At 43.5% G+C, this 57,671-nt stretch carries 40 protein-coding genes and 1 tRNA gene (2 of these 41 cut by a window edge); 19 read left to right on the top strand and 22 right to left on the bottom strand.

What is annotated here, in order from left to right; genetic code table 11:
* A protein-coding gene (locus tag PY364_RS17335; protein ID WP_275524358.1) for a TerD family protein crosses the window boundary here: on the top strand, positions 1-134 show its end. Its footprint begins 463 nt before the window's first position; the window shows 134 of its 597 coding nt (coding positions 464-597); its start codon lies off the left edge, out of view; it ends in the stop codon at positions 132-134.
* Positions 135-280: 146 nt separating this feature from the next.
* Complete coding sequence (locus PY364_RS17340; protein WP_275524360.1) at positions 281-886, top strand: hypothetical protein; 606 nt, start codon at positions 281-283, stop codon at positions 884-886.
* Positions 887-966: 80 nt separating this feature from the next.
* Here PY364_RS17340 and lysS read toward each other — a convergent pair whose 3' ends face one another.
* Positions 967-2,523 carry a lysine--tRNA ligase gene (gene lysS, locus PY364_RS17345; RefSeq protein ID WP_275524362.1) on the bottom strand — a complete coding sequence of 519 codons (1,557 nt, stop codon included), beginning with the start codon at positions 2,521-2,523 and terminating at the stop codon, positions 967-969.
* Between the two features lie 294 nt (positions 2,524-2,817).
* Here lysS and PY364_RS17350 point away from each other — a divergent pair, with 294 nt between their 5' ends.
* Together PY364_RS17350 and PY364_RS17355 are read left to right on the top strand one after the other, a co-directional pair.
* Positions 2,818-3,393, top strand: coding sequence for a TerD family protein (locus PY364_RS17350; protein ID WP_275524364.1), 576 nt, complete (start codon positions 2,818-2,820; stop codon positions 3,391-3,393).
* Positions 3,394-3,405: 12 nt separating this feature from the next.
* Positions 3,406-4,008, top strand: coding sequence for a TerD family protein (locus tag PY364_RS17355; protein WP_275524365.1), 603 nt, complete (start codon positions 3,406-3,408; stop codon positions 4,006-4,008).
* A 139-nt stretch (positions 4,009-4,147) separates the two neighbouring features.
* On the opposite strand, the gene PY364_RS17360 is transcribed toward PY364_RS17355, so the two are convergent.
* From PY364_RS17360 to murA, 13 genes are all read right to left on the bottom strand, one after another.
* Entirely contained in the window at positions 4,148-4,552 is a 405-nt protein-coding gene (locus PY364_RS17360) for a ChuX/HutX family heme-like substrate-binding protein (RefSeq protein ID WP_275524367.1), read from the bottom strand.
* A gap of 42 nt (positions 4,553-4,594) precedes the next feature.
* Positions 4,595-5,008, bottom strand: a complete 414-nt coding sequence (locus tag PY364_RS17365) for a hypothetical protein (RefSeq protein ID WP_275524369.1) — start codon at positions 5,006-5,008, stop codon at positions 4,595-4,597.
* A gap of 347 nt (positions 5,009-5,355) precedes the next feature.
* Complete coding sequence (locus PY364_RS17370) at positions 5,356-10,701, bottom strand: AAA family ATPase (protein ID WP_275524371.1); 5,346 nt, start codon at positions 10,699-10,701, stop codon at positions 5,356-5,358.
* Between the two features lie 538 nt (positions 10,702-11,239).
* Positions 11,240-12,193, bottom strand: a complete 954-nt coding sequence (locus tag PY364_RS17375) for a PhoH family protein (RefSeq protein WP_275524373.1) — start codon at positions 12,191-12,193, stop codon at positions 11,240-11,242.
* A gap of 239 nt (positions 12,194-12,432) precedes the next feature.
* Complete coding sequence (locus tag PY364_RS17380; RefSeq protein ID WP_275524375.1) at positions 12,433-12,897, bottom strand: KH domain-containing protein; 465 nt, start codon at positions 12,895-12,897, stop codon at positions 12,433-12,435.
* Complete coding sequence (gene rpsP, locus PY364_RS17385; protein WP_007355231.1) at positions 12,866-13,153, bottom strand: 30S ribosomal protein S16; 288 nt, start codon at positions 13,151-13,153, stop codon at positions 12,866-12,868. Before rpsP ends, PY364_RS17380 begins: the two co-directional genes overlap by 32 nt.
* 289 nt (positions 13,154-13,442) lie before the next feature.
* Positions 13,443-14,894, bottom strand: coding sequence for a signal recognition particle protein (gene ffh / locus PY364_RS17390; RefSeq protein WP_275524377.1), 1,452 nt, complete (start codon positions 14,892-14,894; stop codon positions 13,443-13,445).
* 20 nt (positions 14,895-14,914) lie between these two features.
* The gene (locus tag PY364_RS17395; RefSeq protein WP_275524379.1) at positions 14,915-15,097 is read right to left on the bottom strand and encodes a hypothetical protein; all 183 of its coding nucleotides are present in this window, start codon (positions 15,095-15,097) and stop codon (positions 14,915-14,917) included.
* Positions 15,081-15,863 carry a calcium-binding protein gene (locus PY364_RS17400; RefSeq protein ID WP_275524381.1) on the bottom strand — a complete coding sequence of 261 codons (783 nt, stop codon included), beginning with the start codon at positions 15,861-15,863 and terminating at the stop codon, positions 15,081-15,083. The genes PY364_RS17395 and PY364_RS17400 overlap by 17 nt, the downstream gene beginning before the upstream one ends.
* Positions 15,864-16,243: 380 nt before the next feature.
* Positions 16,244-16,885 carry a PEP-CTERM sorting domain-containing protein gene (locus tag PY364_RS17405; protein ID WP_275524383.1) on the bottom strand — a complete coding sequence of 214 codons (642 nt, stop codon included), beginning with the start codon at positions 16,883-16,885 and terminating at the stop codon, positions 16,244-16,246.
* Between the two features lie 410 nt (positions 16,886-17,295).
* Positions 17,296-17,377 (bottom strand) — tRNA-Leu (locus tag PY364_RS17410).
* The gene (locus tag PY364_RS17415) at positions 17,356-18,231 is read right to left on the bottom strand and encodes a M48 family metallopeptidase (RefSeq protein WP_275524385.1); all 876 of its coding nucleotides are present in this window, start codon (positions 18,229-18,231) and stop codon (positions 17,356-17,358) included. The genes PY364_RS17410 and PY364_RS17415 overlap by 22 nt, the downstream gene beginning before the upstream one ends.
* A 68-nt stretch (positions 18,232-18,299) precedes the next feature.
* On the bottom strand, positions 18,300-19,709 hold the full coding sequence (gene murA / locus PY364_RS17420; protein ID WP_275524386.1) for a UDP-N-acetylglucosamine 1-carboxyvinyltransferase: 1,410 nt from the start codon (positions 19,707-19,709) through the stop codon (positions 18,300-18,302).
* Positions 19,710-20,276: 567 nt separating this feature from the next.
* On the opposite strand from murA, the gene PY364_RS17425 reads away from it, so the two are divergent.
* From PY364_RS17425 to PY364_RS17435, 3 genes are all read left to right on the top strand, one after another.
* A complete protein-coding gene (locus tag PY364_RS17425; protein WP_275524387.1) occupies positions 20,277-22,682 on the top strand; it encodes a PAS domain S-box protein in 2,406 nt (801 codons plus the stop codon).
* Positions 22,682-23,146, top strand: coding sequence for a response regulator (locus tag PY364_RS17430; RefSeq protein ID WP_275524388.1), 465 nt, complete (start codon positions 22,682-22,684; stop codon positions 23,144-23,146). The genes PY364_RS17425 and PY364_RS17430 overlap by 1 nt, the downstream gene beginning before the upstream one ends.
* A 302-nt stretch (positions 23,147-23,448) precedes the next feature.
* Positions 23,449-26,586 (top strand): PAS domain S-box protein, encoded by a 3,138-nt coding sequence (locus tag PY364_RS17435; protein WP_275524390.1) that lies wholly within the window; start codon positions 23,449-23,451, stop codon positions 26,584-26,586.
* Between the two features lie 160 nt (positions 26,587-26,746).
* Here PY364_RS17435 and PY364_RS17440 read toward each other — a convergent pair whose 3' ends face one another.
* Entirely contained in the window at positions 26,747-27,787 is a 1,041-nt protein-coding gene (locus tag PY364_RS17440) for a hypothetical protein (protein ID WP_275524392.1), read from the bottom strand.
* 224 nt (positions 27,788-28,011) lie between these two features.
* Positions 28,012-28,425 carry a response regulator gene (locus PY364_RS17445; protein ID WP_275524394.1) on the bottom strand — a complete coding sequence of 138 codons (414 nt, stop codon included), beginning with the start codon at positions 28,423-28,425 and terminating at the stop codon, positions 28,012-28,014.
* 166 nt (positions 28,426-28,591) lie between these two features.
* Between PY364_RS17445 and dacB the strand changes: the two genes are divergently transcribed.
* Positions 28,592-30,022: a D-alanyl-D-alanine carboxypeptidase/D-alanyl-D-alanine-endopeptidase gene (gene dacB, locus PY364_RS17450; RefSeq protein ID WP_275524395.1), complete on the top strand. Its 1,431-nt coding sequence runs from the start codon at positions 28,592-28,594 to the stop codon at positions 30,020-30,022.
* A 120-nt stretch (positions 30,023-30,142) separates the two neighbouring features.
* Positions 30,143-30,937, top strand: a complete 795-nt coding sequence (locus PY364_RS17455) for a transposase (RefSeq protein WP_275524397.1) — start codon at positions 30,143-30,145, stop codon at positions 30,935-30,937.
* 97 nt (positions 30,938-31,034) lie between these two features.
* On the opposite strand, the gene PY364_RS17460 is transcribed toward PY364_RS17455, so the two are convergent.
* On the bottom strand, positions 31,035-32,027 hold the full coding sequence (locus PY364_RS17460; RefSeq protein WP_275524398.1) for a PRC-barrel domain-containing protein: 993 nt from the start codon (positions 32,025-32,027) through the stop codon (positions 31,035-31,037).
* Between the two features lie 67 nt (positions 32,028-32,094).
* Positions 32,095-35,913 (bottom strand): chromosome segregation protein SMC, encoded by a 3,819-nt coding sequence (smc, locus tag PY364_RS17465; protein ID WP_275524400.1) that lies wholly within the window; start codon positions 35,911-35,913, stop codon positions 32,095-32,097.
* A 695-nt stretch (positions 35,914-36,608) separates the two neighbouring features.
* Here smc and PY364_RS17470 point away from each other — a divergent pair.
* Together PY364_RS17470 and PY364_RS17475 are read left to right on the top strand one after the other, a co-directional pair.
* Positions 36,609-38,339 carry a phosphatase PAP2 family protein gene (locus PY364_RS17470; protein WP_275524401.1) on the top strand — a complete coding sequence of 577 codons (1,731 nt, stop codon included), beginning with the start codon at positions 36,609-36,611 and terminating at the stop codon, positions 38,337-38,339.
* A gap of 252 nt (positions 38,340-38,591) precedes the next feature.
* On the top strand, positions 38,592-39,368 hold the full coding sequence (locus PY364_RS17475) for an ABC transporter ATP-binding protein (RefSeq protein WP_275524403.1): 777 nt from the start codon (positions 38,592-38,594) through the stop codon (positions 39,366-39,368).
* Positions 39,369-39,491: 123 nt separating this feature from the next.
* Here PY364_RS17475 and PY364_RS17480 read toward each other — a convergent pair whose 3' ends face one another.
* Positions 39,492-40,121: a hypothetical protein gene (locus tag PY364_RS17480; RefSeq protein WP_275524405.1), complete on the bottom strand. Its 630-nt coding sequence runs from the start codon at positions 40,119-40,121 to the stop codon at positions 39,492-39,494.
* A gap of 20 nt (positions 40,122-40,141) precedes the next feature.
* Between PY364_RS17480 and PY364_RS17485 the strand changes: the two genes are divergently transcribed.
* From PY364_RS17485 to PY364_RS17495, 3 genes are all read left to right on the top strand, one after another.
* On the top strand, positions 40,142-40,273 hold the full coding sequence (locus PY364_RS17485) for a hypothetical protein (protein WP_275524407.1): 132 nt from the start codon (positions 40,142-40,144) through the stop codon (positions 40,271-40,273).
* A gap of 36 nt (positions 40,274-40,309) precedes the next feature.
* Positions 40,310-40,642 (top strand): hypothetical protein, encoded by a 333-nt coding sequence (locus PY364_RS17490; protein ID WP_275524409.1) that lies wholly within the window; start codon positions 40,310-40,312, stop codon positions 40,640-40,642.
* 139 nt (positions 40,643-40,781) lie between these two features.
* The gene (locus PY364_RS17495) at positions 40,782-41,321 is read left to right on the top strand and encodes a GIY-YIG nuclease family protein (protein WP_275524411.1); all 540 of its coding nucleotides are present in this window, start codon (positions 40,782-40,784) and stop codon (positions 41,319-41,321) included.
* Positions 41,322-41,452: 131 nt separating this feature from the next.
* On the opposite strand, the gene treY is transcribed toward PY364_RS17495, so the two are convergent.
* Both treY and treZ read right to left on the bottom strand, forming a co-directional pair.
* The gene (gene treY / locus PY364_RS17500) at positions 41,453-44,245 is read right to left on the bottom strand and encodes a malto-oligosyltrehalose synthase (RefSeq protein WP_275524413.1); all 2,793 of its coding nucleotides are present in this window, start codon (positions 44,243-44,245) and stop codon (positions 41,453-41,455) included.
* 143 nt (positions 44,246-44,388) lie between these two features.
* Positions 44,389-46,212 carry a malto-oligosyltrehalose trehalohydrolase gene (gene treZ / locus PY364_RS17505; protein ID WP_275524415.1) on the bottom strand — a complete coding sequence of 608 codons (1,824 nt, stop codon included), beginning with the start codon at positions 46,210-46,212 and terminating at the stop codon, positions 44,389-44,391.
* 304 nt (positions 46,213-46,516) lie between these two features.
* Between treZ and PY364_RS17510 the strand changes: the two genes are divergently transcribed.
* Entirely contained in the window at positions 46,517-48,583 is a 2,067-nt protein-coding gene (locus PY364_RS17510) for an amylo-alpha-1,6-glucosidase (RefSeq protein WP_275524417.1), read from the top strand.
* Between the two features lie 429 nt (positions 48,584-49,012).
* Positions 49,013-49,249, top strand: coding sequence for a hypothetical protein (locus PY364_RS17515; protein WP_275524419.1), 237 nt, complete (start codon positions 49,013-49,015; stop codon positions 49,247-49,249).
* Positions 49,250-49,260: 11 nt separating this feature from the next.
* On the opposite strand, the gene PY364_RS17520 is transcribed toward PY364_RS17515, so the two are convergent.
* Positions 49,261-55,032, bottom strand: a complete 5,772-nt coding sequence (locus PY364_RS17520) for a DUF4347 domain-containing protein (protein ID WP_275524420.1) — start codon at positions 55,030-55,032, stop codon at positions 49,261-49,263.
* A gap of 191 nt (positions 55,033-55,223) precedes the next feature.
* Here PY364_RS17520 and PY364_RS17525 point away from each other — a divergent pair, with 191 nt between their 5' ends.
* The 3 genes from PY364_RS17525 to PY364_RS17535 all read left to right on the top strand — a co-directional run.
* Positions 55,224-55,658 carry a helix-turn-helix domain-containing protein gene (locus tag PY364_RS17525; protein ID WP_275524422.1) on the top strand — a complete coding sequence of 145 codons (435 nt, stop codon included), beginning with the start codon at positions 55,224-55,226 and terminating at the stop codon, positions 55,656-55,658.
* Between the two features lie 210 nt (positions 55,659-55,868).
* A complete protein-coding gene (locus tag PY364_RS17530; RefSeq protein ID WP_275524424.1) occupies positions 55,869-56,663 on the top strand; it encodes a COP23 domain-containing protein in 795 nt (264 codons plus the stop codon).
* Between the two features lie 394 nt (positions 56,664-57,057).
* Positions 57,058-57,671, top strand: the 5' portion of a protein-coding gene (locus tag PY364_RS17535; protein ID WP_275524426.1) for a serine protease. 124 nt of this gene lie beyond the right edge of the window; the window shows 614 of its 738 coding nt (coding positions 1-614); its start codon is at positions 57,058-57,060; its stop codon lies off the right edge, out of view.

Below are 57,671 nucleotides of genomic sequence, written 5' to 3' on the forward strand. Positions count from 1 at the left end.
AGTCTTCTTTCGATGGCAAAATAACTATGTTGATTGGGGAAGTTTACCGAGATGGTGGAGAGTGGAAATTTAAGGCTTTAGGCAATCCTTTGGCTGATGATTTTAATGTTGTTGTTGGTTCATTTATGCGGTGAAAGTAAATAATAGTAGGTGAGTTTATTTCGTTGCGTGGGGGCGGGTCGATTGTCGGTATCTTAGGACACTCGCTCATGGCTGAAACCATTGATTCTATTTCCCTCTTCCCCTAGCCCCTAGCCCCTAGTCCCTAGCTATAATTAACATGGCTTACAGTAACTTTACCCTCAGCGATTTCATCAAACAATTTGGCTTAATCTTCAAAGACAAAAATGACTTATTTGCCAATATACCAGCAGTAGGATACAGCGAATATTTAGATTTTACCCTCAAATACAGCCTCCCCCTAGCCAGCGAAATCAATACCGAAAAAGCGCGTTCCGAAATGATTATTACCCCAATTTTACTTGAATTGAGGAGAATGCTAGACGATAAAATTAGCTTGTTCTCTGGTAAAGAATTTAACGTAGACTTAGAAAAAGGATTGAATGGGGCTTGTGATTTTTTAATCAGCCTTTCCGAGTCGCAGATTATAATTATGGCTCCTGTTATTGCCATTGTTGAAGCTAAGAAAGAAGACTTAATCGGCGGTTTGGGACAGTGTGCGGCTGAAATGTATGCAGCACAATTGTTTAATCAAAAAGAAGGTAATCAAATTAAAATAATTTATGGCGTGATGACATCGGGGACTGTCTGGAGATTTCTAAAGTTAGAAGGCAATGTTTTAGACATTGATGTGGTAGAGTATTATATCAAAGATGTAGGAAAAATTTTAGGGATTTTATCAAGTTTGCTCAAGAAAACAAGTTGATAGAGAATATATTAATAAAATAAGGTGCGTCATAACTAGCAAATTTTAAACAATATAGACGCACCTTATTACTAATTGACCTAAGAATCTTTAGCCGGCCGCATAGTGGGGAACATTACAACATCGCGAATACTTTGAGTATTAGTCAAAAGCATCACTAATCTATCTATACCTATCCCCACTCCCGCACAATTAGGCATTCCTAAAGACAATCCTTGAATAAAATCTTCATCCATCGGATGCGCCTCATCATCTCCAGCCTTTCTCTGTGCTAATTGTTCCTCAAAACGCTTTCTTTGTTCCTTTGGATCGTTCAATTCTGAGAAGCCATTGGAGTATTCAGTACCGTTAATAAATAACTCGAATCGTTCCACAAATCCCGGTTTGCTACGATGTCTTTTTGCTAGCGGACTCACTTCTACAGGAAAGTCCATAATGAAAGTAGGTTGAATTAGTTTAGGTACAACTAAGTTATCAAACACGGCATAAAGCAAGTAGCCCAAACTTTGCTTTTCTAGATTAGAGAGGTGCAATTCCAGTTTTTCGGCGGCTGCGATCGCATCCTCCAAATTCAAACTCTCAAAATCTAGACCTGTTTCATCTTTAACAGATGCTATCATGGTTTTGAGTTGCCAGTGCTTACCGCTGAAACCGGGATATTCCTCACTGTAATCAAATTTGCGTTCTAAACTAATCATTTTTCCCTGATTTTCAATTTCTTTGACATCTCCAAAAATAGAATTAGCTGCATAACAGATTACCTCTTCTACAACCTCTAAAATGTCAAAGTAATCAGCATAAGACAGGTAAGCTTCTAAAGATGTAAACTCAGGGTTGTGGGTACTGTCAACGCCTTCATTTCTAAAGATGCGCCCTACTTCAAATACCCGCTCAAATCCGCCAGCAACTGCTCTTTTCAGGAACAATTCAGTAGCAATTCGCAAGTAAAAATCTACATCTAAAGCATTGTGGTGAGTGATGAAGGGTCGAGCAGCACCACCGCCATAAATAGCTTGCAAAGTTGGTGTTTCAAGTTCATGAAAACCTGTATTCCAGAAGTAGGAACGAATGCTTTGAACGATACGGCTACGGAGAATAAAACGCTTGAAAGATTCTGGATTTCCTGCCAAATCCATCTCGCGGTGACGGCGGCAGATTTCTGGATCGTTAACTCCGTAATAAGCGTCAGGAAATGGGATTGTAGCTTTTGATAATACCTTTAATTCGCGCACCAAAATAGAAAGTTCACCGCGCGGAGTGCGGCAGCCAATTCCTTCAACTCCGACAAAATCTCCGACATCAAGTAATTTTTGAACCTGTTTAAAGCTCAAGCCAGATTCGCCAGTAACTATTTTTTTCTCGATTTTGAGTTGAATTTTGTCTGAAAAATCCTTCAAGTCAATGAAGCAAATGCTACCACTATCACGTTTGGATGTGATGCGGCCGCAAACTCGGAGGGAAATTTCTTCGGGGTCAGTTTCTCCATTTTGGAGTTCTTTTCCTGGCTGGCTAAATAATTCATGTACGTCTTTCGCTGTGTGCGATCGCGCATAAGACTCGCTAGGATAAGGCTCTATCCCTTGCGATCGCAACTCATCAATTTTTTGGCTACGGACTTCCGCTTCACTCAGACTCATTACTTGTGACTCTCTCAACTTGTGGAGACAGTATCATATCATAATATAAAAAATCTGGAACTAACAATATTAATAGTTTATTAGTTAAGACGGCTAATTACTGGACGCGATAGCTCTCACTACAATCCCATAAAAAAATAATAAAGATTTTTCAGAGTGATTGACAGTTATGCCAGTTGCTTATAAAATTAAAATATAAACTTTAAGATTTCATAATTCTTTCCCTTGAAGTCTCAAAAAAGCATTTGAACTTTACCGCTATATTACTTATCAACAAAGGACGAGGACTGAATAATGGCAGTTTCACTGACAAAAGGACAGCGTGTATCCCTCGATAAAATTTCACCCGGACTCTCAGAAGTATTTGTGGGACTGGGATGGGATGTTAAAGCTACAGACACTGGTTTCGACTTCGATCTAGACTCATCATTATTTCTCTTAGGTGCTAATGAAAAATTAATTTCTGACAACCACTTCATTTTTTATAATAACCTGATAAGTCCCGATGCTGACAAATCAATTCAGCACATGGGTGACAATCTCACGGGTGCAGGCGAGGGCGATGATGAAGTGATCAAAATTAAGCTCAAAAAAGTGCCTGGTGATGTCCAAAAAATAGTTATAGCCGTAACTATCCATGAAGCACAACAACGCCGTCAAAATTTTGGTCAAGTGCAAAATGCCTTCGTTCGGCTTGTCAATATCGAAACACAACAAGAAGCGGTTCGCTACGACCTTGTAGAAGATTATTCCATAGAAACAGCGCTGATTATGGCTGAACTTTATCGTAAAGATGGTGAGTGGCGACTCAACGCAGTCGGAGCCGGTTATCAAGGTGGTTTACAAGCACTACTCGACCGCTATAGCTAGGAGATAAAATCAATGGCAATTCAACTACAAAAAGGACAGCGCATCTCGCTTTCTAAAGAAGCACCAGGACTAACAAAACTAATGTGTGGATTAGGATGGGATGTTGTCAAACGTTCAGGGAGTGGTTTATTTGGAGCCTTCAGTAATACTCATGATTGTGACCTAGATGCTTCAGTAATTTGCTTAGATCAAAATGGTAAAGTAAATGATATGGTTAATATTGTTTACTTTGGGAATCTCTCTCACCGTTCGGGAGCAATTACGCATCTCGGCGATAATCTCACAGGTGCTGGAGATGGAGATGACGAGCAAATTCTTGTAGATTTATCTCGAATGCCATTAGAAATTGTGAAACTGGTTTTTACAGTTAACATTTACGATTGTATTGTTCGGAAACAAGACTTTGGGTTAGTTGACAATGCGTTTGTACGCCTGGTTAATACCTCCAATAATAAAGAACTCGCTAGATATAACCTATCGGGTTCTGAATACAAAGGTATGACTGGGATGATTATGGCTGAAATCTACAGACATAATAATGATTGGAAAATGGCCGCAATTGGTGACGGTGTTAAAGTTAATGGGTTAGGGGAACTTGTTGGCAAATATTCTTAGGCACTCCCTCGGGCTAGGGGCTACGATGCTCAGGGCTAGGGGAAGCGTGAAAGAAGGGAAAGAAGGGAATAGAATAAGCGAGTTTGGTGGAACTCAGAACGTCTTAACTGCCAAGAAGGTTGCTATAATAGATAATAAGCTAAATCTCCTCTACTGGTACTGGTTCCCAAACCTCCCCATATTTCTCCTTTAATTCGTGCCATGATTCAACTTGTCCAGGTTCATATTCCCCTGGTTTTCCCCACTGCAAAAATGCACTCAAAGCAGGTTCTTCTTTTTCATCTAAAAAGCGCACTGCATAAGTAGTAAAATTGCCCCGTTTTGCCTCACCAGTTTCAAATTTTACCCGCGTAATTTTGTCCATATTCAGGTGAAATTCAAAGCCTTCTGTGTGCATATTTGCATATTTACCTTTCGGTAACTCTGCGTAGAAAAGCTTTTGAATTTTACCCCGCGCTTCTAGTACAGCCGCACTACTTGTAACAATTAAACGCAGTGTGCCGAGTTTTTCGCATTCTTCCAGAAATTCTTTAAGATTAGACATGATTTTGTGAGTTGTTAAGTAACTAGACAAAAAAAACAAAAATTAAAGGTGTTGATTTCTTACAGGAAATACAACATACCAATTTTTGTCAAATACAGGCTCAGGTTCTGGGCAATTTAGATTTATAGCTCGCCATGTAGCAATAGAGGCTGCCGTTCTTACAGCATCTTCTGTAGTATCAGCTTCAAGTCCAATAACTTTAATAAGTTTAACATCGTATTTGTTGATTTCATCTAATTGCTTGATGTGTTTTAAAGTGTAGTTTGCACCTTCAATTGCTGCATTAATCCAGTCTTTATGTGTTTCTGCATTAACCTCACATTCATTCCTATTGATCTGATGACCTATGGCATTTATTACCAATTCTTTTTCAGAAAAAAGCATAGCTTCTACTACAACACGAGCGAAATAACCAATCCCATTTTTTACGCTTGACAATTTGTAGTCACTAATCATTTTTTTACCTCTCTGCACTAAAAATTATTGTAAAACAACGGAAATACATCTTTCTCAAAATAATGCTCTGCACCTGAGTTTGTCATTCTTATAACATACTGATAGTTGTGCGGGCGGCCTTGTCCGTAAAGAGAAGATTGTAGTTCTAGCCATTCATTCACTATTTCATCAGATATTGGAGGCCTTAAGTCTAATCTTCTTAATTTCTTAAGGTTGCCATTGGAAATTCGGTTGGCATTGGTCAAGATGGAGAACAGTGGGTAAATTATCTCGAACGCCATAGTAGACTCTGACAAAGGAGTGCTACCAGAATGCGTTAGTAGCGAGTGTAAATGCTCAGATTTCATTTATTGTTTTTTCAAAACAACTAAAGTTATATCATCAAATACCTTTTGTTCTTGAATAAAATCGCGGACATTGGCAATCACTACATCTTTAATTTCTGATACAGATTTGGCTCTATTGTCTGTGACTATTTCAACTAATCGTTCTAAGCCATATAGCTGTTTTGCCATGTTTTCCGCTTCCGTAATCCCATCAGTATATAACACCACAACATCCCCAGAATTTAACGATACTTTTTCCGTCGCCACAAAATCAGTAATATCTTCTTCTAAACCAATGGGAAAACCTAAAGTTTCTGTATCAATTTGTTCCACTTCACCATTAGTACGCACAACAATTACATTCTCATGTTGACCAGTTATTTGCAAAATTCCATCTTCATAATTCAGAAAAGAGAGACTTAAATTTTTGTCAGAATTAATCCGTTCTATATTACGATAAAGAGTGCGGTTGAGCACATTCAGAAATGTGATGGGATTGCTTTCCTGACTTTCTTGTAAAGTTCTAGCGGCGGTTTGAGTCATTAACATTAATAACCCACTTTCTAAACCGTGACCCGTCACATCTCCGATCCCGATCGTTACCTTACCATCAGCGGACAACACATCATAATAATCACCACCAACTTCATCCGCTGGTTCCATAAAGCCGACAATATCTAAACCCTCTATTGATTGTAACTCTGACTCTTTAGGTAATACCATTTGTTGCAATTTTCTCGTAATATCTAACTCTGCGCTCATCCGCATATTTTCAGCTTTCAGGCGTTTATTTAAACCAATAATTTCTTGATTAGCTTCGGCTAATTCTGCCGTTCTTTCTTGGACTTTATCTTCTAAATTTTGATAAAGTCTGGCATTTTCAATAGAAATCGCAGCTTGTCCTGATAACACTTTTAATAGTTCGACTCTTTCTGGAGTAAAAGCTCCCGCTGTCAGATTATTTTCCAGGTAAACAATACTAACGAGTTGAGATTGGTTAATCAGCGGCACGCATAAAATTGATTTAGGCTGATGATTTTGGATATATAAGTCATTGGTAAATTGTCCCTCTTGAACAGCATCATCCAGTACCACGCTTAGTTGAGTACGGGCTACATAATTAACAATTGCGGAGGAAAGTTCTTGACAATCTTCAACTAGAATTGACTGCAACACGGTGACTTGTTCTGAATTTATTGTACCTTCAGCTTCAATAAATAGTTTGCCCTGGCTTGATAAAATCAGATAGCCTCTTTGCGCCCCCGCATTTTCAATCAAAATTTTCATTATGCTAGACAGTAACTTATCTAGCATAATTTCGCCGGAAATTGCCTGATAAGCTTTCAGCACTGTGGTGATATCTAAGTTATTAGTCGAACCAGTAGTCGTCACTGTTGTGGTAGTTTTAGTGTTTTTATTTCCTGGTTGAATTGCCTTCAATAACTGGGGATATCGCGTTTCTAAATCTTTTACCTTCGCAGTTGCTCCCCATTGGACATAACAATAATAGGCATCAATCATATAGACTTGAGCAATTTTTTCTTTTCCCCAGTCTAAATAGAACTTGGCGGCTAGTTCGTTAGCTAGGGCTTCTTCATTGAGAAATTGATTTTCTTTAGCGAGGGAGATGGCGGAAGTGTACAAGTCGATGGCATCGGCTTTATTGCCTAAAATCCGCTGCCTTTCTGCCTCCACTAAATACCATTTATGTAGATAATTCATGGGAGCATTTTGCGCCCATTTGTGCAGAGTGGTTTGATGGGTTTCCACCTGGATGAGAATTTCTGCTTGTTCAATTTCTGGGTAGGTGAAAAGAAGTGCTAAGTGTGTCAGGGCCGCATAGAAATGGAAAATGGGGAAAAAAACTATTCCCGATACTGACATTAAATACGGCTTTATTTGGGCAATGTAGCTTAGGGCAGCCGGATAATTGCCAAAGAAGTAAGCAAGCATCAGTTTATATGTGTAGACAATAGCAATCATCGTTAAGTTATTGTCCTGATGATGTTTAGGAATCATCTCTGTTTCATTGTAAGCAGTTCCGATTAGACAATCCGGTGTACTCACAGTTTCTCTCAAGTTTTTCGTCGTCTGCCACGTTATATCCAAAATAATCTGGGCAGAATATTGCTTTATTTGAGCAAATGCAGCATTGTAAATTTCCAGTTCGGCTTCCCAAGTATCTATTTCTACTCCACCACACAAATTGCCCTCAAAGTAAACAAGTATGCTGTAGCTCGCATATAGAAAATCGCCAGTTTCCATACCAGCTATATACCCGTCTTTACTCATTGGTATCCTTGCCCTGATAGCCTCTTGGTGATGCTGAATCCAGGCAGTAAAGACAGCCAGAATTTGGGACTTAAATTCTGTTGCATTAAACAGATCGAGTAAATTCAGTGCTAATTTACCAAAGCGATAGCCAGTTTTGACATCTCCCAAAAAGTTACACAGCACCACACTATGAATCAAATACCCTACCGTCGATACGGGTGCATTTCCAAATTGAAGCGATAAACTCACCATCGTAGAGCTCAGTAGGGGCAGTAAACTCGGGATGGTTTGATTAATGGCTGAAAATAATATTCCTAAGAGTTGCATGGCGGCTTGAGTGTCAATATCGGTCATCACAGGCAAGTTCACCAGTTCCTCAATGCTTCTGTCTTGAAGTTGTATAGCAAGGCTCTGTAGGGCTTGATCTGTCTTGACTTCATCAGCTTCGGTAGGGAGTGCAACTCCCAATTGCGCCAGTGCATCTCTGGCTATTTCGAGCGCTTTTAAGCCCTGAGTCTGGGCTACCTGGGAAATAATTAAAATTTCGTAAGTTTTAACTTTATCTAAAATTGTTCGTGCTTCTTGGAAAACTTCTGCTGCTATCTGCTCCATACCATCAAAATCAGCATTCAAATAAGCAACTTCAGTAGCTATAACATAGAGATTAAGCGTCAATTCATATTGACTTTGCCAACGGTTATCTGTTAGTAAATCAATCCCTATTTGCAAATAAACTTTTGCCGCAGCGTAGGCAGTAGAATTTCTAGCTTTCTGCCCAGCTTTTAAGTTGAGTTGTGCTAAGGCTTCCCTCTCTTTTGCTTGGGCGATCAACTCCTTGCCTAGATTCAAATGCTCGACAATATCAAACAGTTTTTCTTCTCTTTCCATCTCCGAGGCATTTTGTAAAAGTAGCTGTCCAACTTTGAGATGAGTAGCTGGTTTCTGGTACTCAGGAATCAATGAATAAGCCGCTTGTTGGACGCGATCGTGTAGAAACCGATAAGTGGGATTAGTAATAGACTCGATATTAAATTTAGCGTCTGTTTGAATAAAGTTTTTGTAGCCTTCTGTAATCGGTAAAATCAGTTCTTCCTGCAAAGCGTTCCACAGTGATAATGCCGTTTTTTCTGGCAATTCTTCACTAACTACTGCCAATGTATTTAAATCAAACTGCGCCCCAATACAAGCCGCCAACTTGAGGACATTCTGAGTTTCTTCGGGCAACTTCTGCAATTGTACCGCCATAAACTCCACCACATCATCAGCGTGAGTCAATCTAGCTTGAGCAATATCGCACTGCCACCCCCCTTTTACCCCCCTCTGTCCCCCCTTGGTAAGGGGGGATGAAAGGGGGGTGGGTGACTGAGGGGGATCAAAAGTAATCAGCCCATCGTCATGTAATGCCTTCAGGAATTGAGTGGAGAAAAAGGGATTACCCTGAGTTTTTTGATAAACTAATTCTGTCAAAGGTTGAGCCAAGGATAAATTGCAAATCAGCGTATCTGCCACCAATTGATTCATATCTGCTAAACTTAATGGTTGCAGCGTAATACTATTAACCACTGCCCCAGACTTAATAATTTCATCTACCGTCAACATAAACGGATGAGTAGGTGATACTTCATTATCTCGATAAGCACCTAACACCAATAGATTCCCCTTATCCTCCATCAATAGTTGTAGCAACTTCAAAGATGCCGAATCTGCCCACTGCAAATCATCTAAAAACATTACTAAAGGATGTTCGGCAGTGGTAAATACTTGCACAAACTTTTGCATCAGCAAATTAAAGCGATTTTGGGCAGCAGTACCCGATAATTCTAGTGCGGCTGGTTGAGCGCCAATAATACGTTCTAAATCAGGAATCACATCAATTAAGACTTGCCCACTTTCGCCTACTGTGCTGATAATTTTAGTTTTCCATATTTGTAATTGGGCATCGGATTCTGATAATAATTGCCCCATTAAATCTCGAAAAGCTTGAACAAATGCCGAGAAAGGAATATTTCGCTGAAATTGGTCATATTTGCCTTTAATAAAATAGCCCCGTTGTTTGGCAATTGGCTTATGAACTTCGTTGACGATAGCAGTTTTACCAATACCAGAAAAGCCGGCAACTAGCATCATTTCAGTGTGACCTTCACTGACTCTTTTAAATGCGGCTAATAGATTAGAAACTTCATTTTCTCTACCATAAAGCTTTTCAGGAATTAAAAAACGGTTGGTAATATCCCGGGTTCCCAAGCTAAATTCCGCAATATTACCTGTAGTTTGTAATTGAACCAAACAAGTCTCTAAATCGTGCTTTAAACCTAATGATGTTTGATAGCGATTTTCGGCATTCTTCGCCATCAATTTATTGACGATTTGAGAGAGAATTAGGGGAATTTCTGCCTCAATTTCGTGGGGAGGAACTGGCTGTCTGGCAATGTGGTAGTGAACTAACTCTAAAGCGTCTTCTGTCTCAAAAGGCAATTTTTCTGTCAGCAATTCATAAAATGTGACACCAAGGGAATAAAAATCAGCCCGATAATCAAGAGTGCGATTCATCCTACCTGTTTGTTCGGGAGAAATATAGGCTAATGTGCCTTCTAAAATATTGGGGTTTTTCAGTGTGGGTGTTTCTCGTGTTAGCTGACTAGAAATGCCAAAGTCGATGATTTTTAATTGTTCCGTTTCTGGGTTGTAAACAATATTAGATGGGTTAATATCTTTATGAATAATATTGGCAGCGTGAATTTGCCCTAAAGTTTCAGTAGTAGCAATGGCAATTTTTAGAAATTCCTCTAGGATAAACCTATTGTTTTGCCTCCAAATCTTCAAAGATTCACCGCCAAAGTCCTCAATTGACATGATGAGAGTGTTTTGATATTTTTGCAAGTCATAAACTTTGACAACCCCTGGTAAATTCAGGGATTTAGTAATTTGATATTCAGTGCGGTAGCGCGTAAGTTCTTCCGGTGTGGGATAATCTTCTTTAAGAACTTTGAGAATTACAGCTTGATTGTCATTGTTTCGTGTAGCACGATAAACGAGGGAGTTAGCGCTTTCATAGATTTGAGTCAGAACTTGATAATTAGTAAGATCGATCATGATTTTCTTAAATGTTGACGATTTATTAAGTTGAGAGAAACTGCAATTATTGTATCAATCATAGACGTGGTAGCTGGACTAAACCTCCGCAAAAAAGATTTGAGTTGTGATACCAAATCCGGGTTAGTCATCCCCTTTATTAGTAATTATCCGTCGTCATTGCGAGCCAAGCGCAGCGCGTCAAGCGAAGCGCAGTTGCGAGCCAAGCGAAGCGCAGTTGCGAGGGTACGAAGCAAGCCCGAAGCAATCTGAGGTACGAAGCAAGCCCGAAGCAATCTGAGGTACGAAGCAATCCCGAAGCAATCGCAGAGACTAGGCGATTGCTTCACTTCCCGCCACGCTTCGCTCGCGGCTTCGGCTTTTCGCAATGACAATAAAGGGGGTAGTAAACCCGGATTTGGTATGACCACCATAGTTCAATATGATTAAAATCTGGAGAGTAGGGGGATAAACAAATAACACTCGCACCTACAGCTTCAATCATTCGTAGTAGTGGCTTGACGCGCTTTCTTTGTAGAAGAAAGCGCTACTACAATGATTATTTTTCGTGCTGTTCATAAGCAGCGACAATTCGCTGTACTAAAGGATGTCGCACAACATCCGCCTGAGAAAATTCGCAGAAAGCAATACCTTCAACGTGACGCAGAATATGATGTGCCACTGATAATCCAGACTGTTGATTATAGGGCAAATCGGTCTGAGTTAGATCGCCAGTAACTACCATTCGGGAACGAAAACCCAAACGAGTTAATACCATTTTCATCTGGGCTGGTGTAGTATTTTGGGCTTCATCTAAAATCACAAACGCATTGCTAAGAGTGCGACCGCGCATATACGCTAAAGGAGCTACTTCTATAGTACCTTTTTCCATTAAATCAGACATTTTTTCTGGTTCAATCATTTCGTATAAAGCGTCATACAGAGGCCGCAAATAAGGATTGACTTTCTGCTGCAAATCACCAGGTAGAAATCCTAATTTTTCGCCTGCTTCCACTGCTGGTCGTGTTAAAATCAGCCGTTCGTACTGCTTAGAAAGAAGCGCTTGCACTGCCAGAATTGCTGCTAAATAGGTCTTGCCAGTACCCGCAGGGCCGATGCAAAATGTGAGGTCGTGGGTGCGTAGAGCTTGGACGTATTGCCGCTGTCGAAAGGTTTTGGCTCTAATTTCTTCGCCTCGTCGGGTTTTGGCGAATACGTCGCGCTGCAAGTCTTGTAAATCCTCTTGGCGGTTGGTGTCTAAGGCGTGGCGTGCGGTGAGGATATCTACTCCAGAAATGCTTTTACCAGTTTTCCAATATTGGGTAAGCGATCGCACTAATTTCTCGCACAATTTTACTTGATTTTCTGTCCCAGAAATCAATAGTTCTTGCCCTCGCAAGACTACATTAGCCCCAGTTTGTTTGGTCAAGACTTTGAGATTTTCTTCTTGATAACCCGCGATCGCGATCGCGCTGTCAATACTCGGTAATTCAATGGTTAATATTTCTGTCATGCTAACATAAGCTCCCTCCAATTAAAACTCTCAATTGCCAAGGCAGTTAGGACATTCTGAATTCCTAAAACCTGATTCTCAACCCTTCTTCCCTCTTCTCTCTTCCCTAGCCCCTAGCCCCTAGCCCCTCTTAAATAAAAAAGCTAGGGGCTTAGCGTAAGCCCTAGCATTCAAGGGGGCAACGCGGCCTTCCTCAACAGATATATATGATGGAGAGACTGCCGACCACCCTAAAATTGCTAACCGAAGTCTGGATTGCTTCTGTTAGGTTTAATTGGGGGCAGACTTGAACGGCGGGACGGTTCTCTCGGCGGTCTGCCGCCGATATCTCTACTCCGGGGTCTGCTGTCGCGGCTGTCGCGATCGCCCCTAGCACTTCCATAGCGCGAATCGCTCTTAGGATTGGAATAGCGAGGATCGCCATCTTGAGCGTCGTATATATCTAAATACACGAATTCGCTTGCTGTTTTTGCCACCGTTTCCAGTACAGTCCGAATTGCCTGAATATTGCGTCCACCTCTGCCATACACGCGCCCCTTATCTGGCTCGTCAAAGGCCAGCCGAATCCACGTCCGGGATTGGCGCGGGTGTAGTTCGCAATCAACTCGCAAAGACCCAGGTGACTCTAAAAAAGGCTCGATTAAAAAGCGCACCAGCCCCACATAATCAGGACTAGCTGGCGATCGCTGGATTACTGGACTCAAGGTTAGCTCCTGCTCCGACTTGTTCAAAAACATTAGCTTTTCTTAGTAGGTCGCGCACAGTGTCAGTAGGCTGAGCACCTTCTTGGAGACGCTTGACAATCCCTGGGATATTCAGCCTGGTTTCGTCTGTTCTGGGGTTATAGAAGCCTAGTTCTTCAAGAGGGCGGCCGTCCCGACGAGAGGTGCTATTCATCGCTACAATCCGGTAGCTTGCCTCCCGTTTTTTACCGTATCGTTTCAATCGCAGTTTGATCATGTTCGTGCAAAATAATCCTTGATCGATTGTAAGCTATTTCAGAAAGAAGGAATAGGGGAGCGGGGGAGATGGGGAGCGGGGGAGAATTTATCTTAATTTCCGGCAAATTAGTCGCGCTCTGTCATTGCGAGCGAAGCGAAGCAATCGCAAAGTGTTGGGATTGCTTCGGGATTGCTTCGCTTCGCTCGCAACTGCGCTGCGCTTGGCTCGCAATGACAAGTATTTAACTGGACATGACATTATCTCCCCTGCTCCCCATCTCCCCATCCTCCCCCGCTCCCCATCTCCCCTAAAGCTGCCCAAAACCCTTTTTCTTCTTCTCTTTTTTCTTCTTCTTAGCGGGAGCACCGCCGCGCCAACCGGGTTGACCGGGACGGCTACCCATTCCTGGCATACCCGCCATTCCCGGCATTCCTGGCATACCACCCATGCCCGGAAAGCCACCCCCTTGACCTAATTGCTGCATCATATTTCGCATTTTCTGGAAATCACTCACCAGTTTTGCTACATCCGCCTCAACGAAGCCAGAACCCTTGGCAATTCTCCGGCGACGGGAAGGAGAACTCGAAAGCAGTTCGGGGTTGCGTCTCTCCTCTGTGGTCATCGAGTTAATCATTGCCTCAGTCCGCCGCAGTTGCACTTCTCCCTTCCGCATATCGTCGTCGGACATCTTATTGAGTCCGGGAATCATCTTCAAAATGCCACCGAGAGAACCCATATTCTTCAGCAGGCGCATTTGTTTGAGGAAGTCGGTAAAGTCAAACTTTGCTGTCAGGATTTTTTCCTGCATTTGTTCAGCGTCGGTGATGTCGATTTCCTCTTGGGCCTTCTCTACCAAGGTGAGGACATCGCCCATGCCTAAAATCCGAGATGCCATGCGATCGGGATAAAATGGTTGCAAGGCTTCCACTTTTTCGCCAACGCCGACAAATTTAATCGGTGCGCCAGATATTTGTCGCACGGAAAGGGCCGCGCCGCCGCGACTGTCGCCGTCCATTTTTGTTAAAATCGCGCCGGTAATGCCGATTTGGTCGTGGAATGTGCGCGTCAGGTTGGCGGCTTCCTGACCGGTCATTGCGTCTACGACTAAGAGGGTTTCGTGAGGTTGAATTGTCTCTTTAATCCTCGCTAACTCGGCCATCATGTCTTGGTCGATTTGCAGGCGGCCGGCGGTATCAACAATCACTGTATCTACACCAAGTTCTCTGGCGCGATTGATACCTTGACGGGCAATTTCTACGGGGTCAATATCTTTACCTAATTCAAACACGGGCACGTCGATTTGTTTGCCCAGAGTTACTAACTGATCGATCGCGGCGGGCCGGTAAATATCGGTAGCGACTAATAAAGTGCTACGGTTTTGCTTGCGGAGTTGCAATGCTAATTTGGCGGAGGCGGTAGTTTTGCCCGTACCTTGCAAACCCGCCATTAAGACAATTGTGGGGGCGCTGTCTGCGATCGCCAGAGGTGAGTTGGTTTCTCCCATCACCCGCACCAGTTCGTCGTAGACGATTTTGATAAACTGTTGGTCAGGCCGGACACCAGAAATTACTTCGGCTCCTTGAGCCTTGACTGCTACTTCTGCGATAAAATCTTTAACTACTTGCAGGTTGACATCTGCCTCTAAGAGGGCGCGGCGGACTTCCCGCAGAGCTTCTTGAATATTGGCATCGGAAATTTTATCCTGGCCGCGCAGTTTTTTCCAGGCGGATTCTAAGCGATCGGCAAGTGCGTCAAACATAATTTGTTAGTTGTTAGATGTTATTTGTTAACGGTCTGTGGTTTTTTCATAATTAAGGTATTATAGCTGTCGGTGTCCCAATTCGCAAGTAAATCTGTTGGTTCTGGTGGCGATCGCGTTACTATTACTATCGTTGTACCGTCGCCCTCTGGGCAGTAAGAAACCGCCCAGAGGGCGGCGTTACGTCTAAGGAAGATAGGCAAATTGAGTGCCGTTGATGCCTAACACGGCTTGATTTGCGGTTTCAAATGTATCTATCAGGTCAAAGTTATCAGCATTTAAAACTATGCCCAGAATTTCTCCAGTGCGGCTAATCCGCACTACCATATCATCAAATTCTCCGTCGCTGTCAAAATCGATCCGATCCTCATCATTAAAACGTAAGTCTAGCTGTGTTAACCCATCAGTAAGTCCAATGCGATCGCCTTCTCTAAACTGAAAATCAGTGATGACATCTACCTGATTAATATTAAATCCAGCCTCATCTCTTCTGAAGACAAACGTATCAGCACCCTCACCGCCCGTTAGGAGATCGATACCGCGATCGCCTACTAAAAAATCATTCCCAAAATCTCCGCTTAAACGGTCATTTCCTTGGCCTCCCCGCAATATATCATCGCCAGAGCCCCCAAATAGGAAATCATCGCCGGAGTCGCCTCTAACTACATCATTGTTGTCGTTTCCGTCTAAGCGATCGCTATCTTTCCCACCGAACAATATATCATTACCTCCCGCACCTCCGATAATATCTTCGCCATCATTACCGAATAGCCGCTCGTTAGAGTCAGAAGACCCCGCTATGGTATCATTGCCACTGAGACCCCAAACTCCGCCGGAAAAACTAAATAAGTTTCCCGATCCCAATTGAATATCATCGTTTGTAGGATAGGCTAGAAGACGAGGCCCCCCGCCTACAAATACAGGAAATCCAGTCGGATCGTTAATCAGATTATTAATGAATAAAGGCACAATTACTCCTCGGCAGAATGTAGATAACTATTTTCTATATTTAAGATTGCAATTGACCAAATGTCAACCCTGCCTTGACCAGAAAAGCGGTAAAGACATATTTTATTAGCAAGTGTTTTCACATTTACTAATTAATTCGAGTTAATTAAACGTAAGTAGAAATTAGGTATTGAGAACAGAAACCCGATTTCTTAATAGATACATAACTTTGTTAACAATCAGGTACAATATTAAAATCCGTAATTATTCTACTGATTGTTGTTACTGTACCTGTCGATCGCGCAAAGTGCTGTATATAGTTGAGAATCTTTGATTCTTCTCCAGAAACCGGGTTTCTCTGCATAAATCATGCAAATTTTTCTTCCCATTCTTTCTTATACTTATCGGCGTTTGTGCCGTAAAAAAGTTAAGAAACCGATAAATCCCAATGTCCCAAAAATCTCAGCGGGTTCCGGGATGGGTTCTGGTTCTGAGGTACTTTCAGTATACACCACATCGTCTAGGGAATAACTTTCGCGATCGTCAGGTTGAAGCCCTTGAGAGCCCTTTGAAAGTTTCACCGTATTAAATGGGCTATCTGTAACTAACCCCCAAAACTCGCCTGCCAAGGTGTTAGAAATTTCGCCTACAAAATAGTTATCCCCTAGCAAATCCGCAACTGTCACTGCAATACCTGTACCTGGATCTAGTACATCAGCTAGATTGAAATTTCCACCCCAAGCAAATATAGGTTTTGCAAAGTTCCAAGTATTTGTTTGTTCATCACTTACTTGATCTTCCCAAACTCCATTATTGATTACTCCTAGGGAATTGACGCTGACTCCTAGGGGCAAATTAGGGCCATTGAATTCTTCTGTTTGGAATGGTTGACCATTGAGAGCATTTTGCCACTCAGTTTGATTCGCGTACAAGGTGAAGCTAAAAGCCTCAGCCGTTTCTGGGAAGCTAAAAGCCGATAAGCCAATAAATGCCGATCCGGCCACAGCCATTGACAGGTTTTTGATTGTAGTTGATGTACCCATAACACTGGTTCCTCAAAAAAAGTGAGTATTCACAGTGACTCTCCTGACTCGGTGTCCTTGGCTGGCAGAGTAGTTAGGCTTACAAACAGCTACATCTTCCCTAGCTTGCGAGTGCGGGCAAAAGCTTTGCCCAAGGACTGCCGTCTCAGTAAAATCCACATCCTGATACGGATAATTTTACTTCATTTCTTTATTCTGTAGTTGAAATTACTTAAAAATTATCGTTTTAGATGGCAATATTGCAAAAAAAGTTATCTTACTTACGTAATATTACGGAGAAAGGTAAAGATATGATTAAGTTAACAGTTAACCGTTAACTGTTAACCGTTAACTAAACTTTGGTGTTGGGTTACGCTAAGCTCAACCCAACCTACTAGCTAGATACATATCAGATTTGAATTTATTTTTAGTGGGCGAGGAGAGAATCGAACTCTCATACCTTTCGGTGCCACATTTTGAGTGTGGTGCGTCTACCAGTTTCGCCACCCGCCCTTGGGGTTAACTTTCTTATTATACACAGAAGATCGATTTTGCACAAGAGATTGATAATTTTCTGTGCTGCCCCAGCGATCGATCTCTCGCGCCCTTAACACAGGCACAGGATGGGTCAAGTTAGCTGTCTGAGCTTGCTTGAGCAAATCTCCCAACTGAGTGTTACTGATGTCGTCGTAGGCGCGAGCTTGAGCCAAAAACGCATCCACATTTAGGGAAGGAGCCAAACTTGGCGAACCTCCAGCCAACTTCATCAATAGTGATACTACCACCTTTGGGTCTTGAGTAGCAAGTAAAGCGGCGCGATCGCACGTAAATTCCGCACAACGCAGCCACTCCAAAATCTGAGCCTGCAACCCCTGCACGATCAAAGCACCAATTGGCGAAACCTGACCTGCTGCCAATACAATCAAATTAGCCAAAGTCAAGTAAACCCCATGTTCGCACTTCAGATGACCCAATTCATGGGCAATCACCGCCTGAACTTCCTCCAGAGTCAGCAAATCGATCAGAGAAGTATGCAGAACCACAAAAGGCTGTCTCCCTCGCATTGCAAAAGTATAAGCATTGGGTACCGGATTCTGGCGCACGTATAACTGCGGGGGTTCCAAATCCAGAGTTTTGCAGGCATCCAAAAGCAATTGGTGCAAATGGGGCAACTGATTTTCCCCTACTAAAACCCCAGAAGCCAAATTCTCCAGCAGAAAAAACTGCTCGCCAACTGGCCCCAAGAGTTGCCGGACAATCAAATCCAAACCAGGCAGTTGCTTGAGAGCATTAGTCGCTTCCAAATCCAGGGGATGGCGAAATTGGTCTGCTTTCAAGCCGATCAGCGGTGTATGTGAGAAACCCATATTGCCTATTTAAAGAGGAAGACAGTTAACAGTTAACGGTTAACAGTTAACCGTTAACAATTAACAGTTTAGTAGTTTAATCCCGATTGCACAGGATTGGGTAGGGCAGGAGCGCTGGGTGCCTCTTCTCCCTCATCTACGCGGTGCAATTGAGCTCCGAGTTTTTGCAATTTTACCTCTAGCTGCTCGTAACCGCGATCGAGATGCTGCAAGCCGCGAATAGAAGTTGTGCCTTGTGCGGCAAGGCCTGCAAGCACTAAAGCTGCTGAAGCTCGTAAATCAGTAGCAACTACAGGAGCACCGGACAGCATTGGCACACCCCTGACAATGGCGACATTGCCTTTAACTCGAATGTCGGCACCCATGCGATTTAACTCAGCTACGTGGCGTAAGCGGTTCTCAAAGACCGTTTCTTTAATCATGCTGTCCCCTTCGCTCAGGGTTAGCAAGGCCATAAACTGAGCCTGCATATCAGTCGGAAAACCCGGATAGGGCAGAGTTTCAATATCTGTAGCCAGATGAGTCATACCAGGAATTATCCGCAGACAGTCCGGTGCTTCGATGATTATCTTGGCTCCCATTGTCTGCAACTTGGAAATTACCGCAGTCATCTGATCTGGTATGACTGGGGATAAACTGATTTCGGAGTGGGTGATTGCCCCTGCAACTAAAAATGTCCCTGCTTCAATGCGATCGGGAATAATTGAATAGTCTACGGAATGCAGGCTGGGTACGCCTGAAATGATGATGGTATTGCTGCCCGCGCCCTGGATTTTTGCTCCCATCGCGCGGCAGAAATTCGCTAAGTCTGCAACTTCTGGCTCTTGAGCGGCATTTTCGATGATTGTTTCCCCCTCAGCGAGGGTAGCCGCCATCATCAAGGTCTCAGTCGCTCCCACGCTGGGGTAGTCGAGATAAATTTTTCCTCCTTTTAAGCGGCGGTTGGTTCCGGGGACGTAGGCGTGAACCATTCCATGTTCGATGTGGACTTCTGCGCCGAGAGCTTGGAGGCCTCGGACGTGGAGTTCTACGGGCCTGGCACCGATCGCGCATCCACCTGGCAAAGGTACTCTGGCAACTCCTAGACGAGCCAATAGGGGGCCAATGATGAAGAAACTAGCTCTGAGTTGGCTGACCAACTCGTAGGGGGCTTGATATTCTCCTAGGTGGCTGGCGTTGATGTCCATAACATCGCCGTGTCGCTCTAGTTTTACTCCCACTGCGGACAGGATTTGGCTCATGCGAGCTACGTCAACGAGAGAGGGAACGTTGCGGATGCGGCAATCTGCGGGACAGAGTAAGGCACCGGCCATCGCTACTAAAGCTGAGTTTTTGGCTCCGCTAATTTTGACGTGCCCGTGCAGGGGGGCTCGACCCCTGATTTGCAGCACGGCACTGTCGGTTTCGGATGATGTTGAGAGATTTGATGTGTTCAGAGCGCGTGTAATAGGTTTATCCTCCTGAATTGGTCGGTTCATTTAGATTATTTAATTTTGGTTTCGATTTTACCGGAAAGATTTGAAATGTCTAGGGGGTAGTTAAGAATTATAAATTAAAAATTAAAAATTAAAAACTGAAATTTTCAATTTTCAGATTGGGTTTTTGCTAGAGGGTAAAGGGTTTCAGTTGGACGGGTTTAACTTTTTTGTTGGCGATCGCTCTTAAAAGAGCATAATTTTTAATTTTAAAGTTTTAACTTTTTTGGGTTGGCGGCGATCGCACCTTCTCCCAGAGATTGATTCCTAAGTCAATTCCCACTGCTTCAGTAACGGCATGAAAAAGTGGTGGTATTTTTTCGGCTTTGATGGCAAAGGATACATACCATTTTTAATTAGGCATTACTAAAAAAATCATTCTTTGGAGAGATGCTGGCCCCCCCCACAATCAAGTATACAATGTTCTACTAAAGTAAATAGGCTGTGAGAACGAGGGGAAACAGGGAAATTTTGACATTGCTTTGTTGAACTCGCAGCGCTAAACCCTGCAAGCAGGCTACGGCAACGCGACTTTGAGTTAGAAAAGTAAAGAAGTTTTCCCCGCTAAAGATGATAAATAAGTTGAAGTTAAAAATAGACTCGCGATCGCGACCCTACGGCGTTGCTATATTCACGGTAGCCGTAGCATTTGTGCTGACACTCGCTCTCAGGCCGCTGTTGCAAGGAAGCATTTTCGGTATATTTTTCGGTGCTGTGGCGATAAGTGTCTGGTATGGAGGCATCGGGCCAGGACTCCTAGCATCGCTTCTGTCAGCAATACTTAGCATTTACTTCTTTTTACCACCAGTCTTTTCTGTCACCCTCAGCGGTTTAGCTGCCATTGTCCGACTGAGTATGTTCTTAGTGGTAACGCTGACGATCAGTGCTTTGAGTGGGGAACTACGAACAGCGAAGCAGCAGGTAGAGCTTGCGCTCTCAAAGCTACAAATAAGCGAGGAACGCTACCGTTACCTACTGGACACTGCTAGTGAAGGTATCTTGACAATCGACAATTTGGGACGTACAGACTATGTTAACCAGCGGATGGCAGAAATGCTGGGTTATAGCAGGGAAGAAATGGTCGGTCGATACGTTTTCGAGTTTGCCGATGAAGTAGCAAAAGTGGAAGTGGTGGAGCATTTGGAGCGAGTTAAGCAAGGAAAGAGCGATCGCGCCGAGTTGCGGTTTCGCCGCCGCGATAGTTGCGAATTGTGGACACTTGTATCTAGCAGTCCCATTGAGAGCGATACTGGTGGTTTCAAAGGCGCATTTGCCGCGATCGCAGATATCACAGAACTTAAGCAAACATCAGAAGCACTCAGAGAGAGCGAAGAACGGTTTCTTCAGGTGACAGAAAATATAGCAGATGTCTTTTGGATCGCTGACCTCACAAAGCCAGAGTTAGTTTATATCAGTCCCGCCTACGAAGAAATCTGGGGACAGACTTGCGAAAGTTTGCAAGCTAATTTCATGGAATGGATCGAGGGTATTCATCCAGAAGATCGCGATCGCGTCCAAGCAAAATTCTTCGAGACAGTGCTTCAGGGACAATATAACGAAGAATTTCGCATTGTTCGACCAGACGGCTCATTGCGCTGGGTGCGCGATCGCGGCTTTCCTGTTAAGAATAAACACGGAAAAACCCTCCGCGCCGCTGGCATTGTTGAAGATATCACCGAGCGCAAGCAAGCCGAATCCGAACTTAAAAACCAGCAAAAGTGGCTCGAAGAAATGCTCAACTTTCTGCCATCTCCAATGCTACTGATCGAACCAGGAACGGCAAAAGTAAAATTTGCCAACATCGCCGCGAACCAAATGGCCGGCGGAGAATTCCCCAAGGATCTACCAGCAGAAAAATATCACACCATTTATTACTGCACTGACGCATCAGGAGAGCAAATTCCTGATAGTCAAATGCCAGGAGTACGAGTAGCACAGGGGGAACGCATTGACGGCTTTGAGTTCGACTGGCATACCCCAGGAGGCATCCGCTCGATCATCGCTTTTGGTGATACTTTGCCTGCAATGCACGGTCATCCGCCTACTTGCGCCTTATTGTTCCAAGATATTACTAAGCTTAAAGTTGCAGAAATAGAAATTCGTAAGTTCAATGAAAAACTAGAAGCAGAAGTCAAAGATCGTACCCTGCAATTGCAAACAGCTAACTCCGAACTCGAATCTTTCTGCCATTCCGTTTCCCACGATTTGCGAGCTCCGCTGCGTCATATCAGCGGTTTTGTAGAATTGCTACTAAAGCGCAACAACTCAAATCTAGATGAAACTAGCCAGCGCTATCTTAATACTATAGCTCAGACAGCCAAACAAGCAGGAATTCTCGTCGATGACTTATTAGCTTTTTCCCGTATGGGCCGCACCGAAATGCACTACATGGGTGCGAATATGGAGCTACTGATTCAAGAAGTGAGGCAGGAACTTGCACTCGAAACAAATGGCAGAGATATTGAGTGGCAAATACAGCCTAATTTACCTCAAGTCAATGGTGATATTTCCATGCTGCGTTTAGCATTAAGAAATTTGATTGAAAATGCGTTAAAATATACTCGAAGACAGCCTCAAGCTATTATTGAAATCGGTCATGTATCTGATTTCTGTAAATTGCCAATTTCTGATTTAAGTACGGAGGCATTAGCTGAACATCTAAAATATTCTGATATTGATATGGAGCGAGAAACCGAGCGTCTAAAATCTATTCAAAATCCAAAATACCAGGAGGATATGGCTATTTTTTCAATCCGTGATAATGGCGTGGGATTTGATATGCGATACGCTCACAAACTCTTTGGTGTGTTTCAAAGACTTCACGGCGAACAAGAGTTTGAGGGTACTGGCATTGGTCTAGCTAATGTTAAGAGAATCGTTTCCCGACACGGGGGTGAAATCTGGGCAAAAGGTGTTGTAGGTGGTGGAGCAACTTTCTACTTTTCCCTACGAAGGTTACAGAAAGAGAGGGAATAATGGAAGAATTAAAGCGAATTTTGCTAGTTGAAGACAGTGGAAATGATGTAGAATTAACTCTGGTGGCACTGGCAGAAAGTCATCTTGCTAATGAGGTTATAGTTGTACGTGATGGTGAAGAAGCACTTGATTATCTTTATCGACGGGGGATTTTTAAGCTAAGGATGGGCGGCCATCCTGTTGTAGTGTTGTTGGATTTGAAGTTGCCGAAAATTGACGGTTTAGAAGTGCTAGCAAACATCAAATCCGACCCGGAATTGAAGAGAATTCCTGTAGTAATGGTAACATCTTCTGGTGAGGAGAAAGATGTAATTAAAAGTTACGATTTGGGGGCTAATGCTTATATTGTAAAACCAGTTGATTTTCGCGAGTTTGTTGATGCTATTAAAGAGGTGGGACTGTTTTGGGCTGTGGTTAATGAGCCACCTCCCGGAGCTGTACTTGGTCGCAGAAGTAATTGTTAACTGTTGCCGATCGAGTAAAATGCTAAAATCAAAGGCAAAATGTCTAGCTTAGTCGTAGTAGTGGCGAAAGTCGCTCTATTGTAGAATTTAGAAAGCGGCTAAAGCCACTATAGCAACCTTCTTGGTGGTTAGGACGTTCTGAGTTCCACCAAACTAGCTGATTCTATTCCCTTCTTTCCCTTCTTTCCTAACCCCTCTTCTCTTCTTCCCTAGCCCCTAGCCCCTAGCCCCTAGCCCCTCTTCTCTTCTTCCCTAGCCCCTAGCCCCTCTTCCCTAGCCCCTAACCGAAGAAAATCGTGAAAATGCTAAGTATCCTGTTATTAGAAGATAGCATTCTGGATGCAGAATTAATTCAAACACACTTAATTGACGGCAAAATCAAGTGCTATTTAACACGGGTAGAAACGCGACTTGATTTCCTAGCTGCCATTGAAAAACAATCTTTTGACCTAATTCTGGCTGATTATTCCTTGCCTTCCTTTGATGGGATTTCAGCCTTAGAAATCGCGCAAGCAAAATGCCCAGATGTGCCGTTTATTTTCGTTTCTGCTACCTTGGGCGAGGAACTAGCAGTTGAAATGCTCAAAAGTGGCGCGACTGATTACGTTGTTAAAGAAAGGCTGGGGCGACTTGTGCCTGCGGTAAAGCGGGCGCTGCGGGAAGCACAAGAGCGACGCGATCGCGCCTTAGCTGAAGTAGCAAAACAGGAAAGCGAAGAGCGATTTGAGATCATGGCAGATACGGCTCCGGTAATGATTTGGATGTCTGATACCGATAGGCTCTGCTATTATTTTAACAAGCCCTGGTTAGAGTTTACGGGCAGAACTTTAGCAGAAGAAACGGGAAATGGCTGGGTCGAAGGCTTTCATCCCGACGATTTTGATTGCTGTCTAGATATTTACAAAACTGCCTTTGACGCAAGGCTTGAGTTTCGGATGGAGTACCGCTTAAAGCGCTTTGACGGTGAATACCGCTGGCTTTTACATACGGCAGTTCCCCGGTTTAACACTAACGGCACCTTTGTCGGCTACATTGGTTCTTGTATAGATATTAGCGATCGCATTCAGGCAGAGTATGAACGGGAAAACGCTCTAGCCGTTGCCCAAGCAACAGCAAAAGCTCTGGCTGACTCGGAAGCACGCTACCGCGCCATCGGCGAGTCAATCCCTTTCGGAGTCTGGATTTGCAACCCCAACGGTAGCATCAGCTACCTCAGCGACTCATTTCTAGAGTTGATTGGGATGACTCTAGAAGAGTGTCAGCAATCGGGCTTATCAGGTAAACTACCGCCGGAAGATATAGAGCGCACTTGCTCAGATTGGAAGCACTGCATTAATAGCGGTAGCGTTTGGGACTACGAACACAAATTCTTAGGCATTGATGGCAATTACCACACGATCTTAAGCCGAGGAGTCCCCGTTCGTGACACTTCCGGCGCGATCGCCAACTGGGTAGGAATCAACCTCGATATCACCGAGCGCAAGCAAACAGAGGCGGCGCTACAAAAAGCTAGCCAGCAAATTATCAACATTCTCGAAAGCATTGGCGACGGTTTTGCCAGCTTCGATGGAGAGTGGCGCTACACTTACATTAACCGCAAAGGCGAAGAGATTTTAGGCAAGGAGCGATCGCAACTTCTAGGTCAAATTTTGTGGGAAGTGTTTCCAGAGTTAGAAAATACACCCTACTACCAGCAAATCCTACAAGGAAAAGCCGACGGCGTAAACTTCGAGTACGAACACTTCTTCCCACCCTTAGACAACAGGTGGTTTGCAGTACGTTGGCATCCAACTCCAGAAGGTATGTGCGTTTATTTCCAAGATATAACAGAGCGCAAACTGACAGCAGCAGCCCTGAGAGCAACTGAGGAAAAGCTGAAGAGTTTTGTAGATACTGCCTCTATTGGCATTATATTTGGCAACATTCATGGCGACATCACCGAGGCTAATGATGAATTTTTGCGGATAGTTGGCTATACCCGCCATCAGTTGCACCCCGGCGAACTAGGGTGGATTGACATCACGCCCCCAGAATACCTACCCCTAGACGTAGAACACATCCAGGAAGCACAGAAGAAGGGAGTTTCCACTCCCTACGAAAAGGAATATATCCGTCCCGACGGTAGCAGAGTATGGGTTTTAGTCGGTTTTATCTTGGTGGGGCAAAAACGCGAAGACACAGTTGCTTTCATTCTCGATTTGACTGAGCGCAAGCAGTTAGAAGCGGCGTTACACCAAAGGGCGGAAGAATTAGTACAAGCAAATCGGATCAAGGATGAGTTTCTGGCAACTTTATCTCACGAGTTGCGAACCCCTTTGAATGCGATGCTGGGTTGGACTCAATTACTGCGATCGCGAAAATTCGACGAACACAAGACGGCCCGCGCCTTAGAAACAATTGACCGCAACACAAAATCACTGGCGGCGCTGATCGAGGATTTGCTCGACGTTTCACGGATTATTACTGGTAAATTACGCCTGAATTTGCGGCCAGTGGAACTAATCTCAGTGGTGGAGGCGGCGATCGAAACGGTAATCCCTGCGGCGGAAGCAAAGTCAATTCAAATCATACCTTTACTGGATGGAGGCATTGGCAGGATCTCTGGCGATAGCAACCGTTTACAGCAAGCGATCTGGAATTTGCTCTCCAATGCGATCAAGTTTACTCCTAGCGGTGGTCGGGTGACGATCGCGCTCCGCAAAGTTGGCGCTGAGGTAGAAGGGAATTTCTGCGCCGAGATTGAGATTAGAGATACGGGACAAGGTATTAACCCTGAATTTTTGCCTCACGTTTTTGACCGTTTTAGCCAAGCTGACAGCACTACTACGCGATCGTACAGCGGATTAGGGCTGGGATTGGCCATCGTCCGTCACTTGGTGGAACTACACGGCGGTACTGTCAAAGCTGATTCTCAAGGAAGCGGAAAAGGGGCAGCATTTACAGTTAGGTTGCCACTTTTTGAGAGGTACAGGGTAGAAAGGATAGGAGTGGAGGGAGAAACTGCCCCCCTATTTGGCTTTGGCGATCCTCAATCTTCAGTCTACGGCCCTCTGGAAGGGCTACGGGTGCTAGTTGTGGAAGATGAGGTAGATTCGCGGGAGTTTGTACGTACAGTGCTGGAAGATTCTGGGGCAGAGGTGATGGCTGCTGCATCCGCACGGGAGGCCCTGGAGGCGATTAAAATTTTGAAGCCAGATGTAATGTTGAGCGATATTGGGATGCCTTTAGAAGACGGGTATACTTTGATCCGTCAAGTAAGGGCACTCTCTGGTGGGGCTGATATCCCGGCGGCGGCACTGACGGCTTATGCTAGGGCTGAGGATCGGGCGCGATCGCTACGGGAAGGTTTTCAGATCCACTTGCCCAAACCTGTCGATCCTGATGAATTGGTGGCAGTGGTAGCAAGTCTTGCAGGCCGTTCAAAAGGTAGTAATTGTTAGTTATAGCAACCTTCTTGGCAGTTAGAACGTTCTGAGTTCCACCAAACTCGCTGATTCTATTCCCTTCTTCCCCTTCTTCCCATTCTTTCCCTAGCCCCTAGCCCCTAGCCCCTAGCCCCTAACCGCTGAAAGCGGTTGCTATATGATGGGATTGACAAGTTTAATCCGCGATCGCGACATTTTGAAATGCCTTGGTTTGGGGAACGTAAATGTCAATCGCATTAACACCTTCAGGTACGCGCAACCACACATAGGCATCTGCTGAAGCGCCGGTCGCAATCTCTCCTAAAAAAACGTTTCCTGTCGATTGTTCGCCGCCTAAAGATTTGTAAACTTGACTGGTTTTGCGATCGCGAGCAGTTGTACTACTCACACTCAGACTTTCCACAAATCCCCGATCCTCAGTCAAGCGTCGAATTCGCATTTGTACGTTCACCACATCAGGTTTACCCGTCTGTGGATCTTGAATCCGCTTCACCGAAAGCAATTCTACTTGTGCTTTATTCCCATAAGCGAGGTTCACAAATTTACCTGGCTTAATTACCTGGCTATTAGTAGCAAATTTAACCTTCTTACTCGGTACTGCAACTATTTTAGACTCCGTTGGTTTCGGAGTAGCAGAAGGAACTGAACTAGCGGTAGAATTGGAAGCTGCGATCGGGATATTTCTAAATGGCATAGCATTCGGAATAAAAATGTCGATCGCATTCATCCCTGAAGGTACTTTTAGCGCTACATAAGCATTCACTCTTTCCTCTGGACGCATTTCTAATAGAGAAATCGGGTTTGATGCTCCCTGAAAAGGATCAACTGCTGTATATGTTTCGCTAGTATTTGGGTTGCGAGCTTCTATCGCACCGGGATCGATAATATCACTCGCTTCTACATTATTTTCTGCAATTCTGCCGATCCGCATTTCTACAGTAACTTCGTCAGGTTTGCCTTGTAATCGATAGACAGAAAGTATCTTGATTGTGGCCTTACCTCCAAAAGCAGGCTGCACGGAAGAATCGGCTTGATTTTGAACAGCAGGGGATTGATTTGATTGAGTGTTTACATTACTATTTTTGACCTGACTTTGATAGTATGATAAGTCTTTTGCCTGCTTAGATTCTAACTTTTGATAGATCAAGAATCCGCCGCCAGCTAAACCCAATGTTGTGAGTACGCTTGCTACGAGAATCCCCAGGTTTGTGCTCATGCTATCGCGCTCGTGCAATCTTGTTGATCTAACTGGTCTATTTAAAGTTTGTTCTTGGATCTTCACGGTTATTTCTCCCAAAACTGTATTAACGGCTTGGTCAAAAACTTTAGCTCTGTATGATATGATCCAATTTTACTTAAAAGTACCAAGCATAAATTCTATCTGAGGAGCTATATTATTAATTTTCCCTCTCAGTCTAAAGAAATGAATTAATCAGCAAATTAATAACTAGCAATTTGACGTTGATTTACATCTACCTGCCTCTCCGTTATTTTGTATTTACTGAGAGCTGTCTTAACAGCATTACGAAGTTCTGAGTCAGTAGCCGGCTTGCTGATAAATGCCGCTGCTCCCATTGTTAAACAATAAAGGCGAGTAATTTCTTGCATGGCAGATGAATATACTATTACTGGAATCTTTACTGATTGATTAAACAAAGTTTCCAGCACTTCAAAACCATCTTTTTCTGGCATTTCAATGTCGAGGATAACACAGTCAGGATGATAGACGCTAATCATTTCTAGGCATTCTCTACCATTGTTAGCTTCTACTGTTTGATAGTTCTCTGCGATCATTGCTTTTCGAGTTAAATCCCGCCAATTTTGGCGATCGTCGGCGATTAAAATTAAGCTCACTTTCCTGCTCCTTTAAAGCGCACAATTGTTTTTCAAACTTACTTCTGTGTACTTATACTCACGAGGGGTATTACCCTACAATATATAGTAAGCTTGATTTTATCTAAGCTCCATCAACCTTTAGACTGATTTGTAAGTAAGCTTATGGCGCAGATATAATTACGAAATGAAAGGAATTGTAGTTAGTTTGTTACTGGTATTAACAGGGTGGCCGCTGGCGGCTGTTGCTCAGACACAAGCTGCTGAGAATATTTGTCCTGCTCAGCTAGGTACAGCAGTGGATGCGATCGCCAATCGCGCTCAATTTCGCCGCTCTCGCTGGGGAATTTTGATTCAAACTTTATCTACGGCGGCGACTCTTTACAGTCGGGATGCTCAGCAATATTTCATTCCCGCCTCAAATGTAAAATTGTTGACAACAGCGGCGGCTTTGCAGAAACTCGGCCCTCAATTTCGGATAATAACTTCTGTTTATGGGAGTCAAAAGGGACGTTTATACATTGTAGGAAGAGGCGATCCGAGCATTGGGGAAACTCAATTAAAAGATTTAGCTAAACAGTTGAAACAGCGGGGAGTTAATCAAGTTAGCGAGTTGATTGCTGATGATAGTTATTTTCCCGGAGATTCAGTAAATCCGAATTGGGAATGGGAAGATGTGCAAGCAGGCTACGGAGCACCAATTAATAGTTTAATTTTCAATGAAAATGCGATAAAATTAGTGTTATCGCCGCAATCTATCGGTCAACCATTGCGAGTTGCATTTGCCGATGTAACACAAGCAAATCAGTGGCGAATTGAGAATAATTCTGCAACTGTAGGAAAGGATGAATCAGAATTTGTGGAAGTTGGGAGAGATTTATGGCAACCTGTAATTCGAGTTAGGGGAAAATTGAGATTTGGTTCTGAGTCTGAATTTGCTTATGTGTCAGTTGTCAATCCAGCTAATAATTTTCTTCAACGCTTTCGCCAGGTACTTAATGCGGAGGGAATTACTGTTACTAAGGCGTTGGTTGCATCTAATTCTCAACCACAAACTCAGGAATTAGCAGCAGTTGAATCTCCGCCGCTGGCAGATTTAGTCAGAGAAACTAACCAGGAAAGCGTTAATATTTATGCTGAGGTCTTATTAAGATTAATTGGTAAAATAGCACCTATCCCACGAAACAATAAATATGAATTTGGATTGCAGGAGTTAGGAGTAACTTTAAATCAATTAGGGGTTAATCCTAATGGGTATGTATTAGTTGATGGTTCTGGTTTATCTCGTCAGAATTTAGTTAGTCCAGAGGCCTTGGTGCAAACTTTAAGATTGATGGCTAATTCACCATTAAAATCTATTTATCGTGATTCTTTGCCGATTGCAGGTAAGAGCGGTACATTAAAGAATCGTTTCAATAATACATCAGCGCAAGGAATTGTACAAGCTAAAACGGGAACTTTAACTGGTGTTTCGGCCTTGTCAGGATATGTAGCAGTTGCAAATTTTGAACCCTTGGCTTTTAGTATTATTATCAACCAATCTGATTTGTCTGCCGAGGATTTACGGGAAGCGATAGATGAGATTGTCTTGGTATTAACTCGGTTAAAGAGGTGTTAAGTATCATTCCGTAACGCCGCCATCCTGGCGGTAATCCCGTAACGCCGCCTTCCAGGCGGTACCGCCCAGAGGGCGGCGTTACGATATAATTATTCGTAAAATTCATGCCCTAGTATTAGCATGGAAACCAAACCTAATTATAATGCCCCCGTCCCAGCGATACTTTCAAATCATGACAACAAGAGTGAAAAATTACCTAGTACCCAGGATGGAGATTTAGGAAATTACCGCCTGGAAGGCGGCGTTACGGTATTACCCAGAGGGAAAGGTTACGATATTGGGGAGAAAGTGGCGTTAGGTGATGTCAAAATTCGCCAGCGACGACTACCACACTTGGAAATGAGTAATGGTATTTATTTTATCACCTTTCGGCTTGCCGACTCTATACCCCAATCAGTTCTAAGAGAAATTGAAATAGAACGGCAAAACTTTCTAGCTAAAATAAAGAAATTAAATCGCGAACTTACTCCCGCAGAAAACTTGCGTGCCAATCAATTATTTAGCGATCGCATTGAATTATTTTTAGACAAAGGCATCGGTTCTTGCCATTTAGCCAACCCTGAGATCGCAGAAGTAGTGGCAAAAGCCCTGCAACACTTCAACGGTAAACGCTATCAGCTTTATGCTTGGTGTATAATGCCAAATCATGTCCACGTTATTGTTCGCCTCTTCCCAGAGCAAAACTTAGCAAAGACTCTCCACTCTTGGAAATCCTTTACTGCCAATATTATTAACAAGATTCTGCGAACCCAAGGTCAATTTTGGCAGAGGGAGTATTACGATCGCTTAATTCGGGATGAAGCCGAATTTTATCGAATTGTTCAGTATGTTACTGACAATCCCGCAAAAGCCAACTTGTCAGATTGGCAGTGGGTTGAACTCTGTAACTGGGAAGATCCCAACACTATCCCGTAACGCCGCCTTCCAGGCGGTAATTCCGTAACGCCGCCTTCTAGGCGGTAATTCCGTAACGCCGCCTTCTAGGCGGTACCGCCTGGAAGGCGGCGTTACATTAATAACCCGATTCCTCCTCATACTCAGGAGCCTTTTTCTTCTCAGGGATATTCACCCGCGTAGGCTTATAAGGCTTCGGAGATTCATCATCACCCCAAGCATCCGCCTCCACATCATCCTCATACTCCAAGACCATTTTCTTTTCCAAAGAACGAACTGGAGCCGGATAATCCCTCTCTACATACTCCTCCTCATAATCCCCTCCATCGTCCCAGTTATTATCTTCGTCATAATCATCATAAATTGGCTCCGGCTGCGGCGGACGTACAGGGGGGCGCACTACCGGCCTTTGCCATTGTTCGTCCTCATCCCAAGCTTCCTCAACCGCTGGCGCAACAGTCTTTCTTCTGTTTTCCACAGGTCTAACTATCTCTCCAGTACCTAATTGATTTCCAGGACTAATCATTGTGGGGAGAGTATACCCATCATCTTCGCGCTCCCAAGGTGCTTGTCCTAGACCAATACGCTCTAAAATCCCTACTGTTAGCTGACGCAGCCTTTCCTCCGATCCTTCAAACACAATTAGGCGATTAGGGCCGCTGCTGACAATTTCCTCTATGGGGAGCTCGTAAGTGCTGAGAATTTGCTCAGGGATTTGGGGGATTCCTAGGGAGGCGATGATTAAAGATACAAGTTTACCTGTCTCGCCATCGAACCTAAAACTCCGTACCCGGCCTAAAAGTTCTCCAGTTTCGGTAATAACTTCGCTGTTAATTAAGCTGCTGTAGGCTTCTACGTCTACATCGTCTTCGATCGCATTTTCGTCTTCCACCAATATTACATCACCAATTTCGCGAACGTTGGTGAGAAACATAAACTTTGGCATCCCAGCGATCGCCAGTATATTCTCTCGCAAGCCGATAGCCACAACCTCTCGTCGGTCAATATCTACCCACAATTGACTCACCACCCCTAAGCGTTTACCTCTGTCGCGGGTGATAACCTGAGTACCTAGAAGGTCGGAGCGTTGGCGGATTTGTTCAGATGTCATTCTAGCTCTAATCCTGATTTCTTAAATATACATACTACTTAACACAGCGCTAAACCTTGACTCCGGGTTACAATTTCAGTCCTAGGACTTGAGTATAAGCTCCCCGTGCCTGTGTTACGCCAATTGTGCGCTCAGCCGATTGAATCATAGGACGGCGCAAACTGACAACAATAAATTGAGCTTGTTCTGCCTGTCTTTTGATCATTCTAGCTAATCGCTCCACATTTGCCCCATCTAAAAACATATCTACTTCATCAAAAGCATAGAAGGTTGACGGGCGATAGCGTTGTAGTGCAAAAATAAAGCTTAGTGCTGTCAGGGATTTTTCGCCCCCAGACATGGAAGCTAAGCGCTGTACGGGTTTGCCTTTGGGGTGAGCAACTAGATTCAGGCCGCTGATGAAGGGATCTTCGGGGTCATCTAGCTGGAGATAGCCGTCACCTTCGGAAAGTTCGGCAAAAATGACTTGAAAGTTTTGGTTAACTGCGTCAAAGGCTTCTTTAAAAGCACGTCGCCGCAAGGTTGTAAAGTTCTCAATTCTTAATAACAGTTCGGTGCGTTCTCCTTCTAATGTTGCCAATTTTTGACTCAATTCTTGGAGACGTTCTTGAGTGCGATTGTATTCTTCTAAGGCTAACATATTTACGGGTTCTAAGGCTTGAATCCGTTTAGTTAGGGATTTTACTTCTTGCTGTAATTCGGCTAAATCTACTTTTTCCAGATGTTCGGGAATTTCTGGCGCGGGATCTGGCAATTCTCCGCGCTGGGTTTCTAGCTGAGTGCGAATAGTGGTTAACTGTTCCCGTCGCTCGTGTTGAGTTTCTTGCAGCTTTTGCAGTTGCCATTCTAGCTGTTGTTTGGCTAGGTGGCGCTCTCTGAGGTGAGATTCAGCGCGATCGCGCTCTTCTTTTTCTGCACCCAATTTTTCCTCTATTTGAGCTAACAGTACCTTAGTTTCGGTAATTTGTTCGCTAATGGTAGACAAATCGCTTTTCAGAGTTAACTGTTGACTGTCTACTGTTAACTGCTGATGGTGATATTCCTCTAACTTTTTGTTGCTGTCTTTGATTTTTTCTTGTAGGCGCTGGCTTTGATTTCCTAATTCTGCTAAGCGTTGCTGGTCATTTCGCAACGCTAATTCTCGCTCTTGCAAATTAGTTTCTAAACTGCGGAGATTTGTTTGCATTTGTTGCCATTCGCTATGGCGATTTGACTCTTCTAATTGTGCTAAAGTTTCGCGATATTGCTGTAATTCTGTTTCTTTTCCTGGCAATTCTAGCTCCAGCAATTGCAAGCGAGTTTCAGCATTAGCTAATTCTTGAGTATTCTTAGCGAGTTGAATTTTTACCTGTTCTTGCTGCGAGGTTAAATTCTTGATTTCCGCTTCTAACTGTTCTAATTTTAACTGACTTTCTCGTTGATTTTGTCTGGCTTCTACTAACTCTCGCTCGTGAGATTTCACAGCCGCCGCAGCTTGGACAATTGCAGTTTTGCACCGCTCTAAAATTCGCTCAATTTCTTGTAATCGTTCCTGCAAAGATGCAATTACTCTAGTTTCGATCGCAGAATCGCTAGCATCAACATTGCCAAAATGCAAGGAAGAGCGCGTGACAATACTACCGCCACTCATCGCGCCGCTAGTCTCTAAAATTTCCCCATCTAAAGTTACAATTCTGTAAATGCCTAAGTGTCTGCGAGCATCGCTAAGATTGGCAAAGACAACAGTATTGCCAAACACATAAGCAAAGATTTCTCGATAGCGGGAATCGCAATCAATTAAATTCACCGCCGCATCAATAAATCCAGCAGCGCGACGCAAAACATCGGGGGGAGAGAATCGCGAGCCGCGAATTTTGTTCAGCGGCAAAAACGTCATTCTTCCGGCTCTTGTTCTTTTCAAAACTTCAATTGCGGCCGCTGCTACACTATCATCATCTACCACCATATTTGTCATCCGTGCACCAGCGGCAATTTCTAAAGCTAACTGATAGCGCGGTTCCACTCTTCCCAATTGTGCGACTAAGCCGCAAATGCCGTTAATGCCACTTTGGACTATAACTTTAGTTGCCGCAGTTCCGGTAGTTTCTTGAATAGCTTGAGCTTGCGCTTCTAGCTTATCTAATTTTCGCTGTCTTTCCCGTTGTTCTTCCAGCAGGCGGGTTTGAGTATCCTGTTGTAGTTGCAATTCTTGTTCGGCGGATGCTACAATTTGAGTTAAAGATTCTACTTGCAGTGAGGCGAAAGCTTTAGTTTCAACCGAGCGGGTGAGTTGATTTTGTTTATCTGCAACTTCCTGTTCTAAATTCTGCAAAGACTCGTTTTGCTCTTGAATTTTCCGCTGCAATTGATCGGCACGTTCCCTTACAGTTGCTTGTTCCGTGCGTTGCGGATTGATGGTTTTTTGCAGAATTTCTATTTGGTGGTGGAGTTCTGTTTGTTGCTGCACCCAAGCTTCAGCAGTAGACGCGATCGCATTCACAACTTCCCGGTTTTGGTCGAGAATTCGTTGCGCTTCATCCCGCTGTTGCTGCAAAATTCCATGTTGAGAATTGGTATAGGATATTTCTACCTCTACCTGTTCTAAGGTTTGCCGATGTTGGCGAATTTGTTGGTCAGTTTGTGCTATTTGTACCGCCGTTTGTTGCGCTGCTGTTTCTAGTTCTTGCTTGCGGTTTAGCAGTTGCCGTTGTTCTGCTTCCTGAGTAACTAAAGTAGATTGCAAAGCTATGAGTTCCGATTCTCCTAAAGCTTTGACCCGCGCATTTAATCGATCGAGTTCAGCGGTTGCTTGTTGAATTTGGGTTTCGAGGGATTGGAGTTGACTATTTAAGTCAGTTAAAGTGCGATCGCCTGCTTCGATTTGTTCCCGCAATTTCCACTCTTGTTGTTGCAGGCGGCGATATTTGAGTATGGCTTCAAACTGCGATTTTTCTTGCAATTCAGCACGCAGTTTTTGATATTTTTCAGCTTTCACGCGGTCAGCAGAAAGGCGATCGCGTTGTGTAATTAGTTCTTTCTCAACAATGCGCGATCGCTCTTCGTGGCCTTTTACCTCATCTAACTTATTTTTAGCTAAGACTATTTTGCGATCGAATTGCGCCACACCCGCCAATTCGTCAATAATTTCGCGACGTTCCTTCGCATTCATGGAAATAATGCTAGTAACATCGCCTTGGAGTACGACATTATAGCCTTCTGGATAAATCCGCAGGCGGTTTAACTGTTCGTGGAGTTCTGTCAGCGTACAGGGGTCGCCGTTGATGTAATAATTTGAGGTGTAAGTGCCTTGTTTTGTCACCCGCAGCTTACGAGTTACACTCCACTCCGCAAATTTTGACTGTTTGTTCCCCCCCTTAGCAAGGGGGGGTTGGGGGGGTTCTAAAGTTGGGTTATCAGGCTGGGAGTGTCCGTTATTTTCGTGAAGTGCGATCGCTTCGGCGCGGCGTTTCGCGATCGCATCAATTTCCTCATTCTCTGCAACAGATAACTCATCCGTTACATCCGTTTCCTCATTCTCTGCAACAGATAACTCATCTTTTACATCATTTTCCTCACCATCTGCAACCGATAACTCATCTTTTACATCAATGTCGTCACCATCTGCTAACCATTTTTCGGCCTCAGCTTCCAAATGAAAAGTCGCCGTCACGCTAGCTTCAACAGTACCGCGCTTATTTTGAGCATTATTAACCAAATCCGGCAAACGTTCGGCCCGCATTCCTTTGGAGGTGGAAAGTCCCAGACAAAATAGCAAAGCATCGAGGATATTGGACTTACCGGAACCATTGGGCCCGGAAACCACAGTAAACCCCGGCAGCAAGGGAATGGCCGTTGTGCCGCCAAAGGACTTAAAATTTGTCAGTTCAACTCGCTTGATGTGAACCATTATGCTCGGCTTAGCTGTAGCGCTGATCTAGTCTGGATTACGTTCACTGCTCTAGGGTAACACTTCGACAGTCGAAGGAAGAAGGCAGAAGGCAGAAGGCAGAAGGCAGAAGGAAGAAGGCAGAAGGCAGAAGGCAGAAGGCAGAAGGCAGAAGGAAGAAGCTTTAGTTATCTAGGAGAGAAGGAAAATGCGATCGCAGTAAGGATTTCAGTAATTAACAATGTCCTAACCGTCTTGGCGGTTGCTATACCTCGACTTGCCTGGTTTCTCTTTCCCCAACTTCTCCAAAATTTGGACGATCGCACTGCATTTCCTTTGTCCTTTTCATAGTCTACTCCCAAGATAGCTCAAGTTAGGGAAGCGATCGCTTCTAGGAGTCTAGTTGAGGACATCCTAATTTTCAGTAAATTCACCTAATTAACAATGTAAAATACGGATGGCTAAAAAGCTTGCTGTATAAGCATTCTTCCCTCTTCCCTCTTCCTTCTTCCTTCCTTCTACGTTATAAGTTAAATTCGATGTATAGCAGTCGCCAAGGCGATTAGGACGTTCTGAGTTCCACCAAACTCGCTGATTCTATTCCCTTCTTCCCCTTCTTTCCCTAGTCCCTAGCCCCTAGCCCCTAGCCCCTAACCGCTGAAAGCGGTTGCTATAACTATTATCCGCGATCGCGTTAACTTCGCAAAGGTTTAAGTATGGTAATTAATGGTAATTCAAGTTTTGACTATCTCCAAGGAACGGCAGAATCAGACAGCCTTGTGGCTTTTGAAGGGAATGATATAGTTTACGGCCGAAAGGGAGACGATGCGATCGCAGGCGGCGATGGCAAAGACAAGCTCAACGGCGGTCAAGGTAACGATGCCATCTACGGTGGCGCAGACGATGATATCATCTGGGGAGCAAAAGGCAACGACCGAATTTTTGGCGAAGTCGGCAATGATACTCTCATTGGTGGCAAAGGTAGCGATACCCTCACTGGCGGAGAAGGAAATAATATTTTCGGTATTGCGATCGAAGGCTGCGGCTGCCAAACTATCACCAAAGCCGATTACATTACCGACTTTAAAAGTGGTAGCGATACCCTGCGCTTACTCAATGGAGTTAAGTATGAAGATTTAAACATCTTTCAAGGCACGGGCGCTAACAGTAATAATACCATTATTCGCGACAAACTCACAGGCGAATATATGGCAGTATTGCAAGGAGTTAATGTCAGTACCATTACCCAAAATGACTTTGTAACTTTTACCTCTGGTAAAGTCGTAACTGACTGGAATGCAACGCTACTAGATGCAGTGCGAACAGGTGGCACTCCGCCTCCCGTAGCGGCCAGGAATATGGCAATGGTTCACACTGCTATTTATAACGCTGTGAATGCGATCGATGGAAGCCACAGTGCTTACAAACTGGAATTAGAAGCGCCTGCGGGAGCCTCTGAGGAAGCAGCGGTGGCAGCCGCCGCAAGCCGGATATTAACAAGTTTGTACCCTGCACAAAAAGCAAAATTTGATGCTGCGATCGCATCATCTTTAGCCACAATTCCTAACAACCAGGCGAAAACCGACGGTATTGCAGTTGGAGTATCTTCCGCCGACCAAATTATTGCTTTAAGGAGTAAAGATGGCACAAGTACGGCAGTGAATTTTACATCAACAACTGACCCTGGCGACTGGGTTCCAACTCCACCAGCCTTTGCAAATGCGTTGTTACCTCAATGGCCTAAAGTTGATTGTTTTGCGATGACTAGCGGTTCCCAGTTTCAGCCGTCAGGGCCACCAGATTTAGATAGCGCTAAATACGCAGATGATGTTAATTTTGTTAAGGAAATAGGCGCAAAAGATAGCTTGATGAGATCGCCAGATCAAACAGCAATTGCTAAATTCTGGGAAGATGGTTCCAACACTTTTACCCCTCCTGGACACTGGAACCAAATCGCGGAACAAGTATCTACACTAGCGGAAAATTCCCTAGAAGAAAATGCTCGGCTGTTTGCAATGCTAAATATTGGCTTAGCTGATGCCGGTATTTGTGCCTGGGATGCCAAGTATAAATACGATCTCTGGCGACCACTAACAGCAATCCAGCAAGCTGATAAAGACGGCAATCCAGATACAGTTGCCGATCCAAATTGGCAGCCATTGTTAACTACTCCCCCTTTCCCTGAGTACATATCTGGACACAGTACATTTAGCGGTGCAGCCGACTCAATCTTGAGTTATTTCTTTGGAAATGATTTCAGTTTTGTAGATACAGGAGAGCCATCTATAAATAGTTCTTTACGAAAGTTTGACAGCTTTGGAAATGCAGCAGATGAAGCTGGAATGAGCCGCCTTTACGGAGGTATTCATTTTATGAGTGCTAATCAAGACGGTTTGGCGGCGGGGAGAGATTTAGGTAACTATGTCGTCCAGAATTTTTTGATTTGATTGTTCTTATACCAACCACCAAAATGGTTAGGAAATTTTGTTTCTTTGATAACTTACGTAACGCCGCCCTCTGGGCGGTAATATACCGCCCAGAGGGCAGCGTTACGGTTGCTAATTCTAAGTTATGACTCCTGCTTTTATTAATTTTTAAAGTCTTTGACATTTTCAGAAAAATCTTTTAGAATATTGATAGGTAGTCAAATGCTGGAAAGCTCATCAAGCTTAATCCCTCACACAGCGCTAATTTTTTCTATGAAATACCAAGCCTCAGAAAGCTACTCCTCAACCCTCCAAGACGAACTCAACCAAGAATTAGAAAAACCTGTCATTATCGGCTTAGAAAATGTCACTAAAGTTTATGGTATCGGCGATCTGGAAGTTCGGGCTTTAAACGGTGTCAGCTTGATAGTAAAGAAAGGGGAGTATTGCGCGATTATGGGAGCATCTGGATCGGGTAAATCTACAGCCATGAATATTATCGGCTGTCTGGATCGGCCCAGCAGTGGCCGTTATTATTTAGACGGGGTGGATGTCGCACAAATGCCAGAGGATGATTTGGCTGGTATTCGCAATTTAAAGCTGGGCTTTGTGTTCCAGCAATTTCATCTGCTAGCGCAGTTAACAGCATTAGAAAATGTGATGTTACCGATGGTTTATGCGAGCGTTCCTCCAGCGGAAAGAAAAGAAAGAGCAACTATTGCTTTAACGCGGGTAGGTTTGGAAAGTCGGCTATATAATAAACCCAACCAACTATCAGGAGGACAACAGCAGCGGGTGGCGATCGCGCGTGCCATAGTCAACCGTCCCGTCCTATTATTAGCAGATGAACCTACAGGGGCTTTAGATAGCAAAACTACTCAAGAAGTGATGAATATTTTCACAGAACTAAATGACAGTGGGATGACTGTTGTGATGGTGACACACGAGTCAGAGGTAGCGCGTCAAACTCGTCGAATTGTCGTATTTCGTGATGGCAAAGTGATACATGATGACCTCACGCCAGATGACCTTCACAGTGCTGGATTTTAACTGATTAATCGGTAATTGGTAATTGGTAATTGGTAATTGGTAATTGGTAATTGGTAAGCAGATTAACAGTTAACAGTTAACAGTTAACAGTTAACAGTTAACAGTTAACAGTTAACTGCTAGCTCATTTTTCTTGCAATTGCTTGACAGCGCGAGTTAGACGCTGCAAATATGGTTTGATAATTTCTCTATTCTGGTGCTGTAACTGAGAAACCTGGTCTTGCAAGTGGTTAATCTGGGTTTCCAGTGCTGTCAAGTCTTTTACGGGTTGACTTGTCAAATTTTCCAATTGATTTAGGGAAGCTTTAACCTCACTAAAATCAGAAGTTTCACCGCTACGATGATGCAAATCTGCGGTATTATTTTTAATCTCAGTTAACTTTTCATCCATTAGCAAAAAACGCACATTCACAGTTTCCCAATCTTGCTGTCCAAGTACATTAGTTTCCAAGCTGCGGAGTTTCTGTTGCAAGTCAGAGAGGATAGCATCGATATCCTGGGAATTTTCGGGGAGTGCGTGGACTTCGCGGTGGATCGATTCTACAACTGTATGGATGTCCGCGATCGCGGAACTCGCGTTTTCCCGAACCTGTTCCTCAAAGCGTTGCCGATTGGCCAAATTCAGCGATAAAGCTAGAGTTAAAGGAGCAGCGGCATAGATAAGTTGACCTGATAGTGCTGCCGCCAACGTACCAATGGCAGAACCAGCAACAGAGGCGTATTCTGCCAATTCTAGCCAATTCCGCTGGTTCAAGGGGTGGCTTACAGTTTTAAATGATGTGTTCTCAACTTTCTGCATGGGTTGATATTCTGGTAGATTGCAATATGGATATGATAGAGGCAATTTTGGAAGGAAGAAGGGCGATCGCGTCAAGGTTCAACTATAGCGATCGCTCCCATCCCTGAAATCGCCTCAGTAGTTACTAACTAGGTAGAAATAAAATGGGTCTGAAAATTATCGAAAGCTTTGATGGCAATTTTACCCTAGAAGCGGAGGCTAAAGCAGAACTATTTACATTGTTAACGGGTGAAAACTTCCTCAAACAAGTAACAGAACAATTGCAGTGCGATCGCGCCGAGTTTGCCGAACTACTTTTCCAGCCAGTTCCTTATAGTACAGCAACACCGAAAGGGATGCCTCCTGAATTTGAGAAGTATCGGGAATCGAAGGATTATGAAATTATTAACGTCCCCCCTAACTTTATGTTCAAAGCTAAAATATTTAAACCCAGTCGTCTCTGTGCCATTTATCGAGTTTTCAACAATGAAGAGTAAGAGAAAGAGAAATAAATAAGACTCACGGTTTACGTAACGCCGCCAACAGGCACGGTTTCTTGACGCGCTGCGCTTGCCAAGCAATGACATAGTTATGTCTTTTCCTTCTTCCTTCTTCCTTCTTCCTTCATTATCAACAATGACAACTGAAATACCATCCCTCAATAGCTTAGAATTTATCCCCTACATTGACACTGAGGGTTTAGTCCCTAATAGCGTACAGGGAAAAATCGGAGTTTATGCAATTTTTGACAGCCAAAAAGTTTTGCAATTTGTAGGTTATTCTCGCGATATGTATCTCAGCCTCAAACAGCATTTAGTGCGCCAATCACAAGGCTGTCACTGGTTAAAATTCCAAACTATTGAACGGCCAAATCGCACCATCTTAGAAAGCATTCGAGATGCTTGGATTGCCGAGAATGGTTCAATACCTAGTGGCAATGATGCTGACCAAGCTAAGTGGAACGATCCGATCGATGTTAAACCTGCGATGACAGTTGAAGAATTGGCTAATTACGAAAGTATAGTAATTGATGAAATTGCGAAAGATAAGTTGTTGAAAAATGTCGCGCGGCGAGTAGAGGCGGAAATTTTATCGTCCCTAAAATCGCGGGGCGTGACAGAGGAAATTCGCTTCAATCCTAAGTTGAAAACCAGCGGTTTACTGGATTTGAAGTAATGCGTGAAGCACTTTACTTCAGTCCGCGTAGGCGGACTTTGTTTGTATAGCCGCGATTTCTAATCGCCCAGAAAAAAGTGCGATCGCACTGTCTAAAAAGTGCGATCGCCTTCTAATTCCGCTACATCTATCTATTGGCTAATCAGTAAAGCCACAGGAAAATTTTTAAGAGCCTCACCAATTGCTAACTTACCATCTGTTTTAATCATCTGCTCAGTAATAACATTTTTCCAGACAGACGGTATTTCCTGCGAAAACTCAAGGCTAGTATCTCCCCATACCTGTTCACCAAGTGGCAATTCTTCTGGCTGAATCAGTTTTGTTAAAAAGCGGGGAGCGACAGTAACAACTGTTCGATCGCCATAGCTTCTAGCAAAAGCTACAACACAATCCTTAAACTTGCCAATTACCTCTAGTGGTTGATAGCTTCCTTCCTGAAAAACTTGCTGATATTTTTTCCTAGCCTCCAGAACTCTAGTAATCAAAAATAGCTTAATTCTGGCATCTTCTCGTGTCAAAATTAGCTCCTCAATCAGTGGCAAAATATCTGCCTTAGCTTTCTCCTTAATCTCCCGCAAAACCTCAACTCGCCGCTCAAAATTAACTGGCCGACGATTATCTGGATCTACATGACTCAAATCCCAGAATTCACTACCCTGATAAATATCAGGTACACCGGGAGCAGTCGCTTTCAGCAGTGTTTGAGATAAAGAATTAAAAATTCCATATTGAGCAACCCGCTTCCAAAAAGGCATAACTTCTTGGATAAATTGATTTTGTTCGGAAGGCTCCAGAACATTATCAACAAAAGCCATAAAATCTGCCTCATAATCATTATCTGGCCTTAACCAAGCCGTGTGAACTTTAGCCTCACGGACGGCCTTAATCATAAAATTTTTCATCCGCTCGATAAAATCAGTATTTTCAATTCCCTCAAAAGGTAAACTTCCAACAAGTGTTTGGTAAAAGAAGTATTCATCATTAGGAGCAGGAACCATTTGACCATTGAGACTTTTTCTTTGGGAACGGTTGATATCGCTCCAAGTTTTCACCTGTTTTTCCCATTCTTCCGGGATTTCAGAAAGCACGTTAATTCGCGCTCGCACATCTTCCCCCCGTTTAGTATCGTGAGTAGCCGTAGCATTCATTTTATGGGGCCAGACTTCCTGTTGCTTGCGGTTAAACTCGTGAAAATCAGCTAAGGAAATACCAAAATGACTGGGACTACCACCAACTTCATTAAGAGATAAAAGACGATTATAGACATAGAAAAGAGTGTCCTCAATTCCCTTGGCCATCAAAGGGCCAGTCAACTGCTGAAGCTTCATTACAAAGTGACGTTGTTCCTCTCTTTGTAATGCTGTTAAACTTTCCTCTTCTTCTAGTAAGAGTAAATTTTCGATAAAGTCTAGTTCTTTCAGCAATTGCGGTTCTTGTTGCTTAGCTTTGGCAATCGCATCTTTTACATAAGTACGATCTGATTCCCTCAACCCATCCTGATTTATATAGGTTCGATAAACTGGAAAAATTGTTAAAACGGCACTAAGTGCTCTTGCCAAACCTAGCCGAGTAAAGTCATTTCCGTGTCGAGATTTACCCGATATTTTTTTCAGAAGTTGAGCTAAATTGTCTACATCTCCCGCTAAATTCTTTTCAACGATCAGTGCTTTCTTTTCCTTAAAAAGCTGCTCGTAATTAATATTTGCTCGTGTAAATCTCAAGTAGATATCAGTGAACTGTTGCTCGTTATCACAACAGCAAAAAATGCCGTTAACGTAGTTCAAAAAGTCGTAGCCACTCGTTCCCTGAATCGGCCAATAAGAGGGCAAGTCTTCTTTTTGTTCAAGAATTTTTTCAACTGTGATGTAAATATCTCCGGTTCTATCTCTGAGTCTTTTTAGATATTCTGTTGGGTCATAAAGTCCATCAATGTGATCGATTCTCAGTCCAGTAAATTTCCCCTCTTCCACCATCTGAAATATCAGAGCATGAGTTTTGTGAAAAACTTTAAGTTCTTCGACTTTTACAGAAATCAATTCATTAACAGTAAAAAATCGTCTATAGTTAATTTCTTCTGCTCCTACCTTCCAGAAAGATAGGCGATAGAACTGATCCGCAAGCAAAGTATCCAGCCAGTTAAAACTTTCTGAATTGCCATTTTCCCCATTAAAAAAATTGATGTTTTTATCAATAAACTCCTTAACTGATGGATTTTGAGTATAAAGTTCCCACAGAAGACCTTTAACAAAAGCGATCTGATCGTATCGTTCTTTGCCTTTTGTTTCGGAAGGCGCACTTTTAATCAGGTACAGAATACCCAGTAATTTGATAAAATCAGGATGCTGTCTTCCTAATTCTCTGGCAAGCTGTCCCAAATTATGAGTAATAAATTTGGCATAAGATGCAAGACAAACGGGCAATTTTAGGCTATAATAATTAACGCTCAAACCACCTTCGTCATAATTGAGTTGAATCTCTCCATTTTCCAGGCAATCTCCATAAAAATTGCCCAGCATCGGGGTAAGTATTCGCCCTTTTAGATTTTCATCAGGATGATTCCATTCAATATCAAAGTAGTCAAAATAGTCGGAATCATTACCGTTTTCTAGTACGTCCATGAGGAACTGATTTTGAGAATCATAAGCCATGTGGTTAGGAACAATATCCTGTACCCATCCCATGCCGTGTTCCTGGATTGTCCTCACCAATTCTTCAAAGTTTTCTGAGGTTCCTAGTTCGGGATTGAGGTGATTTGAATCAACAACATCATAGCCGTGAGTGCTACCCTTTCTGGCTTTAAAAACGGGTGAAGCATAAACATCAGTAATTCCTAATTCTGCTAGATAACTAATTATGTCGTTGGCGGATTTAAAGTCAAAACCTGCATGGAATTGAATTCGGTAGGTGGTTGTGGGAATCTGCATAGTTTTACCTTAATTTTAAGAGCGCTAAAGCGCAACTACGTACCTTTACTTAGACTATCTGTATGGTGGGCGCTCGCCACACAAAGCTTGTAACTTATAGCTAGAAATTATTGAGGCGAGCGCCCACCTTACTCCTATAGCTTTTATAGCTCATAAAGTGCAAAAGTATGCGGTTTTACGGTCAATTCCTGTCCAGGTATTATCTTTTCAGGCAATTGAGAACCAGCACCCATCCATTTTTTATCGGCAGAGTCTAAAATCTTCTTCCAGTTGCCTTGGGGAAGTGCGATCGTAAAGGTGACATTGCTATCGTTGAAGTTTAAGATGCAGAATATCTGACTGTCATCACTCCAGCGACGTAGAAATAAGATTTTTTCATCTTCGTTGCTAGACACCTCTAGATTTTTCTTATCCAGTTTTTTCAAGGCGGGAATTGTACGGCGTAGCTGAATTAGTTTTTGATACCATTCCCGTAGAATTTTGTGCTTTCCTTCTTGCTGTTTTTCCCAGTTGAGTTTGCAGTTATAGAAGGTGTCATAACTCTGGGGATCTTGAAATTCACCTCGACCTTCAAAGGCTTTAAATTCTTCTTGTTTGTCTTTCCGTATTGCTTCAATCAAGCCTGCATCGGAATGGGAAACAAAGTACAAGAATGGTGCTTCTTCCCCGTATTCTTCTCCCATAAAGAAGAATGGTATATAGGGAGAAATTAAGACAGTGCCAGCGGCGAGTTTCAATCCTTCAAAAGAGACTATTTTAGATAATCTATCCCCCAAAATTCGGTTGCCGATTTGGTCGTGAGTTTGCGAAAACACTACGAATTGATGACCCGGTTCTTCTTTAGATGAATTGCCATGCTTTCGCTTTCTGTGAGGGGCGTATTGTCCAGAGTAAACAAAGCTTTCTCTAAAGGATTTTTCTAGATGTTCGCACCTACCAAAATCTTGGTAATACCTGTCATTTTCTCCCGTGAGTAAGGCGTGTAATGAATGATGGAAATCGTCGCACCATTGGGCATCTAATCCAACGCCACCTAACTCTTTTGGACGCACAACTCTGACATCATTTAAGTCACTTTCTGCGATTAGATAAAGTTTTCGCCCTAGTTGTTGAGAAATTTCAGCAGTTACATCTGTGAGTTCTTCCAAGAATGGTCTCGCACTTACCTCAAAAATTGCTTGAATGGCATCTAAACGCAGAGCATCAATGTGATATTCCTGGAACCAATAAATAGCATTTTCGTGAAAATAATTGCGGACTCCATCGCTATATTGATCGTCAAAATTTAGAGCATCTCCCCAAATAGGATGATATTTATCTGTAAAGTAGGGGGCAAATTTAGAGAGGTAATTGCCTTCGGGGCCGAGGTGATTGTAGACGACATCTAGAATTACTGAAATGCCATGTTCGTGACAGGCATTCACAAGTTTTTTGAACCCTTCCGGCCCACCATAGGAGTTTTGCACTGCGTAGGGATAGACACCATCATAGCCCCAGTTCCGTTCGCCGGGAAATTGGGAAACTGGCATAACTTCTATGGCATTAATTCCCAAATCTCTTAGTTCTTCCAGTCTGGGAATTATGGCTTCAAATGTACCTTCAATGGTGAAAGTCCCGACGTGCAATTCATAGATAATCATTTCCTCTAAAAGAACGCCTTTCCACTCTGAATCTGTCCAGATAAATGTACTTCTATCGATGACTTCAGAGGGCCCATGTACGCCTTGTGGTTGATGTCTGGATGCTGGATCTGGCTTGTCGGTGATTCCTTCGAGTTGGTAATAGTAAAGCGTTCCATGTTTGATGTCTGTAGCTGTTACTTCCCAGTAACCTTCTTCGGATTTTTTTTCCATTGGAATGAGGCGTTGTTCTGGGGAAACAATTTGTACGGCTACCTCTTTAAGAGTGGGGGCCCAAACTGTAAATTTACACTTTCCTAACCCGATATATTCTGCACCAACTTTCACGTTTAATTTTCCTCTTTCAAATTTAATTTTACTTTTTGATGATGGCGATGGCAATTGTTGGGGTGAAGCAAATAGATGTAAAAATTTTAGCTTTGCTCCGATCGCCCATTGTGTCAAGGTGAGTTTAACTTTAAAACGCCTATTTTGAAAGTAACTAGAGTTAAAGTTATAAACAACTAACTTTAGACAGAGTAAACAAGTGCTATAATTGTAACTGAAAAAACAGCAAAAAATCGCAAAATCTGCATTGTAGCTTGCACCAATTTGGTGAGCATAATTAAACGTAATGTGAGCCTACTTTTTTATGGTCATTGCCTTTGGACGGGAAATCTGCGGGAATCTCGACTCGGTAGAGTCTCGCGAGTGGTTGGTAACAAACGGTATCGGCGGTTATGCTTCGGGAGCGATCGCGAATCTGCTCACTCGCCGCTATCATGGTATGCTGGTGGCAGCTCTCAAACCGCCGCTGGGCCGCACTTTGATGCTGGCAAAGTTGGACGAAACCGCATTATACAATAATTATACTTATCCGCTTTATACAAATCGTTGGGCTGACGGCACTGTGGAACCGCACGGCTACAAGCACATCGAACGCTTTCACCTCGAAGGTACTACACCCGTCTGGAGCTTTGCTTGTGCTGATGCTCTCCTAGAAAAGCGGATTTGGATGCAGCAAGGTGCTAACACAACCTATACTCGCTACTACCTGCGCCGCGCCACAAAACCCCTAACCCTCGCGATTAAAGCCTTAGTCAATTATCGCGACTACCACCACATCACTAACGCCGACGATTGGCGGATGAGCATCGATCCTATAGAAAAAGGAGTCTGCGTGACTGCTTTTCCTAGAGCTGTACCCCTCTATCTGCTCACAGATGCCTCACCAGATGCTAAATTTCACCTTTCTCTACCCGCTTATGATTGGCATTACGGTTTTGACTTGGCAGTAGAAAAATATCGCGGCATGGATTATTGTGAGAATCATCTGCACGCAGCGACTTTTCACGTCACGATTGAACCGGGAGGCTTTCTCACTTTCATAGCTAGCACTGAGAAAAATCCCGATTTAAACGGTGAAGCCGCCTTAGAATTGCGTCGCACTTACGAGGAACAATTGCTGCAAACATGGTCAAAAGTGAGTGATAACCCTGAGTGGGTGAACCATTTAGTGTTAGCCGCCGACCAGTTTATTGTCAACCGTCCCCTACCTGACGAACCCGACGGCAAAACGATCATCGCTGGATATCCTTGGTTTAGCGATTGGGGTCGCGATACCATGATTAGCCTACCAGGTCTCACAATCTGTACTGGGCGTTACGACGTAGCGCGGTCGCTTCTTCGCACTTTTTCTCGCTATGTAGATCGGGGAATGTTGCCAAATCGCTTTCCTGATACGGCGGATGTTCCTGAATATAATACTGTGGACGCGACGCTGTGGTATTTTGAGGCAATCCGTGCTTATTGTGAGGCGACTGGGGACGACCAACTTCTAGGGGAACTCTGGCCTGTCTTGGCAGAAATTATTGACTGGCATCGGCAGGGGACTCGCTATAATATACATCTCGACCCTGATGATGGTTTAATTTATGCTGGTGAAACGGGCGTACAGCTCACTTGGATGGATGCAAAGGTTGATGATTGGGTGGTGACTCCTCGGATGGGCAAGCCGATTGAGATTAGCGCTCTTTGGTACAATGCTCTACAGGCTATGGTGTATTTTGCTCAAAGGCTGGGCAAGTCTCACATAGAGTATGAGAGATTGGCTGAGGGGACGGCAAAGGGTTTTGCTCGTTTCTGGAATGATGGGGTGGGTTATTGTTACGATGTTTTGGACGGGCCCGGCGGCCATGATGCCTCACTTAGGCCTAATCAGTTATTCGCGGTTTCGTTGCAGATTTCTCCAGCTTCTTCTCCATCTCCCCAAGCTGCTAACCCTTTCTTGGCACTGGCGGGGAGTAAAAAAATGACTGGTTATCCCTCCTTACTCACGCCAATTCAGCAACGGTGTGTAGTGGATGTTTGTGCTCAACATCTTCTCACTTCTCACGGTGTGCGAAGTCTCTCCCCGGAAGATCCGCAATATCAAGGTATTTATGGAGGCGATCGCTTACAACGAGACGGTGCTTATCATCAGGGTACTGTGTGGGGCTGGTCGATCGGCTCCTTTGCTTTAGCTCACTTACAGGTATACAAAGATCCGGCGCTAGTTAGGGAATTTCTGGAACCTATGGCTAATCATCTATTGGCGCACGGGGTTGGGAGTTTAAGTGAGATTTTTGATGGGGATGCCCCCATGCAGCCGAGGGGTTGTATTGCCCAGGCGTGGACGGTGGCTGAGGTGCTTCGGGCTTGGGCGATCGCGCAATGTTAAAATGTTAAAAGGAATGTTAAAAGGAATGTTAAAAGGGCGGTTAAGAGGGGATTAAGAGGGCGGTTAGAAACCGCGTCTACACAAACAAAACCCGCCTGCGCGGGTTAAATTTATACAGTTTCGCGTTGCTCGGTCAAGCCACCTGTTAAAATTAGTAAATCTTCTCTTGCCTAAAATTGGCGATCGCCAACATCTTCATCAACCCATCAAAAATACTATGAAATCGAGTAGTGCAGCACAAATCTTCTGGTCGATATTGAGCAGTTTTATTTTTGTGTCTCTCATTCCAATTTTAGCTACTTTCTATTGGTTTGGTCAGAAAGTAGGTATCCTTATCACTTTTTTATTCTCGCTTTGTTTTTTATGGCTATTGTCCTATATTAAATCTAAACTGTACGGATTCACTATCCAGATATTAGTTTAGAGGAAATGTTGCAGAAACATTTAGAATTTCGCCAGCGGATGATTGGCGATTTAGGCATTAAAGTATTGACAGATGTTTCGTGGGAAAATTACGTTAAGATAGTGCAGGAATCAGTCATTTATCGCAAGCGATCGCTAAAGAGAAAAAATTTATTATTGGCAATGATAGAAGTCACGCTGTTTGAACTAAATCCTAAGTCAGAATGGTTGGGTGATTATGCTAAGTTTGCCCGACAAAGATGAACTCTTAGCAATTACCCAATTAGCGTAAAATTATCTTGAGTAATCAGATTAGCTTGCACTCCACTAATGGTGGCTAAGACTTGACCAGTTGTAGCGATCGCGATTAAACTTCCACCAACATCTTGACTAACACTTAATTGCTCAAAAGTCAAGCCACCCGTTAAAATCAATAAATCCTCGCCAACGGTAAAATCTGCGATCGCATCACTTCCCCCTAAACCCAAAACAAAGCGATCGCTACCACTCCCACCCACAAGTACATTATCCCCCAAATCCCCGCAAAGCCAATCATTACCACTTCCCCCCGTCAAAGTATCATTATCTTTGCCACCGTAGAGAGTATCATTACCTTCATCGCCGTCTAGCTTATCGTCACCCTCACCGCCAAAAATCAAATCATTGCCATTTCCACCGCAGATACAATCTTGTTCACCATCAGAAGCGAGTGCGATCGCGCTGCCAGTATCACCAAAAATCGTATCATCCCCATCGCCACCACAGATACTATCATCACCGCGATCGCCCCACAACAAATCATCGCGATCGCCACCCAAAATCACATCATTATCCTTGCCGCCTTGTATAGTATCATTATCCTCACCCCCCACAAGCGTATCTTCCCCTTCTTGTCCACTCAAAAAGTCATTTCCCGTACCACCAAATAGCAAATCGCGACCATTCAAATCAGGATCGAAGGGGTTGAAAGTGCCTCCAAATAGGCTATCTGCACCCTCATCGCCAAGTATAGTATCATTACCGCGATCGCCCCAGACTAAATCATCATCCTTACCCGCGATCGCCACATCATTATCCTTACCTCCAAAGATAGTATCATTGCCAGCATTACCATTAATATAATCATTACCCTCATTACCTAGAAGTAAGTCGCGATCGCTTTCCGAACCAATAGGAAATTCGCTAGCAAATCCCCCATAAATATTATCATTTCCCGGCTGACCAAATAAGATGTCACTACTGCCAAAACCATCGATCGCATCATTGCCGTTGCTACCTATAATGCTGTCATCGCTATCAGTACCAATGAGAGTGCGATCGGTCGAATTAGGGCCAAGAATAGAACTCAGACTTGCTAAGCTAATCTGTTTGCAAATACAATCATTTTCCTCAAAATGCGAAGGAATTAATGTCAGAGTTGGAGTTGCTGATGGAATCGGAGTTGCTGATGGAATTGGCGTAACTGATGGAATCGGTGTAATTGATGGAATTGGCGTTTCTGATGAAATAGGAGTTACTGATGGAATTGGTGTTGCTGATGGAATTGGTGTTGGTGTTGGAGTTCCTGATAGAATTGGTATTGGTGTTGGAATTGGAGTTGCTGATGGAATTGGAGTTGCTGATGGAATCGGTGTAATTGATGGAATCGGAGTTGGTGTTGGAGTTCCTGATAGAATTGGTATTGGTGTTGGAATTGGAGTTGCTGATGGAATTGGAGTTGCTGATGGAATCGGTGTAATTGATGGAATTGGAGTTACTGATGGCGTTGGAGTTGGGGTAACTGATGGTGTCGGTGTAACTGATGGAATTGGTGTTGGTGTTGGCGTTGGAGTCGGTTCTGGTGTTGGTGTTGGTGTAACTGATGGAATTGGCGTATTTGATGGAATTGGTGTTGGTGTTGGGGTAACTGATGGTGTAGGTATTGGCGTGGGAACAGGTGTCGGCGTTGGAGTAGTATCTACAATAGTCAAAACAGCCTGAGAAGTCGCGCCCAAAGTTCCACCATTTGTGGGAGAATTTAAACTTAAATTGACCGTTTCATCTCCTTCTACTAAAGGATCATCAGTAATAGGAATAGTGAAAGTTTTACTATTTTCGCCAATCCCAAAACTTAAAGAACCATTGACAGCCGTATAGTCACTCCCTGTATTCGCACTACCATCAGAAGTGGTATAACTAACATTAGCAGCAACATTAGCACTACCTGTACGATTTACCGTAATAGTAGCAGTTGCACCATTTTCATTAACACTGTAAGTGGGATTGCTGAAATTGAATGTACCAGGGTCAGCAAAATCATCATCGTTAATTGTTAATGTCGCTATATTTTGCACTCCCAAAGTTGCACCATTTGTAGGAGAACTTAAACTTAAATCAACTGTCTCATTCCCTTCTACTAAAGTATCATTAGTAATTGGAATAGTGAAAGTTTTATTGATTTCGCCAATGCTAAAACTTAAAGTACCATTGACAGTAGTATAGTCACTACCTGCATTCGCACTACCATCAGAAGTGCTATAATTAACATCAGCCACTACATTACCGCTACCAGTGCGTTCAACAGTAATAGTAGCAGTTGCACCATTTTCATTAACACTGTAGGTGGGAGCGCTGAAATGGAATGTGCCAGGGTCATCAACCTTGACAGTAAAGGGAGTAAGTAAACTTGTAGCGGTGTCATTATTAGAAACTTCCTTTGATGTAGCAGTGACATTCAAATTAATTGAACCGATCGCACTAGAAGTTAGCGTTAAACCTGTCAAATCATTATAAGTAAGTGTCCAAATACCACCGCCATTGTTAGTTCCTGCTGATAAAGATGCTGTCGCAGGAACCCCAGAAATCTCAATAGAATCAATGACTTCTGAACCATCATAATCTACCAAAATAGGTGTAATATTAAGAGCGATCGCATTATTAACCACACCCGCAGCATCGTTAGCCGCCACAGTTGGCACGTCAGCTACCGCAGTGATAGTAATTGGTATGGTTTCTGTATCAGTTAAAATACCCCCACCAGTATTGCCATTATCCTTGACTTGGATCTCTACATAAGTATTGCCGCTGTAATGGAGATTGGGCAAATATGTTAATCCATTAGCAGCAGAAAAAGTGGTATTAATCTCATTAAGAGTGCCATTCAAGGTGATACCACCTACCCCATTAAAAATGTTCGTTACCCCGCCAGGAACAAATTTAGCAATGGGTTGGCCGAAGGGACTTGACACAACGACAGTAATGTTGTTATTGCCCGCGTCAACATCAGTAATACGGACATCTGTAATCGGCAATTCTGTGTCTTCATTCACCGTTAAAGTGCTGAAAGGAGAAGTGAAAGGTGGGTTAGAAACTACCGAAATATTGCCGATATTTACATTAGCTTGTGCAGCCGTAGTAGTATCACCCAAGAAAATCAAATTAGGGGTTTCATAAGGATCTGGAAAGCCTGATTGGGGAACAAAAGCCGTATAATCCCTCAGTTTGCCGCTGAGAAGAGGAACGCCGCCACTAAAAAGTGTGTAGTTGTTGCCAAAGACAGTAAGATCGTAGGAGGTTAAATTTGTAGTGTTAAAGTTAACACCTTCAGCTTGAGTAAAAAGGGTGCGAAAATTGCTAGGAGGGAAACCGACTGTATCTGGTTCTAAGAAAGGACTGAATTGAGTTGTGCCATCATCCTGTGCCCAAATGCGATCGCTCCAGAAATCTAACTCAATCCCTTTTTTATCACTACTGAGGACAATAACACTAAAGCCTGCGCGATCGTCCTTGCCATCATTATTTTTATTAGCACTAGCTGTGCGAGATTCTGATATAATTTGGGCATTGAAACTGACAGTATAGCCGTAGAAGCGATCGAGAGTTGTTGCGGTATTACTAAAGCCTGCTTGATCGGCAGAGGAAGTAGTAGTATTAAGGTTAGTCAAGCCGCTGCTAATTGTCGGCGTTACCGTACTGGGTGGCAAATTTTGATACAACCATCCCTGAGTCTGCGGTAAAGTATTTAAAGAAGCATCATAAAGAGTCGTTAGCTTGTCAATTACAGGTGAATCATTGCTATTACTAACGTAGAAATCTTGTGTTGCTTCATTGCTTGCGCCGCCGTCGCCACCACTAAGCACAAAGCGGACAGTTCTAATACCATTTGTAGGGTTTTCCGAGACATTTTCATAGGTGATATTTTCGATCAGAGCTTTGGTAATATAGTTTGTGGGGTTGACATAGAAAGTAATAACTAGAGGGTCAGTACCGATACCACCCGTATAAGTAGCAATAGGAATACCACTATATTTAATAATTCTGCCGTCTAGCCCAATTTGACCCCCACCATTGCCTTGATTGCGAATAGATAAACGGTCATTGGTCGTCCCGTTAGCAGAGAAATCTACGGTGAGATTGCCGGCATTTACTTTGGGTGAGTCAAAATTATCAACGAACACTCCATTAAAGGTTACAGGCGGGGAATTTTCAGTATAACCAGTGCTAAGTGGGATCAAAACCAGATTAGGTTGTTGGTTGGGAGTGAATGCTAAACCTCGGAAAACGGTGTTTGTAGCCGCAGTTGCTACCGTGTTAAAAGAACCAAAAATAGGTTGATTAAAGGCATTTGTATCGGTAATCTTAACGATTTGATTGCCAGGATTCTTGCCAGAAGTTGCATACAATTCAACTTGTCCGCTGGTGTTTATATATCCAGTTAAACCAGTGAGATCGCCAAGGATATTTCCTGTGGCCATCCAGGTTGTTCCAGTAAAGAAAAACTTTTGTAAGCCTTGGCCACCTTGATCTGCCACATAAAGAGTATCAGGGCCGGGAGTCTCAAAGTCGCGATCGAGCAATACATAAGCATAAGAATTGTCAGTATTTGTTAGGCCTGGTAACAGTGTAGTAGACTGCCCAACAGTAGTTGGTAATCCTGTACCGACGGTGTTAATTCCTACGTTGCTACCAGCACTGGAAGATGTATAAAGTTGATCCTTGAAAATATTGATAACGCGAGTATTAGGCAAAGGGGTGCTAATCATGGTACTTGCACCCGTGCTGCCTAAAGTGACGTAGCGCGTGCCGCTGATTGCATCTTCCCCACCTGTCCAGAAGGCATTACCGTCAACAGTTACGGCGCTGCGAATATTGCGATTGATGCTGATAGTACCGCTGTAAGCGTCATCGATCGCAGTGGTTGTATCAATATTACCTGCGAGATCGACTCTGCCGACGATCCGATTCACTGTCACGCTGTCTGTATTGGCAATGTCCGTTGTAGCGACATTGGCATCATAACCTGCAACGGTGAGAAACTGCCCATTAGCTGAACGGTTTAGTGCTCCCTCAGACAATGCTGTACCACTCATTGTCAAGCGGCGGTTGCTACCAGAAATAGCGGTGGGAAGTGCGATCGATTGTACTGGTAGTGGTAAGAAACCTGAAGTTGGAAATTCATCTAGGAAGACAGGGTTAGCATCAGGTGAAAGTGTGCCGCTACCGTCGCCAATTCTTACTACTACTAAATTTCCAGGCGTGAATGGTGCTAAGATTCCCTGAAAATTCTGTTGTGCCTCCAAGGTGAAGGCTAGAGGTGTATCAATCTCGCCGGTTGTGACTTCTAAATCCCAGTCACCACCTAATGCTTTATTTCCCGTCAAACTAACCGAAGCCGCAACATCCACCCCTATTAACTGACTAACTTGTTGTACAAAAGCTTTTCCCTTCTTCCCTGCGGCCACCGCGCACCCATACAAAAGGATCTCTGCATCATCTGCCAACGCCGCTGACCACTTTTGCAAATCCTGAGTATAGGTGTCTAAATTATTAGAATTCAGCCAAATTGACCCTAGCTGCAAACTTCCAGGGCTACCGTGAGAGACAATGTGAATACTTTTAATACTTTGGCGACTTGCTAAGGCTGCGGTAATTTGCTCTATACCGTCCCGTGATGAATCTATTACAATTGCTTCTGTGCCTGAGTCTACGCCGTTGAGGAGAGATTGAAAGTCAGGAATCGCCGCGTCTATAAATGCGATCGCTTTGACTGAAGTTGCAGAGATTAGCATAGCACACCTGATAGAGACTAATATTGTTTAAATTATTCTGCACCTACTAATTTTAGGATAAGTTTCCCTAATTTCAGGTGACAGAAACTCTCATTTCCAATATTTTACTTTACCAAAATCAGAATTTTATCCTGATTTCTCCGCAAACCCAGGATATATAAAGCGACCTTCCTGATGCCCCGATCGGAGGTATGCCGCCAAAAGCTCACATAGAACCTCACCTCACAATTTGCGAACTCAAAACTCGCTACCGACAGACCCAAGATGCCACTGAATCCCGTCGGTGGCATCTCCTGCTGTTGGTTGCTAGGGATTGGACTATCAAGCACTCGGCCGCAGTCGTAGGTATTAACTACGATTACGCCAAAGAAATAGTCCAACGCTACAATCGCGAAGGGCCGAGTTCTGTCAGAAACCGCAGCGCAGAACGTCAGCCGCCGCCCGCAAAATCCTTGCTGACACCTGCCCAGAAAGAGGAATTGCGGCAAGCACTGCAAGGCCCTGCACCCGATGGTAAGGCATGGTCAGGCCCCAAAGTAGCTCGCTGGATCGCAGAAAAAACTGGCAGCGATCATGTTTGGCCTCAGCGTGGTTGGGACTATCTCAAACGGTTAGGCGTTAACTGACCCACAGGAAAAAATAGATACATAACTTACGCACTATTTTCTATTCTCAATTTATTTCCGGATCTTTTTATAAAACATGGAGAGATGGTACGAGGGTTGCGGATGGAAGAAATAATAACTTTAGAAAGTTTAATTTTTTCTAGAAGGTATCATTTTCACCTTTGACGCAACTATCTATTTAACCTAAAATACCGAACTTGATACCTAAAAATGAAACTGCAAGTCTTGACAAAAATGCTGATGGTAACTGCGCTCGCCTTCAGCCTTACCACTGCCGCAAGCCAGCCCAGTTCTGCAAGTCGAACTGAATATCAAAATCGCTGTAATACTGACGAAAACAGGAACAATTGCAACAACAATCGTCGAGATGTTTGCAATGAGCATCGTCCAAATGATTGTAACAACAATCATCGAGATGTTTGCAATGACGACCGCCCCAATAATTGCTCTGAGACAAAGGTAGAATCTTGTCACAATCAACATCCCAATACTTGTCAGCAAGAGCCGAAGGCTGAGGAGATGAAACCTCCTCAAATTACTCATCGTTTCTTCTGCGGTGATAATAACGGTGTTCCTACAACCTTTGTGGAAACACAAAAAGGTACTTCTCCTGTGATTCGCTGGGTTTCTAATCACTTCTCCGATCATGGCTATGAACCTCTAACACGGTGTCGCCAAGTATCTTCTAAATTTCAGCAGTTCTTCAATAATGGTTCGCTGAATTACATTACAACTGGTACTGTCAACCGTCAACCTGTGATCTGTGTTTCTAATACCAAAGGTGGCCCTTGTACGGGGGTATTATTTACACTCAAACAAGGTGAAGATGCTAACCGGGTAATGCAAAACCTTTTTGACATCCGTTCTGGTGCTGCTGGCCCACTAGAAGAAAGTGGATCTCGCCTCTATTTTGACATGAATAATTACCTGAAAAGCATCGCAGGTGTTTCTCACTCTCCCAATTCTAGATATTCTGGTTCCCAGCGGAGTAGTGGACATTGGTAGTATTAAGTTAAGACTTAAACGGTCAGAATTCAGAAGTTAGAAATGATTGATTCTATATTCTGAATTCTGTTTTTATAATGTCTGATTTTCTGATTTTTATTTGGCGATAATGGAGGTAGCAATTTTGATTTGGTATTATTTAAGATGGTTTATCTATCGGGTATATAGCAAAACAAATCAAGCTAAAAGGACAAATATTAATTCTAAAATCTTGTTGCTTTTGCCAGTTTTTTTGTGCCTTTTTTCTTTCCAAAAACAGGCTTTTTCTAAAAGCTTTTCTGACCTTAAAGGCTCCAGTTTTAGATTGGAACATTCGCTAGCTTGTGAAAAAATAACTTGTGGCGTTTATCAAGGCTTGTATCTGGATCGAGTTGCCAAATCGATCACTGTAAAGGTGCTTTCAGGCAATACTTGGGGCTCAGGAATTTTGCTGCAAAGGCAAGGCAAAGTTTATACAGTAGTTACCAACCGTCACGTCTTGAATTTAGGCGAAAAACCCTATATTATCCAAACTCCTGATGGTCAAATTTATGAGGCTAATTTACCTTCGAGAAATATGCCATTTGGCGGTAATGATTTGGCTATTTTGCAGTTCCGCAGCCAAGATAAATCCTATGCAGTTGCATCTCTAAAAAGTTCGAGAACGCTATCAGAAGGCGATCGAGTTTTTGCAGCGGGTTTTCCCTTTGATGGGCATGGGTTTATATTAACAAAGGGGCGGGTTTCGCTATTGCCAGATCGAGCTTTAGAACAAGGCTATAAAATTGGTTATACGAACGATATTCAAAAAGGCATGAGTGGCGGGCCTCTGCTAAACCGTCAGGGGGAAGTTGTGGGGATTAATGGGATGCACGCTTATCCTCTGTGGGGCGATCCTTATGTGTATAAGGATGGTTCTTTACCTAGTGCGGATGTCCGCGATCGCATGATTGCTTTAGCTTTCGCAATTCCTATTGATACTTTTGCACAATTAGCTCCTCAATTCGCATCTCTTCCTGATAGTTTTCC

This window comes from Kamptonema sp. UHCC 0994 (assembly GCF_029167235.1).
Taxonomy (GTDB): Bacteria; Cyanobacteriota; Cyanobacteriia; order Cyanobacteriales; family Microcoleaceae; genus Kamptonema.

Excerpts from the sequence above, each read along its gene's own strand:
- PY364_RS17455 (WP_275524397.1), top strand. The coding sequence starts at position 30,143 with ATGGAAACCAAACCTAATTATAATGCCCCCGTCCCAGCGATACTTTCA.
- PY364_RS17355 (WP_275524365.1), top strand. The coding sequence starts at position 3,406 with ATGGCAATTCAACTACAAAAAGGACAGCGCATCTCGCTTTCTAAAGAA.
- smc (WP_275524400.1), bottom strand. The coding sequence starts at position 35,913 with ATGGTTCACATCAAGCGAGTTGAACTGACAAATTTTAAGTCCTTTGGC.
- PY364_RS17440 (WP_275524392.1), bottom strand. The coding sequence starts at position 27,787 with ATGAGCACAAACCTGGGGATTCTCGTAGCAAGCGTACTCACAACATTG.
- ffh (WP_275524377.1), bottom strand. The coding sequence starts at position 14,894 with ATGTTTGACGCACTTGCCGATCGCTTAGAATCCGCCTGGAAAAAACTG.
- PY364_RS17425 (WP_275524387.1), top strand. The coding sequence starts at position 20,277 with ATGATAAATAAGTTGAAGTTAAAAATAGACTCGCGATCGCGACCCTAC.
- PY364_RS17340 (WP_275524360.1), top strand. The coding sequence starts at position 281 with ATGGCTTACAGTAACTTTACCCTCAGCGATTTCATCAAACAATTTGGC.
- PY364_RS17430 (WP_275524388.1), top strand. The coding sequence starts at position 22,682 with ATGGAAGAATTAAAGCGAATTTTGCTAGTTGAAGACAGTGGAAATGAT.
- PY364_RS17370 (WP_275524371.1), bottom strand. The coding sequence starts at position 10,701 with ATGATCGATCTTACTAATTATCAAGTTCTGACTCAAATCTATGAAAGC.
- PY364_RS17520 (WP_275524420.1), bottom strand. The coding sequence starts at position 55,032 with ATGCTAATCTCTGCAACTTCAGTCAAAGCGATCGCATTTATAGACGCG.
- PY364_RS17365 (WP_275524369.1), bottom strand. The coding sequence starts at position 5,008 with ATGATTAGTGACTACAAATTGTCAAGCGTAAAAAATGGGATTGGTTAT.
- PY364_RS17490 (WP_275524409.1), top strand. The coding sequence starts at position 40,310 with ATGGGTCTGAAAATTATCGAAAGCTTTGATGGCAATTTTACCCTAGAA.
- PY364_RS17515 (WP_275524419.1), top strand. The coding sequence starts at position 49,013 with ATGTTGCAGAAACATTTAGAATTTCGCCAGCGGATGATTGGCGATTTA.
- PY364_RS17530 (WP_275524424.1), top strand. The coding sequence starts at position 55,869 with ATGAAACTGCAAGTCTTGACAAAAATGCTGATGGTAACTGCGCTCGCC.
- PY364_RS17415 (WP_275524385.1), bottom strand. The coding sequence starts at position 18,231 with ATGGGTTTCTCACATACACCGCTGATCGGCTTGAAAGCAGACCAATTT.
- PY364_RS17495 (WP_275524411.1), top strand. The coding sequence starts at position 40,782 with ATGACAACTGAAATACCATCCCTCAATAGCTTAGAATTTATCCCCTAC.
- murA (WP_275524386.1), bottom strand. The coding sequence starts at position 19,709 with ATGAACCGACCAATTCAGGAGGATAAACCTATTACACGCGCTCTGAAC.
- PY364_RS17470 (WP_275524401.1), top strand. The coding sequence starts at position 36,609 with ATGGTAATTAATGGTAATTCAAGTTTTGACTATCTCCAAGGAACGGCA.
- PY364_RS17485 (WP_275524407.1), top strand. The coding sequence starts at position 40,142 with ATGATGTGTTCTCAACTTTCTGCATGGGTTGATATTCTGGTAGATTGC.
- PY364_RS17510 (WP_275524417.1), top strand. The coding sequence starts at position 46,517 with ATGGTCATTGCCTTTGGACGGGAAATCTGCGGGAATCTCGACTCGGTA.
- PY364_RS17435 (WP_275524390.1), top strand. The coding sequence starts at position 23,449 with ATGCTAAGTATCCTGTTATTAGAAGATAGCATTCTGGATGCAGAATTA.
- PY364_RS17405 (WP_275524383.1), bottom strand. The coding sequence starts at position 16,885 with ATGGGTACATCAACTACAATCAAAAACCTGTCAATGGCTGTGGCCGGA.
- PY364_RS17475 (WP_275524403.1), top strand. The coding sequence starts at position 38,592 with ATGAAATACCAAGCCTCAGAAAGCTACTCCTCAACCCTCCAAGACGAA.
- rpsP (WP_007355231.1), bottom strand. The coding sequence starts at position 13,153 with ATGATCAAACTGCGATTGAAACGATACGGTAAAAAACGGGAGGCAAGC.
- PY364_RS17375 (WP_275524373.1), bottom strand. The coding sequence starts at position 12,193 with ATGACAGAAATATTAACCATTGAATTACCGAGTATTGACAGCGCGATC.
- PY364_RS17460 (WP_275524398.1), bottom strand. The coding sequence starts at position 32,027 with ATGACATCTGAACAAATCCGCCAACGCTCCGACCTTCTAGGTACTCAG.
- dacB (WP_275524395.1), top strand. The coding sequence starts at position 28,592 with ATGAAAGGAATTGTAGTTAGTTTGTTACTGGTATTAACAGGGTGGCCG.
- PY364_RS17350 (WP_275524364.1), top strand. The coding sequence starts at position 2,818 with ATGGCAGTTTCACTGACAAAAGGACAGCGTGTATCCCTCGATAAAATT.
- treY (WP_275524413.1), bottom strand. The coding sequence starts at position 44,245 with ATGCAGATTCCCACAACCACCTACCGAATTCAATTCCATGCAGGTTTT.
- PY364_RS17360 (WP_275524367.1), bottom strand. The coding sequence starts at position 4,552 with ATGTCTAATCTTAAAGAATTTCTGGAAGAATGCGAAAAACTCGGCACA.
- PY364_RS17525 (WP_275524422.1), top strand. The coding sequence starts at position 55,224 with ATGCCGCCAAAAGCTCACATAGAACCTCACCTCACAATTTGCGAACTC.
- lysS (WP_275524362.1), bottom strand. The coding sequence starts at position 2,523 with ATGAGTCTGAGTGAAGCGGAAGTCCGTAGCCAAAAAATTGATGAGTTG.